Below are 57,671 nucleotides of genomic sequence, written 5' to 3' on the forward strand. Positions count from 1 at the left end.
GCCGCATTGAAGCAGAAGAAGCAAAGCAGTGGGGATTGCTGACAGAAGTGGTGCCCCACAGCGAATTAAACCAGGCAGTAGATAACCTGGTAGAAGAATTAGTACGCTTCTCGCCATTAGCTCAAAGAGTAAGTAAGCGTATACTTAACTCTTCCCAGGACACCCCGCTGAGCACCGGTTTAGAGCTGGAAGGCTATGCGTACGGAATGCTTCGTTCAACCGATGACTTCCGTGAAGGGGTAGACGCTTTCTATGAGAAAAGAAGCGCGAATTTCACGGGAAAATAAATATCAGCAAAAAAGGTGGTAAATTGATGAAATTAAGACTTACATTATTGTTTTTAATTCTTGTATTAATATTGAGTGCCTGTGGAGGCTCAGGTGAAATAGAGGCAGATACTGATAACTCTGAGGATAGCAGTGAAACGGTTGAAATAAGACTTGGACATGTTACCCAAACAACTCATCCTTATCATTTAGCTGCAGAACACTTCGCTGAGCAAGTTGAAAAAGAATCAGATGGAAATATACAAATTGAAATTTATCCATCTCGACAATTAGGTGGAGACGTCGAAATGCTGGAGATGCTTCAAAACGGCTCGTTGGAAGCAGGGTTTATTTCATCTTCTGTATTCAGTGGTTCTACCCCGGTTATGGACGGTCTACAACTTCCATTTTTGTTAGATAGTTATGAGGTATTTGGACAAGCCATTCAAAGCGAGACCGCAGACAAAATGTTAGACCGATTAGAAGAAATAAATTTAAAAGGACTTGGCATTAATGAAAGTGGAATGCGGCATATGGGTTCTAATATTTCTCCAATTCAAACCCCAGAAGACTTAGATGGACTTAGCATTAGAGTTGCAGAGAGTCCGTTAATGCAAAGTATTTTTTCAACGTTAGGGGCTGACCCGACATCAATGGCATATGGGGAAATATATTCCGCTTTGCAAACGGATGTAATTGATGCTCATGAATCCGATTTGTCGGCGTATGTTGCTGAAAACTTCTATGAAGTGACAGATTATATTACGTTAACTAAACATTTTCCTTGGCCCAATATAAACGTATTTAATCTTGATTTTTATGAATCTCTTTCTGAAGAGAATCAACAAATTTTAGAAAAAGCAGGAGAAGAAACACAAATGTGGATTCTTGAAAGGTTAGTAGACCTGGATGAGGAAGCACTTCAAGAACTAAATAATGAAGGGGTACATGTAGAAGAATTAGAAGATATATCTTCGTTCCGAGATAAGGTCCAACCAGTATATGAAGAATATGCTGAAAAAGATCCATTAATTGAGGAATTTATTTCAACAGTAGAAGAGATTAAAAGCGATCAGTAAGGAAAGTGAGGGGGGAGAATGCTTTGGATAAGTTCATCGCTGGTCTGTATAGTGTTTCAAAGTGGCTAGTAGCAGCACTAGTTGCAGCAATGTCTGTTGTTATTATTGCGCAAATTATAAGCAGAGGGATCTTTCATTATTCCATTTTTTGGGCAGAGGAACTTTCTAGGTTTTGTCTTATTTGGATAACATTCATAGGGGCTAGCGCCGCTTATAAAAATGTCGAAATGGCAGCACTTGATTTATTAGAAAAGAAGATCTCAGGAAAATTTAGATGGCTCAATAAAGTAATAATTGAATTATTGGTGCTTGTTTTTGTGGTCACTGCTTTATATTACGGTGTGATCCAAACATTTTCCCCTAGTATTATGAACCAAGTATCGCCAGCCATTCAATTACCAATGTTTATTGTTTATCTGGCCATTCCAATTGGTTTTGGCCTGATGAGCTTATATTCTATTTCTTCATTAATTCGCTTAATTAAACACAGATAAGGAGGGTGAAAATGGCAACTGCTACGATTATAATCATATTTTTTCTCTTGTTGATTTTAGGAATTCCCATAGCTTTTGTACTAGGCTTAACTAGTTTATCTCATATTGTTGTTAGTGGAAATACCAGTATGCTAACGAGTTTTGCTCAAAGTATGTTAACAGCAGCGAACAATTTTAGTTTGATGGCCATCCCTCTTTTTGTTCTGACAGGCGAATTAATGAATTACGGTGGCATTACCAAACGTTTAACTGATTTTGCGCGCACCTTTGTATCACATTTTAAAGGCGGGTTAGCTTACGTCAATATTCTAGTAAGTATGTTCTTGTCTGCGATTGTTGGTTCAGCAAATGCGGTGGCAGCTATACAAAGTTCATCTATGGTTCCGGAAATGGAGAAGGATGGGTATAGAAAAGATTATTCTTCTGCTGTGACAGCCTCCTCCTCAATCATGGGGCCCATAATTCCGCCAAGCATGGTATTTATTTTATATGGTGTCACTGCCAGCACATCGATTGGTTCTTTATTTTTAGCAGGGATTATACCTGGTTTGTTACTAGCTTTGTCTTTTTCTGTCATCTCATTCTTTTACGCACGGAAACATGATTTTCCTACTAAGTCTCGAGCAGGGTGGAAAGAGAGATTTCAATCATTATTAAAAGCCGCCCCTGCATTGGTTATTCCATTGTTTATTATTGGTGGTATTGTTTCAGGGTTTTTCACAGCAACAGAAGCAGGAGCAATAGGAAGCTTAGTTGCTTTTATAGTAGGAATGTTTTTCTATCGAGATCTTAAATGGAAAAATCTATATCGTATCTTTTTAAAAACGGGTATTGTAACAGCTTCTATTATGATAATCGTTGCAACAGCCAATCTATTTGGGTTATCCCTAACGTTTGAAAGAATCCCGCAAATGATTGCGGAGGGACTGCTTTCTATATCTACTAATCCTTGGGTAGTACTTCTAATATTAAACGTTGTTTTGCTCACTGTCGGAATGTTTTTAGAACCGTTAGCTGCGATTATTATCGTTGTTCCCGTTCTAATGCCTGTTATTTCTCAATTGGGAATAGATCCGGTTCATTTTGGTGTAATGGTTTCATTAAACTTAGTCATTGGGTTAATTACACCTCCAGTTGGAGTAGCGTTATTTGTTACTGCTGGGATAACAAAAGTCTCTATTTCGACTCTAAGTAGAGCAGTTACTCCTTTTGTTATAGCTGCAGTTATCATTTTATTAATTATTACCTATATTCCAGACATCGTACTATTTGTACCAGAATTATTTTCTTTGTAATAAGAGCAAAATAGGATGCACTTAAACAGAAAAGCTGGGAGGTGCAGGGTTGGTGAAAAAGATCGTCATCGCCATTTCCGGGGCAAGCGGAGCCTTGTATGGTATACGTATTCTAGAAGTCTTAAAACCCTTAAATATTGAAACGCATGTAATTATTAGTCCTTCCGCTTTCAAAACGATAGAGTACGAAACAGATTATTCAAAAGAAGACGTTGTCGCACTCAGTACTCATATATATGACTCTCAAGACATCGGGGCAACAATATCAAGCGGATCTTTTATGGTAGAAGGGATGATTATAGCTCCTTGTTCGATAAAATCTATGTCTTCTATTGCAAATAGTTTAAATGACAATTTGTTGACTCGAGCTGCAGACGTAACATTAAAGGAAAGAAGAAAGCTTGTGCTGTTGTTACGAGAGACTCCATTACATTTAGGACATATCAATCTCATGAAAAATATCACGGAAATGGGCGGTGTTGTTTTGCCGCCTGTCCCAAGCTTTTATCATAAACCGAAATCTATCGATGATATCGTTAACCAAAGTGTCGGCAAGGCTTTGGATCAATTTGGTATTGAGGCAAATTTATTTGAAAGATGGCCAGGTTTACAAAAAAGAGAGGAAGAGATATTGCATGATTCTTAATAACAAGAATGGCAGAAATTTTATAAACGGTGAATGGAAAGAATCCATTTCTAGAGAAACGAGTAATTCCATAAATCCTGCGACCAATGAAAACATAGGAACAACTCAAAAATCTACGACAGAAGATATCCAATTAGCTATAGAAATTGCTCATCAAGCCTTTAACAAAAGTGAATGGAAAAGCAATTCTTCATTACGGGCAGATGCACTGATGGCTTGGGCACAGAATTTAAAAGAAAACAGCGAAGAACTCGCCCAGCTGCTAACAATGGAGAATGGCAAAACTATTAATGAATCTCGAAAAGAATTAAATGCTTGTATTGATACATTAAAATATTTTGCTGGGATGTCACGAAGTATTTTTGGAAGATCTATTAATTTATCAGAGACTAGTTATGGAATCATTGATAAAGATCCAATTGGGGTAGTTGGAATTATTTCCCCTTGGAATTGGCCTGCTATGCTGATGATTCGTGAAGCTGCCCCGGCTTTAGCTGCTGGAAACACAGTTATTTTAAAACCCGCAAGTCATACACCACTGATTAGCCTTGCACTTGTAGGTGTAATAGAAAATATAGAAGAATTTCCTCCTGGAGTAGTAAACATGGTTACTGGACCAGGCTCCGTAATAGGACAAGAAATAGCTGAAAGTCCTTATGTGAACGCCATTAGCTTTACAGGGGATACGACTACAGGAAAACAATTAATGAAAAACGCATCAGAAAAAGTTAAAAAGCTAGCGCTAGAATTAGGTGGGAAATCTCCACATGTATTATTTTCAGATGCTAATTTAACGAAAGCAATTCCAATTATTAATCAATCTATTTTTAATACAGCTGGTCAGATGTGTTTTGCTGGAAGCAGGGTTATTGTTCATGAATCCATTCATGAAGAAGTGGTAGAAGCACTTCGAAAAGAAGCGGAAAATTTGAAAGTTGGCAATGGCTTAGATGAATCCGTTGATATGGGACCAGTAATTTCTGAGAAGCAACAAAAAGAAGTCATGGACTTTATTGAATTAGGCAAACGTGAAAGTAAACTTATCACAGGTGGGAACTCTCTCCAAGGTGAAGATTTTGATAAAGGATACTTTATCGAACCAACTATTTTTGATGAAGTTCCAATCGAGGCTAAAATTGCTCAAGAAGAAATTTTCGGGCCTGTATTAGTCGTTCAAACATTTAAAGATGAAGCGGAAGCTATTGAGTTGGCAAATGGCACGATTTTTGGGCTCGCCGCAGGTGTATGGACAAAAAACATTAACAAAGCAGTGCGTGTATCGAAAAAGATTGATGCAGGAACAGTATGGATTAATACGTATAACAAAAACTACCCACAAACAGAATTTGGTGGATATAAAGAAAGCGGATTAGGACGCACAAGGGGAATTGAAGGACTATTAGAATACACAGAGACCAAGCATATTAATGTAGAAATCGATGAAAGTGAGTAAAGCGGACAAACTGCAGGTTTGAAACGTAATGGAGAGGGAGGTAAGAACATGCTATCTGACTTTCAATTTCATTTGCCGACAAAAATCATATTTGGATATGAAAAAATATCAGAATTAACTAACATCTTAACCAATGAAAACGTGAAAAACGTTTTCATTGTGACTGATAAAGGCATTGTTAATGCAGGTATTTTGGAACCGATTGTAAATCAACTGGATGCAGCGAAGATGTCCTATCATGTATTCGATGAGGTTGAGCCAGACCCAAGTACGGATACGGTTAATAAAGCGACAGCGGTTTATAAGGAAATGGAATGTGATGCAATTATTGCATTAGGTGGGGGAAGCCCCATTGATACTGCAAAAGGAATAAGAGTGGTAGCTAGTAATGGAGGAGGAATTAGCGATTATGCAGGCGTAAATCGTGTAGAAACTTTTCCGGATATACCGTTAATAGCTTTACCGACAACATCAGGAACTGGTAGTGAGGTAACAATTTTTGCTGTATTTTCAGATTGGGAACAAAGACGAAAAGTGACAGTGACTAGTCCGTTTTTGGCACCAACGATTAGCATTGTTGACCCGAAATTAACAATTAGCTTACCGCCGCATATCACTGCTGCTACTGGGATTGATGCCTTTGCACATGGAGCAGAAACATATGTGTCACGGTTATCACAACCAGCCAGCGAAGCATTAGCCCTGTCAGCAATGAGAACGGTTAACCAATACCTTCGTACAGCTGTCTATAATGGGGAAGACAAAACAGCAAGAATAAAATTAGCCGAAGCCAGTTTGTTAGCAGGAATGGCATTTAACCAATCTTATTTAGGGTTAACCCATGCTATAGGGAGCGCTGTGAGCGGTCATGCACATGTTAGTCATGGTATAGTTATAGGTCTGCTTCTCCCTAGTGTAATGGAATACAATACAGTTGCTCAATTGGACAAGTATTCACAAATGGGTACTTGTTTTGAAGAAGACTATTCATATTTACCAAAAAAAGAAGCGGCGATTAAAGTCGTTGAAAAAGTTACAGAACTGAGAAATGATATAGGGCTTCCGCAGAAACTAACAGATGTTGGTGTGAAAAAAGAACAACTTCAAGATATAGCTGAAGATTCATTAAAAAGCGGAATGTGGCACTTCAACCCTAGAAGAGCATCTAAAGAAGAGATATATAAATTACTACAGGAAATTTTTTAGGAGGTAAGAGATGGATAGATGTGAGTCTTTAAGAAATTGGCTGCATCATTTAGAGGAAAAAAGTGAGTTAGCAACGATTGAAAAAAAAGTGTCGCTGAATTATGAGATCGCAGCAGCAGCCAAAAAATTAGATGGGAAAAAAGCTGGCTATTTTTCTAACGTTGAAGAGTATAAAACCCCTGTTTTAGCAGGTACAGCTACTACCAGACAACAATTTGCTGATGCATTAAATATTGATGTAGATAAGCTTAGCAAAACCTTTTTAGATGCACTGAAACAACCTCTGCCCTGTCATTTAATAGAAAGTAAGCAAGCGCCCGTTCATGAGAATATTATTGAGAAAAAGGATGTTGATCTTTTACATCAATTTCCTATACCGGTTCATCACGAAAAAGATTCAGGGAATTATATTACCGGAGGACTTGCGATAGCAAAGGACCCTGTAACTGGTAAACAAAACGTTTCTATTCATAGGCTGCAGATTTCTGGGAAAGATCGGTTGGGAGCATTAATACTGCCAAGACACTTATATAACTTCTTTAAAAACAAAGAAGAAGCAGGTGAAGGTCTTGATATTGCTATTGTAATAGGCGTGGATCCAGTGCTGTTGCTTGCTTCTCAAGCTATTGCTTCGGTAGGACAAGATGAGCTGGAAGTAGCTGGTGCTTTAAAAGGTTATGAAGAACAAGTAGTGAAATGTAAAACAATTGACGTGGATGTTCCGGCAAATGCAGAAATCGTATTAGAAGGAAAAATTTTGCCTGAAGTGAGAGAGACAGAGGGACCGTTTGGAGAGTTTCCAAAGTATTACGGTCCCGAAAGTAAAAAGGAAGTAATAGAGATTAATACCATCACTCACCGCAATAACCCTATCTATCAAACCATTCTTCCTGCAAGTTATGAACACTTATTGTTAGGAGGAATACCTAGAGAGGCTAGTATCTTAAACAAATTGCGAGAAACGGTACCAACCGTGAAAGATGTCCATCTTACAATTGGAGGGACATGCCGATATCATTTGGCTGTTTCAATGAAAAAAAGGAATGAAGGGGAAGCGAAAAATGTCATACTTGCCGCATTTGCAGCTCATTATGATGTGAAACATGTGGTGGTTGTTGATGAAGAAGTAGATATTTTTAATATGGAAGAAATCGAATGGGCGGTTGCAACGAGGTTCCAAGCGGACAAGGATATGGTAGTTGTGCATGATAGTTTAGGATCTAAATTAGATCCATCCACAGACCAAGGAGTAGGTTCTAAAGTAGGGTTTGACTGCACTGTTCCGTTAAATGCTCAACCAATGGAATATGAACGAATTAGAATTCCTGGTTTAGAAGATTTGAATATCGATGATTATATAAAATAAATGACATTTATTCTAAAAAGAAAGGGTCCATTTCGGCCCTTTACATTTCAAACGCCATTAAAGCGCTTACAAAAATTGAAAGGGTGAATATTTGTGAAAAAGTTATTTATTCCGGTTTCTATTATTTTATCTCTTCTGTTAATGCTTGGTGGATGCGGAGAAGAAAACGAGCAAAGTACGAATGCTAATCCAGACTTTCTTTCGTTTGCTACTTTATCGGAAGGAAGCGCTTGGTATGTTTATGGAGCAACTATGGCAGAAGTAATTCGTTCAGATATAGATGAAGTGAAGAAAGTGGACGTCCTTCCCCATTCTGGAGGAATAGGGAATGTTGAAACTGTATCTACTGGTGAAGCAGAATTAGGCTTTACGTTTAGTGTTACAAATAAATGGGGCAATGATGGAGAAGTTGCGTTTGAGGAAGTATATGATGATTTTAGCGTGTTAACTGGAGCATTGGATCAATATTATGTAGGTATCATTATGCGTGATGAGTTTATGGAAGAACATGATATTACTTCTATTGCAGATATAAAAGAAAAAGAAATACCAACCAATTTGTACACAGTTAATATTGGAAGCCAAGGTGAGTTTGCGGCCCAACAAGTTTTAGAAGCATATGGAATGAACTATGACGACCTGAAAGATTATGGGGGAGCCGTTGAACATACATCTTTTGACGTTGTAAAATCAGCTTTTCAAGACGGAGAGGCAGATATGTTTGTGCAAGTGATGACAAAAGGTCATCCAGGTTTTACTGAGATAGCCATTCAGACGCCTGTTACCTTTATGTCAATTGAAGATGAATTTAGAGAGAAATTAGAGGAAACAGGTAACCAGAAAGTGACATTTCCTGCAGGCCATTATGAAGGACAAGATGAAGAGGTTGAAACGGTAGGGTTTACAACGACTTTGGTAGCTAACAATGACCTTTCTGAAGATTTAGCATATGACATAACTAAATCTATAGTAGAGAACAAAGATAAATTAGTACAAGGTCATCAGGGGCTGGAAGCTTTTGATCCTGAAAAAGGACTGGAGCCTGAATATACTGGCGGTACTGATATACATCCTGGGGCTTTAAAATATTATGAGGAAAAAGGTTGGAAGTAAATAGAAGAATTTGGAATGCAGGGGATCTTCAATGTTTAGAATATTTGGATTACTGATATGAATGAAAGATATCTCCAATAAAAGGGGCTTGTAATATGAAAAGATTCATGAAGATATCAGCAATAATAGCCATTTGCTGGTCCATTTTCCATTTATACACGGCGTCTTTTGGTGCGTTGCCTGCTTATGTACAAAGAGGAATACACGTTTCCTTTGCATTATCTTTAGCCTATTCCTTATTTTTAATAAGCAAAAACAGACCAAATAACATATGGAAAGTGGTCGATGGGATAACCATTATAACTCCTCTATTAATTGGGGTCTATTTATTATACCATTCTGAACGTTTAACTTCTCGTAATTGGTTTGTAGATAGTTTTCAGCCTTTGGATTTATGGCTGGGTATCATTTATATCCTTCTCGTTATAGAAGTTTCACGAAGAACGGTTGGAAAGGTCATAACATTATTAGGTGTCTTATTTATCATCTATGGTTTTGTTGGTCCGTATAACTATGGGTTACTGAGCCATCGAGGATTAGACTTAAATGACACTGTTGATTTGTTGTTTTTGTCACCTGAAGGGATTTTCGGTGTTCCGGTTGGTGTTGCTGCAGACTATGTTTTTTATTTTATATTGTTTGGAGCTTTTTTGAATATATCCGGAGGGGGCCAGCTTTTTAACGATATTGCTTTTCGGTTAACGAGAAAAGCAAAAGGCGGGCCTGCAAAAGCAGCTGTCATCTCCAGTGGTTTCATGGGAAGCATTAGTGGAAGTGCTGTAGCTAACGTGGCTAGTACAGGTATATTTACGATTCCATTAATGAAAAGAGCTGGTTATTCAAAGAAAGATTCCGCTGCAATAGAAGCTATAGCTTCTACAGGAGGACAAATTCTACCTCCGATTATGGGAGCAGCCGTGTTTATTATGGCCGAAATGGTTGGCATTCCTTACGTTGAAATAATACTGGCAGCTCTTATTCCTGCTTTACTTTTCTACATTGCATTGTTGTTTAGTATTCACATAAAAGCAAGTAAAGAGAACATTGATAATTTAAGTGAGGAGATGGAAGAAAAACAAGAAAAAATTTGGAAACGCATTCATCTCTTGCTGCCTATGGTTGCGTTAATTGTGTTTATTTTTATGGGGTATTCTCTGCAACGTGCTGCGCTTTGGGCCATATTGTTAATTCTCGTTGTAAGTTTTTTAAGAAAGAAAACATTATTAAGTTTTACAGACATCTTTACAGCAATGGAAGATGGAGCAAAGCAAGCAATAAAAGTTACGATACCTTGTGCCATTGCAGGTATCATTGTTGGAATTATTGGTTTTTCAGGATTAGGGTTGAGCTTTACTAGCCTGATCGTCCAGTGGTCATTTGGAAATATCGTTTTAGGAATAGTATTAGTGGCACTCGGTTGTATTATTTTAGGAATGGGCATGCCAACTACTTCAGCTTACATTATGGCGGCTACGTTACTTGCACCAGCTTTGCAAGAATTTGGTATAGAACCGCTTGCTGCTCACATGTTTGTTCTATATTTTGCTGTATTATCCATGATCACGCCACCGATTGCTCTTGCCGCTTACAGTGCAGCAGGGATAGCGGGGGCAGGAACAAACGAAACAGGAATCAGAGCATTTGTACTAAGTATACCAGCTTTTATGATACCGCTGTCATTTGTGTTGAACCCTTCCATACTGTTAATGGGTAACGTATCTGACATAGTTTGGCATGCAATCCTCACGACTATTGGGATTATGGCGTTATGCGCGTTTATTGTTGGTTATCTATTTGCCAATATCGGTCCAATCGTAAGGGTCATGACATTCATAGCTGCCATATTGCTTCTCATTCCAAATCTCGTTTCTAGTTTAATAGGGTTTGCTTTGTTTGTTACGGTAGTTTGCTTACAGGTAATGAAAAGAAATAAAAAAATGGAAAAAGTGAACTTACTAAATGATCAACATGTATCTAATAGATAGGTTGTAAAAAATGTAGAATTACTTCCAGGAGGGACTGCTATGACTGAACACAAAAGCTTGTTTAAATCTTTAAATATAAATACTGTAAGTGCCGGTATTCTTGCAGCTGTTTTTGGGTGTACTGGTCCAGCCTTAATTGTAATGAGCGGGGCTGAGAATGGCGGCCTGACAGAAGTGGAAACGATTTCCTGGCTATTTGCTATTTACTTTTTCGGAGGTCTGTTAGGCATTATTTTGTCCTTAAGATATAGACAACCTATAGCAGGTGCATATGCAATCCCCGGTGCAGTTCTTGTAGCAGGAGCACTGTCTAATTATTCCCTTAATGAAGCAGCGGGAGCATATTTAGTGGCAGGGGTTATCGTATTTATTTTGGGAATAAGCGGTCTTATTAGTAAAGTGATGCACTGGATTCCAGTGCCAATTGTGATGGCTATGATCGCTGGTGCCATGATTTCATTTGGAACAGATATGATTCTTTCTGTGGAAGAAGCTCCTCTGATTGCTGGTTCCGCTATACTCGTTTATCTGTTATCTTCCACTTTTATTAAAAAAGTGCCTCCGATTTTACCTGCTTTTGGAGTTGCAGCCTTTCTAGCGTTTATAATGAACCAATTTGTAATGGAAAATATGGAACCAAGTTTTATTGTTCCTCAATTAGTTCTTCCTGTGTTCAGTCTTGACGCTATTATCTCGATTTCGGTTCCGCTTGCTTTACTGGTTATTGGGGCAGAAAATGCTCAAGCAACAGGAGTATTAATTACACAAGGCTATAAGCCTCCTGTTACGGCTATGACTATATTAAGCGGAATTGGTGGAGTGGTGACCTCTTTTTTCGGCGGTCACAATGCAAATATAGCTGGTCCGATGACAGCTATCTGTGCCTCAGAAGAAGCTGGCAAAGATAAACAAGCTCGTTATGCTTCTGTCATGGTTAATGGGGTATTATTTGTTGCTTTTGGGTTAGTAGCAGGTGTAGCGGTTCCATTTGTTACTGCGATGCCGGGTGTTTTAATTGGAACCGTTGCTGGACTTGCTATGATAGGAGTTTTATTAAATTCTTTACAATCTGCATTTTCAAAGTCAAAATTCCAGGTTGGTTCTTTCTTTGCTCTTATCATTGGAATGTCAGGGATTAGTTTATTTCAGATTAATTCTCCTTTTTGGGCAATAATTGGTGGTGTCATAGTATCACTTCTTATGGAGAGAAAGGATTTCCACACTATAAATAGTGAAGACAAAGGGACGGAACATATAAAATCTGCATAATTCTTAACCAGTTGCTTGGAAAGTTATAAAAGATAAACTTATTGAATTTTATCGCTTTATGTTGATAGTAAGGTCATAAAAAACGCCAACCCAGGCGTTTTTTATGTTTTTAATTAAAGCGGGTAATAGTTTTTGAGGGAGGTATGAAATGAAAATTACTGACTTTATGGAAACAAATATCCCTAAGGTACAGGTGACAGAAAAAATGGAGAATGCCCAACGAATATTATTGCAATCACATTTTTATGCACTTCCAATTTTAAACCAAGAAAAATATGTCGGAATGTTAGATAGAACATGTAAGGATCGAACCACGGGTCATTTAGAGAAATTAGTAAGAACAGATATTAAGAAGGTTTCGGGTGATGGGAATCTCGAGGAATTGTGGGATGTTTATTACCCCATGATCCCTATTGTTAATAAGGACCAAGTATTTCTTGGAGTTATCAGGCCAAAAAAAGTTATAAAAGAATTGCTATTAAAGCAACAGTTATATTCATCCGTTATTGAAAATTCAAATGATGGCATTCTTGTTATTGATCATAACGGGATCATAGAGTTAGTTAATGAAGCATTAGTGAAACTGAGTGGAGTACCTAGAAAGGAATACCTTGGGAGTAACATTGAAGAGATTATCGCAAGAGGTATTTTTAAAAAGGAATCTGTTACTTTAAGAGCATTAAAAGAGGAAAAGCATATATCTGATTTTCAACAATATCAAAACAACATCGATGTGTTAGTTAAAGCTATACCAATGTTTGATGGTAATAATCAATTAATAAAAGTACTTGCAAATGTTCACGACATAACGGATTTAGTAAAGTCCAAAAGACAATTAGAAAAAACGCAAACTATTTCAATGAGGATCCAAAAAAAGCTTTATAAGTTAATGGGAGAATCAAACCAGGCTGGTACGGTTATTGTGAGCCCGCAGATGAAAGAGATCATGAATCTTACAGAACAAATAGCAGAAACGAATTCTACCGTTTTTATTAGGGGAGAATCAGGTACTGGTAAGGAAGTTATCGCTAATGAAATACAACAAAAAAGTAAAAGAAAAAATCATTCATTTATTAAGGTCAATTGCGGAGCAATTCCAGAAGAATTATTAGAATCCGAATTTTTTGGATATGAATCGGGAGCATTTACTGGTGCAAAAAAAGAAGGAAAGCCAGGTTTAATTGAATTAGCAGATAAAGGCACTCTTTTTTTAGATGAAATTGGGGAATTGCCTTTAAGGCTGCAAGTAAAATTACTGCGATTTTTTCAGGAACAGGTCTTAACGCGCATTGGAGGTTCAAAAGAGATAAAAGTTGATGTAAGAATTATAGTTGCAACAAATCGGAACATAGAGAAGATGGTATCTGAGGGGAATTTCAGGGAAGATTTATATTACCGTCTCAATGTTGTTCCTATATACTTGCCGCCATTGAGAGAAAGAAAGGAAGAAATCATTCCATTAGTTATTCATTTTTTAAATACGTTTAACCAAAAACACGGCAAGAAAAAATATACTACAACGTTAGCTATGGATGCTCTGCAAAATTACTCATGGAAAGGAAATATTAGAGAAATTGCTAATTTAATGGAAAGGTTAGTGTTAACTGTTAAAAGCGATGAGATTCATTTAGATAATTTACCAACTGAAATTATGGAAGAAAATTCTAAAACAAAAAATAGGCAAAATAACACCCCTTTATTTATAGAAAAGACCAGCTCATCGTCAGAAAATATGTTTGAAGAAATGGAAAAAAAATTAATATGGGATTACCTAAAGGAAAATGGAAGCATAAGAAAAGCAGCAAAAGCTTTAGGAGTTTCCCATACAACATTAATGAGAAAGATGAAAAAATATGATATAAGAAATAATTCGTAAATTCGTTCAAAAATATATATGGTCATATTTTCTTTGTACCTTACTTTTCCTCTCCTCACCATCTGCTTTAGGCTTTTAATAAATTTAGTAAAAAGCAATCGCTCTTTCTTTTTTAATAATTGGAACCGCAGTACTTCCGCCGGTTTCACTTTAGTTCCAATACAGGTGTTTATTAATAATACAAACGCCGTACAGCAAAGGATATGTATTGGCATGCATCTTGCACAATAATAAAGTGAATTCATTTTATATAGCAGGAGGTATAATGATGAGCAAGATTTCAGTAGAACGCTTAAATTATGACAAAGTAGATCAAGAGTTAGAAGATTTGCAAGATTTAAAACAAGAGGACCTAAGAGAGGCGGATGAATTAGCCTATTCACTCTACCGGATGGCCATTCGTTTTGGAACATGGGATCCCTATGAAATTGATTTAACTCAAGATAAAGAAGATTTCGCAAAAATGGATGAACAAAAAAGAGATTATCTAATACATTTCTGTAATGGATTTTTTGATGCAGAAGAAAGTGTTGCAGTGCAATTTTGTCCGTGGATAATGGTGGCTCCAACTACTTGGCAGCAAGCCTATTTAAGTACTCAATTGGTTGAAGAATTCAAGCATACTGAATTTTTCAAAAGATATTTTGAAGAAGTATTTGAAATGAATCGTGAAGAAAAAGCTGTAAAAAATTATGTCCACGAAAGTTTGACGGAGAAAGGTAAGCAATTAATACAATCGATAGATGAAGGTCCCAAGGCACGTGAAGCAGCGATGGTGGAAGGGATGACCCAATACCAAGGTATTATAGAGGGTGTACAGGCAATGGTTGGCTATGATGTTTTTGAATCTGTTTGGGGTCAATATGGTTACTTGCCAGGTTTACAAAAAGGTTTTAAAAATATTAAAAGGGACGAAGGAAGACATGTTGGATTTGGTCTTCGTTCTCTCAAACGTTTTGCAAAAAATCCAGAACATGCAGAGAGAATTAAAAAAGTGTATGAAGAATTTTTGCCAGGTATATTAAAACGTTACGATCAACAAGTTATTGTAAATGGTAAAGAAGTAGAAACACCTGAAGAAGTACAAGGTAAGGAAAGAATTGAAAAAATGATTAAACTTAGAATAAAAGATATTTTGGGAGAAGATATTCAATTGCAAGAGAGATAAAGATTACCCAGCATAAAAAGATCCACAATATAACGGAGAATCTCTAAGATAACAAGTATGCATGAAAAGTAGTAAGGACAAAACGGGAGGTATTATAATGGGGAAATTTGCGATTGTAGATAAAGATTCTTGTATTGCATGTGGCGCTTGTAATTGTGTTGCTCCTGAAATTTTTGATTATGATGATGAAGGAATTTCTTTAAATATATTAGATGATAACCAAGGGAACATTGAAGTACCAGAAAAATTTTATGAAGATCTAGAGGAAGCGGAAGAAGGTTGTCCAGTACAATGCATTAAAGTAGCTGAACAGCCATTTGGTGGAGACCCATTTAAATTCACTTCATAAATTCCAGTCTTTTTTAAAGAAAAAATTCCGTTATCTTGGAGGATTTTTCATGACAAAGAAGCAACAGACTACTTATGACATCACTATTATTGGTGGTGGGCCAGCTGGATTGTTCACTGCCTTCTATGCAGGGATGCGAAATTTATCGGTTAACATTATCGAGAGTTTACCTAATCTAGGAGGACAGTTATCAACTTTATATCCTGATAAGTACATCTATGATGTAGCTGGGTTCCCAAAAGTAAAAGCACAAGAATTAGTGAATAATTTAAGCGAACAAATGGCTCAATTCAACCCAACTGTAACGTTAAACGAAGCTGTTCAAGAAGTAAAAAAACAAACAGATGGAAGTTTTTTAATAAAGACAAATGAAAACATTCACTTGACAAAAACAATTATTATTACAGCTGGAAACGGGGCATTTGAGCCGAGGAAACTAAAGTTAGCTTCAGCCCGGCAGTATGAAGGGAAGAATTTACATTACTTTGTGGATGATATAAATAAATTTAAAAATAAACGTGTCCAGTTATTTGGCGGTGGAGATTCTTGTGTGGATTGGGCTCTGATGCTGGAACCAATTGCTAAAGAAGTGACAATCGCTCATAGACGGACTAAATTCCGTGCTCATGAACACAGCGTAGATTCTTTAAGAAATTCTAGTGTTAATATATTAACCCCTTTTGTACCTGTAGAGTTTACGGGAACTAACAATATTGAACAAGTTATTTTAGAAGAAGTAAACGGACAACATAAAAAAGTTATTGAGGTCGATGAAGTAATCTGTAACTATGGTTTTGTATCCTCACTAGGCCCCATTAAAGACTGGGGTCTTAACATTGAGAAAAATAGTATTGTAGTAAACTCAAAAATGGAAACAAATATAGAAGGTATATACGCTGTCGGTGATATTTGTACGTACGAAGGCAAAGTTAAACTTATTGCAACAGGTTTTGGGGAAGCTCCTACAGCTGTAAGTAATGCTAAAATTTATATTGACCCAAGTGCAAAGATGCAGCCAGCTCATAGTACAAGTATTATGGGTGAAAATGAAAAGAACAAAGCATTAATTTAAAGGAATTTCGGTAAAAGTACTTTATAAATTAGCAGGAAAGTAGACAATAGGTCCCTGGAAAGGATAATTATAATATGTAAATGGACCTGTTATCTCCTCCTGCCCTTGTTGAAATGTCTGAAATTTCCAAAAAATATATTGTTACAAACTCCTAGAATAATAGAGATAAGTAGAATAGAAAATGGAAGGTGAAGCAAAATGAAAAAAAAGTTTACAATAATAGCATTGGTATATGTGTTAATATTGAGTGCATGCGGCAATTCTGGAGAAACAGAAGCAGGAAGTACGGATGAAGTGGATGAAAGTGCTGAAACGGTTCAAATCAGACTAGGACATGTTACTCAAAAGACTCATCCGTATCATTTAGCAGCCGAACATTTTGCTGAGCAAGTAGAAGAACAATCAGGTGGAAGCTTGAAAATTGAACTCTATCCAGCACGTCAGTTAGGCGGAGATGTTGAGATGCTCGAAATGCTTCAAAACGGCTCTTTAGAAGCAGGATTCATTTCTTCATCTGTATTTAGTGGTTCTACCCCGGTTATGGATGGTTTACAGCTTCCATTTCTGTTCGATAGTTATGAGGTATTTGGAAAAGCCATTCAGAGTGAGACGGCAGGAAAAATGCTGAATCGGCTGGAAGAAATAAATTTAAAAGGGCTTGGCATTAATGAAAGCGGTATGAGGCACATGGGTTCCAATGTTTCTCCAATACAGTCGCTTGAGGACATGGATGGTCTTAGCATTAGAGTAGCAGAAAGTCCGTTAATGCAAAGCATTTTTACAACACTTGGAGCTGACCCAACGTCAATGGCATATGGGGAAATTTATTCTGCTCTGCAAACCGATGTTATTGATGCGCATGAAGCAAACTTGGAGACGTATGTTTCTGAAAATCTACATGAAGTAACGGAATATATTACTCTAACAAAACATTTCCCTTGGCCAAATGTTAACGTATTTAACCTGGATTTTTATCAATCCCTCTCGGATGAGAATCAACAAATTTTAGATAAAGCAGGAGAAGAAACGCAATCATGGATATTAAAAAAATTAGTTGAAATTGATGAGGAAGCACTCCAAGAATTGGATAACAAAGGCGTACATGTCGAAGAATTAAAAGATATAACTCCATTTCGAGAAGAAGTTGAACCAGTATATGAAGAATATGCTAAAAAGGACCCGCTTATTGAAGAATTCATCAACACAGTTGAAGAGATTAAAAGGGAGAAGTAGGATCAAAAATGAAACAGCAGAGACTCCCAGCATAGACGTCATTAGATTAGGTTGATAAAATATTATATAACTCGAGTAAGGTTAGGGGCTGTCTCAATAAGTGGAACAGCTACATTTTTTAATTAACGTCAACTGAAATACACGTAGAATCCAGCAGTCGTCGGCTAAGGAAAAGGGACTTCTACTAAGAAAAATAATGAGCCTTCTACTAAAACCATACACGTCGACGCACAGGACATGCTAATGTTGTCAATGCCACAGGAGGTGGCGGTTTTGGCACCGAAAGTGTAACGTAGAAGTCACCGCATCCTGCAGAAGTCCGTCCTGTTCGTCGAAGGAACAGCTAAAGTGTTGCCGAGAAAGCGAAGTGGATTTCAGCTAAAAAAACCTTTTGGGACAGCCCTTACTATAATTAACTTTGAGGAAGGAATAAAATTTAGCCGTTTTGACTTGGCGGCAAGCCATGTTTTTCTAACAATAGGGAAGGAGTGAGAAATAGTGCATTTAACCGACCTTTTCGAATCTACTGTTAATAGAGCCCCTAATCAAAATGCAATTTTTCAAGGAGAAAAAAGTTATACATATTCACAAATAAATGAAAAAGCCAATCGGGCAGCATCATCTATGCAGCGATTGGGAGTAGGGAAGCAAGACAGGGTCATGGTGTTGTTAAAAAACAGGATAGAAAATATTATTATGTTCTGGGCCATTCAAAAAATTGGAGCTATATATGTTCCGATTAATTTGAGGATGTCCTTAGAATATATTCAATATTGTATAAACGACGTGGAGGCGAAAATGATCGTTTTCGAAGAATCCAGTCGGTACTTACTAAAACAAGAACACTTTAAACATAAACCTATCATAGTAAGTTTGCAAGGCATGGCAGATTTAAGCTATGACGAATTGGTTAAAAATAATTCTTTGTCTTTTCATATTCCAAGAAAAAACGCAGAAGATTTATCTACTATCCTTTATACATCTGGTACTTCAGGAAAACCAAAAGGAGTCCCTCGTTCTCATAAAAATGAATACACTTCCACCATGTCTCATATTATTCAAAATCGTTATGTTGTTCATGATTCAACACTTGGAGCTGTTCCTTTATACCATACAATGGGATTGCGTTCTCTGTTGTCTATGTCGATCTTAGATGGAGAATGTCACACCATGCTGGATTTTGATCCAGTTGAAGCTTTGGAAATCATTAGTAAACAGAACATTAGCTGTTTGTATCTCATGCCAACCATGTATCATGATCTTGTCCATTGTTCTAGAACGAAAAATATTGATTTTTCTTCCGTAAGAGTGCTTACATTTGCTGGTTCACCTATGTCGAAAGAATTGATAGAAAAATGTAACGAGATGTTTCAGCCGCAGCATTTGGTTAATCATTATGGAAGTACAGAAATATATACATTTACCACTTCAACAAACGTGAGAAATAAACCTTGGAGTGCTGGAAAACCAGGAATACATCAAAATGTTCGTTTAGTAGCTATAGATTCCAAAGGAAAGAGCGATCCTTCAAAGGTTGTAAAAGAAGGAGAAGTTGGTGAAATAATAGTGAACACCAATTCAGCAGAAGCATTTAAAGGGTATTGGAACCGCCCGGATGCTACAAATCAAGCCATAAACGATGGCTGGTATTATACTGGTGATATGGGAAAACGAGATGAAGAAGGGGACTTAACAGTTGTGGGAAGGGTAGATGAAATGATTTTATCGAACGGTGAAAACATTCATCCCCAAGAAATCGAAACCATTTTATCAAACCATCCTCTCGTTAAGGAATCAGCTGTCATTGGGGAAAATGATGAAAGGTTCGGCCAATTAGTAGTTGCATTTATTGTCCCGGAGAATAGCAATGTCACTGTTCAACAACTTGATCAATATTGTAAAGAAAGCCCTCGCTTATCAAACTATACTCGCCCAAGGAAATATATTTTTATCTCTGAACTACCGCTGAATAATTCAGGGAAAATTGATCGTCAAGGATTAGTTCAAGGATGTTACGCTGAAATATAATGAATAAAACGCTTTGGAGCCATTTTAAATATGATTGAAAAAAAGACAATAAAACAGCGGGGAAATAGTACTGTAATAACGGCGATAGTTGCCCCCCATGTCTCTTTGATGATCTAATCCTTTATGGTAAAATGTTAATGTTAAATAAATCAAAGTTTAATAGAAATCAAAAATAGACAAGAGATGCTCATAAAGTTAGAATTCTTACATGGCTGAGCTTTCTCTTCCATTTATTACATTTCATTATGACAACGTTTTCAAAATAACCATTGAATATTTGACTAATATTACAGAGTGGTAAGAAGAGAGGTGAAGGAATTGTCTGAATTATTGATAATAGATGATGATATTGAAAACTGTCAGAAAATCCGGTCTATTGTAGAAAACAGTCCATATAGAGATTTATTGATATATGAAGCAGAAACAGCTAAAGAAGGTTTAACAATCTTAAAGAAAAAAAAGCCTTTCATCATTATCCTTGACCTTTCTCTGCCTGATGGGGATGGTATAGACACAGGAAAAGAGATCCTAGCGTTGTATCCATATATTTCCATCGTTGTAACCACTCATTTAAAAATGTTTCAGCCAGTGTACGATAGCATAAATGCTGGTTTTTCGGCATTTCACCTTAAGCCTCTTGCTAAAAGTGAACTATTAGAAACATTTGATCGTTTATTTGCTGCAGATATGTTAAACGATAGTAAACAACTTTTAGAATTTCAAGGAAATACGAGCTCTTTCGAAACCGATTTCGCAAGCCCGATTCAAACAGCTATTGACTATGTACAACTAAATTACCACAAACCGATTACCTTACAGGAAGTTTCAGATATGGTATATTTAAGCCCCTCCCATTTCAGCCGTATGTTCAAAGATGAAACAAAAACAACTTTTATAGAGTATTTGACAGAGATACGAATTGAAAAGTCAAAACACTTCTTGAAAATGACTTCTTTACCAATAGAAGTGATTGCACATAACATTGGTTTTTCTAGTGCTGGTTATTTTTCAACAACATTTAAACGGCTTGAAGGAAAAACTCCTAGAGAATACCGAAATATATTTATTAATTTTATTGAAAAGCCTTACACAAATTCAGCGGGCGTAAGTAAAGGTTTATGAAAATCCTTTTTGTTCGAATCCTATCTTAAACAGTTTAGAGCTGGTTTAAATAAAGTTCCAATTGAAATTTAAAAAAGAACAAAGTCGGTGTAAAGAAGATATAGTTATCATCTTTGCGCCGTTTTTTTATGTATTAAGGGAAAAGATTTTTAATTATTAACATGGATAGAATAGTAATTAATTTTCAAAAAAGTCATTGATTAAATACGTATTATAATGTATCATAACTCATATGAAACGTATTATAATGTATTAAAAAAGGAGGGAGGGAAACGATTGTTACAACGTAAAAGTTCTAAATCTATGTATTTACAAATTTCAGAGTTTATAAAGAAGCAAATTTTAGAAGGTATTTACGAAGAAGGATCTAAAATTCCAACTGAAATTGAACTAATGGAAAGATTTAACGTGAGTAGAACGACCATACGATTAGCCATGAAAGAGGTAGTAAAAGAAGGACTTTTAGAAACTAAGCCAGGCAAGGGTACGTTTGTAAGTAAAGGAAAAATGTATCATCATTTGCAGGGATTCAAAGGATTATATGAGACATTTTTAGAAGCTGGAATGACTCCTGAAACAAAATTAATTGATTTTGAAACCGTTGTCTCGAATTATGACATTCAGTTGTCTTTGGGATTAGAAGTGGATACTAAAATTTTAAGAATTATGCGTTTATATTTAATTGATAACGAACCTATAGCGTTAGCGGAAATTTCTGTCCATCCGAAATTAGCAGATCTTATTTCCGAAGAGGATGCAGCTAAATATCCAGTTTATAAAACTCTTTCAACTAGAAGTGGTCATAGAATCAAACAAGCTCACTTTGAAATATTTGCTAAAGATTCTTCCGATTATGTAGCAGAAGCTTTAAACATCGAACAAGGATCAGCCACTCTTGGAGCTGAACGAGTATTATTTTCCGAGAAGAATGAACCAGTAGAGCATACTTATTTATGGTTCAAACCTGATGCTTATCGATTTACTCTCGATCTTGAAGGCGAAAATGGTTTGAAGTTGGTAGATGCCAGTAAATTTCAAAAATAATTTTTGTCGGTTAGAAAGAATGTAAGAGATTTCCCCTTGATTATAAAATTATTTACTAACTCAAGGGGAGTACGTTTAAAAAGGGAGGCAAATTATGAAAACGTTAACAATGTTTATTTTTACAGTAATTTTGTTATTTATTTCAGCATGTTCTTCTGGTGAAATGCAAGAAAGCTCTGGAGAGACAGATATTTCTGATTTACCCGAAACTGAATTAAGGCTTGGTCACAATGCACCACCAGAATCTCCGACTGGGCAAGCAGCAGATAAATTGGCGGAAATCGTTGAAGAGAACTCAGAGGGAAATATCACCATTGAAGTATATCCTGAAAATCAATTGGGTGATAATCGTGATTTAATTGAACAGACATCAGTTGGGGGCCTCGACCTTTCTATGGCTGGTTTAGGGGTATTAGGAGATTTGGCTCCTGAGTACAATTTTATGCAAATTCCATTTCTTTTTGAAAGCCAGGATCACATTCATAAAGTAGTTGAAAGTGATATAGGAGAAGAACTAGCGGAGCAATTAGTGCAAGAACATGATCTAAGGTTACTAACTCAAAGCTGGGACAGGCTTCCCCGCCAAGTAAGCGCCAACAAACAGATCACCAGTCCTGAAGATTTAAATGGCTTTTTAATTCGGACAGGTACCAAGGGAGCAACTGAAACATTTTCTATCTTAGGGGCTAAACCAACTTCCGTTCCACTTAAAGAGGTTTATTTATCATTACAAAATAACATTATCGAAGGGGTTGAACTTCCTCCCGACTACATGGTGACAAACAGTGTTGCAGAAGTTAATTCTCATTTAAATATGACGAATCATACGTATGGGACACAATTTATAGCTATGAATGAAATGATCTTCAATGAATTACCTGAACAATATAAAACAATAATCAATGAAGCAGTTCAAGAAGCAGGGAACTATAATAATGAATTGACAGAAGAAGAAACAGGTGAATATTTAGAAGATTTGGAAGAAAACGGCATGGAAATTGTAGAATTGTCTGATGAAGATCGTGAAAAATTTACTTCTACGGTACAAGAGAATATTGAAGAATTAGAACAAGTTTGGCCGGAAGCGGAAGGCCTCGGTGAAAGAATCCTCAATACCAAATAGTAAAGTAGGATAATTCCTGCTTTACTAGAAAGGGGTGAAGAAATGAAGAAATTACAATATATATTAAAGCTAATCTGCTCTGTCTTATTAATCATACTTGTAGTGCTTCTTGCATGTAACGTTTTTTTAAGATACGTAGTAGGGCAGCCTCTTGATTGGACAGAGGAAGCTGGAATGCTAATACTTGTCTGGATTACATTCCTGGGGGCCGTGTTGGCTGCTGGTGAAAATAAGCATATGGGAATGGATCTAGTCTATAACAAATTTAAAGGTACATCTAAGAAGGTCATGACTACGTTGATGGGAGGGCTAATTATAATTGGTCTTTTTATGGTCGTTTACTATGGAGCAGAAATGACTATAAATAATCTGAATCTTAAAAGTGAGTCCCTCCAAATTTCATATGCTTATTTTTATTTAGCTATTCCTGTAAGCTGTTTGTTATATGGAATTATAGAAGTTCAAAAATTAGTAAATCTGTATAGAAATAACCAGAAGGAGGGAAATTTATGATATTGCTTGTAGTTAGTTTACTATTTGCCCTAATTATCCTTGGTTTTCCAATTGCTATTTCACTCCTTTTGGTAAGCTTAGTTTATTTCACTCTTAATGGAATTCCTATGTCTGTTGTAACACAACAAATGTTAAACGGAGCTTCCTCTTTTATATTAGTTGCAGTTCCCTTATATATTTTTGCTGGTCAGCTAATGAATTTAGGAGGAATAACAAATAGAATAGTAAATTTTTGTAATGCATTATTAGGAAGAATTAGAGGCGGCTTAGCTCAAGTTAATATTTTCGCTAGTATGATTTTTTCGGGAATTTCAGGTGAAGCGGTGGCTGATACGGCTGGACTTGGTAGTGTTATGGTACCTTCTATGAAAAAACTAGGTTATCCAAAAGAGTTTAGCGCAGCAGTTACTGCTGGTTCGGCAGTAGCTGGTCCAATCATTCCTCCAAGCATTCCTATGGTAATATGTGCGTCTCTTGCTGGAGTTTCTGTAGGGAAAATGTTTTTAGGCGGGGCTGTTCCAGGAATTTTATTTATTATTTCTGCTATGGTATTCACCTATATTCTATCAGTGAAAAATAAGTTCCCTGTAGCAGATAAGACCTCTAAATCAGTGTTACTAAAATCGTTTAAAGATGCTTTTTGGGCTCTATTGGCTCCTGTAATTATTGTAGGTAGTTTAGTAATGGGCGTTGTCACTCCTACTGAAGCTGGGGTAATTGCGGTTGTATATGTATTCTTTATTGGTTTTTTTGTATATAAAGAACTCAGGATTAAAGATATATTTGAACACGCATGGCAAACCATTGTTACGACAGGAGCAATAATGTTTATCTTATCTCTAGCGAATGTTTATACCTACCTTTTAACAAGGGAACAAGTAGCAGAAGTTCTAGCTAATTCTTTGTTTAGCCTAACTCAAAATACAATATTTTTGTATTTAATTGTTTTATTTGTGGCGCTAATTGTAGGTGCTTTTTTATCAACTACTGCAGGTTTACTATTGCTTATTCCAATTCTTGGCCCCATTGTTAGCCAAACTGGAATGGATCCCATTCATTTTTATGTTTTAGTAACGATTGCATTATGTGTGGGAACGCTAACTCCACCTGTTGGAATAAACTTGTATCTTTCAGCACAGATTGCCGAAGCCTCACCTGAAAAGGTGTTTTATCAAATGATTCCCTATATATTAATATTGTTCCTGATTATTTTAATAGCAATATTTATCCCAGAGATAGTTCTTTGGTTACCGAATAAAATGATTAGCTAGGCGGTGAAAAAATGAGAAGTCATATTATAGATTCAAAGATTTTTGGTGATCAGTTTTCTACTGAAGAAATGAGGTTAATATTTTCCGAAGAGAATATGATAAACAAATGGATTGAAGTGGAAGTTGCTCTAGCTGAAGCAGAAGCAAAACTTGGAATTATTCCCGCAGATGCAGTTCATGAAATCAAACAAAAAGGTAAAGTCGAACTTTTTAATTTTGACCAAATAAAACAAGGGGTAGATAAAACCTGGCATCCCCTCGTTCCTTTTATTCGAGAATTTAAGTCATTGTGTGAAGATGAGGCAGGAGAATACATTCATTGGGGCGTAACGACTCAAGATGTGATGGATACGGGCATGGTGTTACAAATAAAAGAAGCTTTTAAAGTAATAGAAAAAGAGTTAGAGGATCTTCAGGAAATATTGTGTGAACTAGCAAAAAAGCATTCAGATACTGTAATGGCGGGACGTACTCATGGTCAGCATGCTTTGCCGATAACTTTTGGATATAAAGTTGCAGTGTGGGCATCTGAAGTTAACAGGCATGTTTCAAGGTTAAACAATTTAAAAGAGAGCGTACTAACGGGTAATATTGCAGGGGCAGTCGGTACCTTGGCTTCGTTAGGCGAGGACGGTCTTAAAGTACAATCTGAGGTAAACAGTTATCTTGGACTAGAAGTCCCCGATATTGCATGGCATGTTTCTAGAGATAGATTTGCAGATGTAACTTCCTTTCTTGGAATTTTAGGAGGGACTTTTGGGAAAATCTCTAATGAAATTATTCAATTACAAAAGACTGAAATTGCAGAAGTAGAAGAGCCGTTTGAGTTTGGAAGAATAGGAAGTAGTACAATGCCTCAAAAAAGAAACCCAATGGCTTGTGAAGCTGTAGGAGCCGTATGTCGATTACTAAGATCTCAATCGTCCCTTGGAATTGAAGCTATGGTTCAAGAACATGAACGGGATATGGGACCTTGGCAAGCAGAGTGGGAGTTTATACCAGAAATGTTTATGTTAAGTGCTTCTGTCCTTCACCACATGAAATGGATACTGAAAGATTTGCATGTTTACAGTTCAACGATGAGGAAAAATTTAGAAAAATCAAATGGCTTAATTATGTCGGAAGCAGTTATGATGCATTTGGCTGAAACTTTAGGAAGACAGAAAGCTCATGATGAGGTGTATCAAGTTGCTATGAAAGCTTTTGAAGAAAATATTTCCTTAAAAGATGCTTTAAAGTCTAATCAGGAGATTGCTGATATATTAAGCCCTCCTGAAATAGAAGAGTTACTTAATCCTTTAAATTATACGGGGTCTTCAAAAGAGTTTGTAGAGAACGTTATCAGTAAAATACAAGGATATAAATAGTATCTTTAAAAGTACTTTCGTCAAACAAATTTATCTTAGATTCCATATTATAAATAAATTGTTAGGTTTGTAATAGGATAGTGAGGAGTTAAAAATGAAGATCGTTGATATTAAGGAAAAAACGTTTCCATTGAAAACAAATATACGTAATTCCATTATAGATTTTAGCAAAATGACAGCATCTATTATTGCTGTGATTACTGACGTCAAGAAAGATGGGGAGCAAGTAATAGGTTATGGCTTTAATTCAAATGGGCGTTATGCACCAACTGGTCTATTGCACGAAAGATTTATCCCACGACTATTAGAGGCGGAATCTAGTAATGTTCTTAATGAGAATCAAACCAATTTTGATCCTCATAAAATATGGGATGTGTTAATGACTAATGAAAAACCGGGCGGCCATGGAGAGAGGTCTGTAGCAGTAGGTACTATTGATATGGCAATATGGGATGCTGTAGCAAAAATAGAAGGCCAACCACTATATCAAGTACTTGCAGACCGATATCGTAACGGTGAAGTTGATGATAAAGTGTTTGTATATGCAGCAGGAGGGTATTATCTTCCAAATAAGGGACTAATTGAGCTGCAAGAAGAAATAAAATCATATTTGGATTTAGGTTATTCTAAAGTGAAAATAAAAATTGGAGGGGCCACACTCAAAGAAGATTTAGAAAGAATTGAAGCAGTTTTAAAAGTGCTGCCGCATGAAAATGCATTAGCAGTTGATGCTAATGGAAGGTTTGATCTTGAGACGGCTATTGAGTATGGTAGAAATTTAGAACAATATAATTTATTTTGGTATGAAGAAGCAGGTGCACCGCTAGATTATCAATTACAAGCAGAACTTGCAAAGCATTATAAAAATCCGATGGCAACTGGGGAAAATCTTTTTTCAATGCAGGATGCAAGAAATTTAATTCGTTACGGTGGGATGAGAGCGGATAGAGATTATTTGCAATTTGATTGCGCATTGAGTTACGGATTGGTTGAGTATTTAAGAATTCTAGAAATGTTAAAAGAATATGGTTGGTCTTCTCGTCGTTGTATACCACATGGTGGTCATCAAATGTCCCTAAACATCGCTGCTGGTTTAGGATTAGGTGGAAATGAATCTTATCCGGGAGTGTTTGAACCTTTTGGAGGTTTTGCAGATGGTTATCCAGTGGAAGACGGCTATATTAAACTTCCTGATGTGCCGGGGATAGGATTTGAATCCAAGTCTAATTTATATGAGATTCTTCATTCCCTTAGTAAGCAATAAATTCACAAACTAAATCAAAAGTTGTTAAGAAAAGTACGTTAAAGGTTTAGATTCACTCGCTATTCTTCCTTCTTATCCCTTGAAGTGAAGGGAATAGCGAGTTTATTTTTGCTTTTATAAGAGTAGACAAAAAAGTCATTCTCTAGGAAGCGAATAGGGAGTAGTTATAGAGGCGTAGTCACCAGCTAGACGCGCTAAAGGTTTCCATTTCTCGATATCTGTTTTGTACGAATCGACATAGATATCTTTATGAACATGAATATGTACGACTTTCCCAAGCACAAAATGAGAAACGCCAATAGGAAGAATTTGATCTAGCTTCAGCTCAAATGCAATTGGTGATTCTTTTACCATTGGAGCATTGATTTTGAGAGCAGGCTGAGGTGTCAGGCCGGCTTGTTGAAATTCGTCAATCTCAGCCGGAAAGGATTTGGAAGAAATATACATTGGACTGCCCAGATGCTCAGGGACGATGTTTATAACATATTCTTTAGTGTCTCGGATGTTCGTTAGAGTGTCTTTAGCGTTATTGTTATTTCCTGGAGCTATAGAAATGGCCAGCGTAGGCGGGCACGGAGATGCTACGGTAAAAAAACTGAATGGTGCTAAGTTTAGGATGCGATCTTGACTTTTAGAAGAGACCCATGCGATGGGGCGGGGAACGACAGAACCAATTAATAATTTGTACATGTCTTGTACTTTTAGATCATCGGGGTTAAATGTATAAACGTTGTGATCTGGCATACTTGTTCCTCCTCTGAATAAAAATGGAAGCCCCGCAAAGCGAGGCTGTACGATGTTATTTTCACATATTTTACGCAATGTCGTGTCTCTTAAAACCCGGATTTTTTACTTCGGCCGCATGACAAAGTTTAGAGATGCTTTTTTATGATCGCCTTTATCTTCCAGCTTTGTAACAAGCTCTTCTCTTACCCCTTCAGCCACATCACTTTCGAGCCATTTATCCCCTTCAAAGAAAACTTGTGTAATCAAGGTATCATGACCTTCTGCTTCAAACATAATATGAAGGTGAGCCGGCCGCATCGAATGTTGATCCAAATAGTTAAGAAATTCACCAGTTGGGCCTTCTGTTGGAATGGAATAAGGGACCGGAACAATCGTTTTTACGGTGAAATCTCCATTCTCATCCGTATAGAAGTGTCCCCTTAAATTGTATCTTGGTGCATCTGAATCAAAAGCGGAATATTTTGCGGAATTATCGTTCTGCCACATCTCCACGCGGGTGTTTGCAAGCGGTTTACCGGCTGTATTGCTTACATTTCCAGAGAAATATAAGACTTCACCCGGTTCATTTGGCCGCTGCGTTAAAACATGCGGTTTTCCTGGCTCTTTTTCAATATAAGGAGAACCTTCGATGAAATAAGGACCTAATAAAGACGGCTGCGTTCCTGGCATCTTCGTATACATAGCTTGCAGAACATGGGTTTCTAGAAAAACGTCTGCAAAAAGCGGCAGCTCTCCAGCTTGTCCTAGACGATCAGCCCATTTTACAAAGTTTGTGTACTCTTCATGGTTTAACTTCGCTTCTTTTAAAAATTCTTGCATGTGTTTAAGGAACAAATCAAATACTTCTTCCACCCGTTCATTTTTTTTAGCTGCTTGTTTTTGCATTTTTTCTCCTCCTTAAAATATCAAGTATTTAATGATTTGATACGTGGCCGTCCTAGTAAGTGGTCGGCCTGCTTTCTTTTATTATTTTGAAGCAGTTCTCTTATTCTTGTAGATGAGATAATTTCTCCTTTGTCACAAGTGACAAGAGGATGGACGTTCACATGAAAGTAGTCAGATAGAAGGTTCGTGTTCCCTTTTTTTCCTTTCCCAAATTGAAAGTTAGGGCCTACCCAAATTTCCTTAGGTCCTAGAAAGCTAAGTTCTAAGAGAAATTCAAGGGCTTCTCGGGAAGCATATTCCTTATTAAACTCAGCCACTACAACGTAATCAATATCAAATAGTTTGATAAGTTCTATTTTTTCATCGACACTTGTTAACACTCTGGTGTTTTGAAAGTGAGCGCGGGGAGGAGGATCAAAGGTGTAAACGACAGAGGGTACCCCTAATTCACGCGCTCGTTTCGCTGCTTCTTTTATAAGTGTTTGATGACCGCGGTGCAGTCCGTCAAACGCTCCAATGGAAACAACCGAAGACGCTAAGGTGAGGTGGTTATTTTTATAGATGTGCACGATTGCTTCCTCCTCTGGTGCTGGTCTGTTGTTATGAAGTACGGCGCGTTTCTTTAGCTTTTGCGCCTGGAATTAGGCTTGTTTGAAATAATTGACATCATCTGGATTGATCCATGTGTCATTTACCCAGCCGTCCAGGTCGTAGTCTGCCATGCATTGTTCGGCAAAAGCTTCATAAGCCTCTGCTTCACCTGATTCTTGAGCAGTGACCAAATTTTCTAAACGGATATTTTCGTGGTTTCCGGAGTAATTTCGTTCATATAATTCATGACGTCCGCCATACTCTGTCCCGACGATCTCCCACAGTAATTTGATCAACTTGATTTTTTCAAGGGATTTAATGCCATGGGAGCCTCGGTACAGACGGTCAATCAACGGTCTTAACTCCGGATTTTTAAAATCAGCCGCACTGGATGGCTGGACGATTAAGTTACCGGCGACAACATTTTCTATAATTTCTTTAATCTTCGGCCAGCCCTCAGACATGAAGACGCGGTATGACAGCCCATAGTTCAAATTGGGAAGGACTGTGCCGTTACGTCCTTTATCTGGGTTTAAGGCCATGGCATCACTCATTGACCAGAACATGTTTTTCCAGGCTAGAACTTCGCCAACGTTTGCCTGCACTCCGCGGAATTGGTCCGTCCCATTTGTTTTTACGGCTTTAATTAATAATCCTGAAATAAAATCCAGTTTCACTGCTAATCTCGTTACGCCATGAAACGTAAAACGATGAAGAAAACCGCTGTCCGGGAAGAAACTGTTCGCTTTATCCACGTCTTTATAAATAAGAATGTTTTCCCAAGGAATTAATGCTCTTTCAAAAATTAATACGGCATCGTTTTCATCAAAACGGCTGCTTAATGGATAATCAAATGGACTTCCCATCACAGAAGCCTGCATTTCATAGGACTGGCGGCAGATAAGCTTGACTCCCGGTGTATCCATTGGAGCGACAAAGACAAGAGCCATATCTTCGGATCCAACCGGAACAGCACCGTAATGAGCGACAAAATTGTAATTGGTTAAAGCAGAACCAGTGGCAACCATTTTTGCGCCGCTTACAATGACACCTTCATCTGTTTCTTCTTCGGCTCGAACAAACACGTCATTAACGGCTTCCATCGGTTTGTTCCGGTCTACCGGCGGATTAATAATCGCGTGGTTAAAGAACCAGTTTTTCTCTTGGGCTTCTTTATACCAGTATCTTGCGTTATCAGAGTAAGGAGCATAGTAATCCGGATCGGCGCCTAATGTAGCCAAAAAGGAAGCTTTGTAATCGGGAGATCTGCCCATTTGTCCGTATGTGATTTTTGCCCATTCCGCAATAGCATCTCTAGAATGGCGAAGGTCTTCAACCGTCTTGTCAAAGGTAAAAAATTTATGAGTATAACCGTTGTTGCCGGTATCGGTTTTAGTCGTGAGAATATTTTTTGTTTTTTCGTCATGTAAGGCATCGTATTGTTTCGCGATAGATCTGGCGGCGTTTCGAAAAGCAGGATGAGTGGTTACGTCCTTTACTTTCTCGCCGTTAATCCAAACTTCCCTATTATCTTTTAAACTTTCTAAATATTCTTTTCCTGTAAGTGGTCGTTGGGTTTTTTGTCGTTGTTGAAGCATAGAAAAAATCCTCCTTCAAAACTTTTTCCAATTTAAGCGCTTTCAATTGGTACTTTCATTATGATGTTTTTTCTGAATAATTTGAACTGTAAAAAAACGTGGATGTATTAGTTATCACTTTCTATTTTTGTGGTATGGTGCAGTGCTCAGGTTGATAGGGAAGCGCTGAATGGATGGGAAATGCTGAACCAGAGGGAGGAAGAGCTGAAAGGAGGAGAAGGAGAGCCGGAAAAAGAAAGAGCAGAGCTGAAATATCCGAGAGAAGCGCTGAATGAAACTGGGAAGTGCTGAACCAGAGGGAGGAAGAGCTGAAAGAAGGTGAAGAAGAGCCGGAAAAAGAAAGAGCAGAGCTGAAATATCTGAGAGAAGCGCTGAATGGATGGGAAGCGCTGAACCAGAGGGAGGAAGAGCTGAAAGGAGGAGAAGGAGAGCCGAAAAAAGAAAGAGCAGGGCTGAAATATCCGAGAGAAGCGCTGAATGGATGGGAAGTGCTGAACCAGAGGGAGGAAGAGCTGAAAGAAGGTGAAGAAGAGCCGGAAAAAGAAAGAGCAGAGCTGAAATATCTGAGAGAAGCGCTGAATGAAACTGGGAAGTGCTGAACCAGAGGGAGGAAGAGCTGAAAGAAGGTGAAGAAGAGCCGGAAAAAGAAAGAGCAGAGCTGAAATATCTGAGAGAAGCGCTGAATGGATGGGAAACGTTGAACCAGAGGGAGGAAGAGCTGAAAGGAGGAGAAGGAGAGCCGGAAAAAGAAAGAGCAGAGCTGAAATATCTGAGAGAAGCGCTGAATGAAACTGGGAAGTGCTGAACCAGAGGGAGGAAGAGCTGAAATAAAAAAAGAAGATTTAAAAGAAGGTTTAAATGGAGAAAGAAATAGCGAGACATTGAACAAAGCCATAATATACCAACATCCATTAATAAAAATAATATATTATGGCTTATTCTTTTCTAGTGGGACGCCGTATTTTGTTTGCTGTTTATTTTAATGGCAAAATATATTTGAATAGCTAACTGACATTGAAAGCGGCCGGGACCGGATTTTAAATCAACATCACATAAATTCTCAATTCGCTCCAAGCGGTAGCGCAGGCCGGCGATGGAAAGGTGAAGATCATCAGCTGTTTGTTGGAGGTTGCCGTTATTATCAAGATAAGATTTCAACGTTAGCAGTAGATTGGTTTGACTGGTTTGATCATATTCGACCAGTTCCCCAATTGTTTTTTGGTAAAAATCAATGAGTTCTTTTTGATCGGTTCCTTTTAAAAACATAATGACCGGTTCTATATCTTCGTAGAACGATATACGGTTTTCTGAAGGCTGCGTCAGTTGAATAAAGTCACTAATGGTACAAGCATCTTGATAACTTTTTGTGAGAGACTGCAAGCTTTGTGATTCTCGGCCGACCCCAATATAAACCGCAGCAGCAGGGAATTTTTTGTGCAGGGACTTCGCAATGCTAGAAGCAACTTCCTTTGAGTGTTCTGCATCTTCTTTGGATAAAATGATAATAATATATTGACCTTTGGAGAAAACGTCTTTGTCTGCATAGGTTGTATTTAAAAACTGCAGGACTTCTTTGCAGTTCGTTTTTGGTTCTATTTTTATAGAAAGTACACGATTTAAGGAATCAGGGCGAAAATTGAATAAGTGAGAGCGTTTTTCAAACGTTTCATTATCTACATGGTTGAGCATTTCTTCAAAAAATTCTTCTTTCTTTTTCCATAGTGACCTGGTTATTTTCCATTGATGAAAAAGTTGAATAGTGAACACACCTAATGCTCGTTTAATAATGAACTGGTCTTTATTTCTCATTTTTTCGTGCCCGATAATGACCATTCTGCCAAGATTTACGTTATTGGCCCGAATAGGGAAAGTCGCAATGTCATTTTGTTTTTCTTCGGAATAGATGGATTTATCTGCCCAATTGTCATAAACTACTTTGTCCTCTTCCTTTAAGAAAGCGCTTTCAATTATTTGATTATAATAATCTACAACAATGCTTTTGTTTAAAGTTTTTGCTACAAAATCAATCGTTTCAGAAAAATCTTTATCTTCAAGAAATAAGTTGGTCAACTCTTCTTGAATCTTATCGGACTCCATTATATTTTTATTTATTTCGTGAAGTTCATTATAGGCGCGGTCTAGTTCAGAAGCGAGTGACTCTGCTTTATAGTATCTCATGTCTTTTTTATGTTTTTCTTCGAGGTGATCCATCGTTTTCGCCACAAAACGGCAATAGTCATCACCTTTACCAGCACACTTGTCTTCATATACAATTACATCTTTTCCGAAGGTACTAGTAAGGTAGCCGCTTGCATAACCGACTAGGATCCAGCAGACTGTGTCTGTACTGTAACCATAATGATTAATATGTTCCACTGCTTCAAATGAATTTCTCCAAAATCCTGTAAAATGAAGAGACGATTCAGTGGCTTCTATCATATCAGGCTCTACGGTAACAACACCTTCTAACGTATGAAGAACCGGCCCTGCAAGCATTAACTCTTCTTGTGTTTCCCACTCATACATACTGGCAATGCTCTCACCGTCTTTCATTCCCCAAGCCCAGCCGTATCTCATTAAAAATCCTTTTGCTCTTTCCATGCCAAGGGTGTTGATTAAATCTCTACGCAGCAGTCCAAGCCCTTCTACCGAAACTAAAGCCATTCGTTTTTGGTTAAATGTAATCATGCCAGTGCGGGGATTAATATCTATTAGGTTATCAAATAACAATTGATGAGCCCTCATTTCATACCCCTTTCTTAATGTGTTGAGGAGCTACAGCTATTTAGCTACAACTTCAGAAAATGTACCACAGAAATAAAGCAGTGGATTCCCGCTATTATACTCAAATTCTTTTACTTCACCAAGGTAGAGAACATGGTCGCCGCCATCATAAGCAGCCCAAGGTTCGCACTCAATATGAGCAAGCGAGTTTTTTATGCGGTATCCTAATTTTCCTTTTTCCCATTCAAAAGGCTTAGGATCTTGAGCCCGTCCGGCAAAGTGTATGGCTGTATCCTGCTGGCTGTCTGTTAACACGTTTACGATAAATCTATTGTCTTTTAACACATTTAAAGCCGTAGTATTTCGGTCCACCGACACTAACACGAGCATGGGATTAAGGGAGACAGATGTAAACGAGTTAACGGTAAAACCGTGTGTGCCGGCTTCTGTTGCGCTTGTTACAACGGTGACACCGGTTGCGAAATGTCCCATACAATTGCGGAAATCTTTCGGATTCATCCCTAACACTCCTTGTTATTTGTGATTTTAGCAATTTGTTTAAATTGTAACAATATTGAGTTAAATGATATACCGCAAAAAACATTAGAGAATGTTCTGATTACTTGCAGAAAGGTAGGGATGATATAAAAGCGTTTAGCGCTTAAAGAATTCTTCAATAAATGTACGCAAAAACCTTTCAGCTTTCTCAGCAAAATTACCATTAGTTCATTAATGACCATTCAAAAAAGTGCCCCGCATAAAAATTAAGAACCATATAGATATTATTTTTTTGACTTGCAAATACTCTGTAAATTTACCCATTTATTCCTCTCCCTATATTTCACGATCAACTTTATAAATGCCTTCTGTTTTACCAAACTGGTTAATCAATACTATTCTCATAACCTCATTACCTAGTTGTTATGTAGGTAGTTTAAGAAAAGCGCAAGCGCCCTGATCAGCCGCGATAGGTTCTGGAGCTTTCGCGCAGGGTCGCTTGCGGCCCGGAGTCGAAAGGGAAGAAATCCCGACCCCGAGCGGCTGGGCGCTGAAGCTGGACATCAAAAACGCCAACTATTTATAATTTCTTACCTTTTAAAAAAAGGCTGCCCTCAAAGACGGTTGGTCACTGGGGGCAGCCCGTATTTATCATTACAATGCAATTGCATCTTTTTTCAATTCTTCGCGAAGGAGCTCATAGTTCACGCTTAATTTGCCATTCTCCCAGCCTTTTTTGTAGCCTTTTTCAAACGCAGTGTCAGCTGTAAGTTCCTCTACTTCTTTGACAGCATCTACTACTTCATCTAAGAGCGTAATATCAATGCCATGTTCATTCAGTTTGTCAGCTAATGTTTGAAATGAGTCAGCAAATTTTTCTCTTTTTTCTGAGAACAGCACGTGCTGATAAATAGGATATTTCATATTTTTTAATCCTCCTTCTAGTAAACTTTTATATTAGTATCAGCCATAATCGATTTTTTTATACTTTGAATCCATTTCATAAGTACTATTTTGATTATCAAAAACGAACATTATATCGATTGTAGCGGAGGAGGCGACTGCGGGATAAGCTTGAGCTGAAGACCCCGCAGGAAGCTCGCTGCCGAGGAGGCTGAAGCTAGACTGCGGCAAAGAAGACAACTACGAGAACGAACAAAGGGAGTTGGAGTAGATGTCGCGCTTGTGCCCCGAGGATGAAAGCGTCCGCCTGAAGCGTAAATCGAACAATAACTAGTAGATTTATATAATGCTCGTTTAAATGATATAGAAATGAATGAGAAATTCATTCTTTAGATAATAGAATCGATTTGCTTTCTGTGATCAATCGGCAATAAATACAATGCATCTTGATGTATTGGAATGCTTATTCTGTTCGTGTCAGTATGTTTTATCATTACATTACATCTTATTTAAAGCTCATGCTTCGCGCCTTATTTAAACGAATGGGACAGCCTACACGGCATGAGTGATGCACTGGTGGGTGACGCGATCTTCAAAAAACGGTTGGCTTTGGGTAGAACCAGCCATGGTTGTAACTCACCTTAAAAAATTTGATTTTGTGACTTGATGGCAGGCGACCCTGCGCGAAAGCTCCAGAACCTGTCGCGGCTGACCAGGGCGCTTGCGCTTTTCTTATTATCTGTACTGTTGTATCAATGATTCTGGCACTCTATCAAAAACTTCATAGAATCCAATAAAAAATTTGGTAAAAATTCTCACGTGCATTATTGCAATCTATGAGGTATTCGTTTATATTGTGAATATGAGGAAAAGTGAAAAGAGTTTTTATTTTGTGAATATTTATCTCCTCCTCGTAAGAAAATAGTTTTAATTTTTAGCTGCCAATGAATAAGGATATTTATTAATTGTTTTATTAAAATGAAGGGAGGACAAGTAATATAATGATATTTTTTTTATGATATTAATGTATACACAAGACTGTATTACGAACCCTTAAAACATGTTTTAGTATGCATTAATATTTTTTGAGTATTTAAAAATCAAAATTAAATGGTGTTGAACGAAAGTAAGGGGTCATTTTACATCAGATCTGAATTTCGAACCAAACATTTTATAAAAAAGGGGTAATGTTAACATGGCAAGTTTATTAAAACGATTTCTTTTGGTGATCTGCTTGTCCATCCCACTTGTACTAATTGCATGTGGAAATGGAGAAGAAGGGGAAGGGACTGCGGAAAACACAAGTGCAAATGAAAGCAGTACAGAATCTACCGATGGGAATTCTAGTGAATCAACACAATTGAAGGTTGCGTCAAATAATACCCAAACTTCCTGGTATATGTTTACTGGTGCTCTCTCTAACCTGATGCGTGAAGCGTCTCCAGTAAGTGCCAATGTAGACGTTCTTTCGTATGCAGGAGGAGTTGGTAATGCAGAGCTCGTCAATAATGGAGAAGCAGATTTTGCAGTTAGTTTTAATATTACTAATGATTGGGCCTACAATGGAAAAGTTGCTTATGAAGAGCCGATGGAAAACTTACGTGGTTTAGCAGGGGGGATCAATCAATACTATATAGGAGTTATTGCTAGCAATGACTTTCTAGAAGAACATAATATAGAATCCTTACATGATATTCGTGCAAAAGAAATACCGGTTAATGTGATTACGAACCCAGATGGAACATTAGCCGAATATAGCACACGACTTACCCTTGAAGCGTATGGAATGGATTATGACATGATTGAAGATTTTGGCGGTTCGGTCGAGTTAACATCCAACGATGTAATCAAGTCTAATTTTCAAAGTGGAAAAGCCGATCTCCACATTTTAGCTATGACAAAGGCACACCCAGTTATTACAGAAATAGCAATTCAGAGTGATATTACGGTGATGCCGATGGAAGAAGATATTATAGAAGAAATGGAGCAATATGGATACAAGCAAGAAACATTCCCTGCTGGAGAATTTGAAGGTCAAGAAGAAGATGTTACAACTGGTGGTTTTGTAGCATCTTACATTACTAGTGATAATATGGATGAGGAAGTAGCATACACGATTGCCAAAACGGTAACGGAAAATAAGGATGCTTTAGTAGAAGCACATAGTTCTGTATCAGATTTTGAACCGGAACAAGTCGCTAATCCAGAATTAATTGGTATCCCGCTGCACCCCGGTGCTGAGCGTTATTATGAAGAAGAAGGGTTATTGGATTAGGAATTAAAAGAGGAAAAGGAGCATAATGTAGTCTTCTCATTATGCTCTTTTAACACCGCGTATTTCAGGGGTGATTTTTTCTGTAGGAGGATTTCATATGATTAAAAAATTTTTGACCCCTATAGCAATCATTGCGATTTTGTGGGCCCTTTTTCAATTATATTTAGCAGGGATAGGACCAATGACTGCACAAATTCAGCGTTCTGTTCATGTAGCTTTTGCTCTGGCTCTTACTTTTTTATTGGTAAGAAGGGGAAAGGACTCTAAGGTCTTTCTTTTTAGATACTTTGACTTTGTCCTTGTTGCTGTCTCTCTTGCTTCTGGAGCTTATGTTTATTTGTCAGAGGATCGTTTAGTAGCTCGAACGCAATTTGTAAGTGAATTAAGTTACATGGATTATTTTTTTGGGATTGTGATTGTTCTTCTTGTATTAGAAGCTTCAAGAAGATTAGTTGGTAAAACAATGACAATATTGGCAGCTGTTTTTATTTTCTACGCATTTTTTGGAAATCTAGTGCCAGGATTATTAAATCACAGTGGATTAGACTTTAAACAAATGGTAGAAATTATGTTTCTTTCAGCGGATGGTATTCTAGGCGTTCCTACAGGAGTATCAGTAGATTATGTATTCTATTTCATTATGTTTGCTGCATTTTTAGAGATTTCCGGTGGCGGGAGACTGTTTATCGATCTTGCATTTAAAATAACAGGACGAATGAAAGGCGGCCCTGCAAAAGCTGCGATCATGGCAAGTGGTGGAATGGGAACTATTAGTGGAAGTGCCGTAGGAAATGTGGCCAGCACTGGTGTTTTTACTATTCCTCTTATGAAAAGAGCTGGTTACACTCCCAAGTTTGCTGCTTCAATAGAAGCTTTGGCGTCCACAGGAGGTCAAATTTTACCTCCGATAATGGGGGCAGCTGCATTCTTATTAGCAGACACGGTTGGAGTTCCTTACACAGAAGTAATTCTTTCTGCTTTAATTCCAGCTCTTCTGTTTTATATGGCGTTACTTATCATGGTACATTTACAAGCCATTAAAGGAGACGTTACTACTTACTCAAGGGATGTACAAACCAAAAAAGAAAGTGTGCTAAAAAGGATTCATCTCCTCTTACCGCTTGGTTTACTAGTATTTCTCATATTTTCGGGAGCAACCTTGCAATCTGCAGCGTTTTGGTCGATTTTATCTGTCATTGGGGTCAGTTATATAAGAAAAGAAACAAGATTTTCTTTAACTAATATTTTGGATGGCTTGGTCCAGGGGTCGAAACAAGCTGTTCAAGTTGCTATCCCTTGTGCCGTAGCAGGTATTGTAGTTGGAGTAGTAACGCATTCTGGTCTTGGTATGAAGCTGGGAAATTTAATTATTAATGCTTCTTTTGGCATACCGGTATTATCCGCAATTCTGGTAGCTATTGGGTGTATTATTTTAGGGATGGGAATGCCAACAACATCAGCCTATATCATGGGTGCTATGTTGCTTGCTCCTTCCTTAATATCATTAGATTTTCATCCAGTTGCGGCTCAGTTGTTTGTTCTTTATTTTGCCGTATTATCAATGATTACTCCACCAATTGCCTTGGCAACATATAGTGCTGCAACCATTGCAAAAACCGATACGAATACAACTGGATTTTACGCTTTCTTTTTAGGAATACCACTTTATCTCATCCCATTTGCGTTTTTGTTTAACCCCGCGATGTTATTGTATGGAGAAATATCGTCCATTATTTGGGTCACTTTTACAACTACAATCGGGTTATTCATGTTATCGAGCGCGGTTATTGGCTATTTATTTGATAATTTAGGAACAGGAATGCGTTGGATATTAATGATTCTGTCCGCTTGTTTAATCATTCCTGAGGGTTTTACCGACATTATTGGAGTTATTTTTGCAGGAATTATTATCCTTTGGAAAAAACGTACAGTGATTGAAGCGGCAAAAAATAACTCTAAAAAGCAAAAAATGGATCAAGCAACGTAAAGATAAAACAAATATTTTTATTTAGAAAATTTAATTCGCCATGCTATTATTCATTAGAGTGATTGTTAATGCCCTAAGAGAATTAACATCTCATGCTTTTAACAGGTGTTAGGAGGACTACTATTTAGGGCATTTTTATTTTACTATTCTAGGGGTTCAGTGCGTGTTATCCCTAAAAGTTAAGTGAATTTCATTCTTGATAAGGAAAGGTCATTATTTTAATAAAAGTATGGAAGATGATTTTACATAGTATTGACAAAAGTCTGCAAATTTTGATATATTGTGTATACAGAATTCAGTATAACAAATTATTTGTACTTAAACTTTATGAAACATTAACTAACAAAAAGGGTGGTAAAAATGATTTTAAAAATTTCAGAAAGGAATGATAATTCTAGTAAATTAATAAAAACATAGCTTAAGAAAAATTTGAGATGAACAACTTATGGGCAATAAAAAGCATAAAAAGCCGATTGAAATGCAGGGTGAAAAAAGGATAAAAGATTATATTTCCGTTCATTTTTGGACAATTGCCCTGTACATTTATCAGCTCAGTTAAGAAAGAGTTTTCTATTAAATAGAGGGATTAGCATAGTAGATTAAAGTTTGTAAATTAGGAGGATAAACATGAAGAAGACAAAAACAATATTGAGTTCTCTTTTGCTAAGTACGATGGGGTTTCTTGCAGCTTGTGGAGAAGAAAGCGGAAGCCAAGACAGTTCTGCTGAATCAACAGAAGAAGGATCTTCAGAAGAGTCCATTGTCCTTTCTACTGCAAACATTACACAAGCTGACAACTCGTTAAGTGTTGTATTACAAAACATAGGAGATGAATTGGAAGAACGGACGGATGGAAGAATTACTGCAGAACATAATCCTGGCGGTCAACTAGGAAATGAAGAAGACATGATGCAGCAGTTAAACTCTGGAACAATTGATATTGCTAATATTACAACAGCTCAGCTAAGTAATTCCTCACCTGCTTTTGGAGCATGGTTAACGCCATTTGTTGTAGAAACGCATGAACAAGCCTATGAATTGTGGACAAGTGAGGAGTCAATGGCACTTTTTGATACATTAGAGAACCAAAACGTTAAAGGGTTGGGATATTCCACTTCTGGGTTTCGATACATGTTATCCGTCGATCCCATTGATTCGGTATCAGATCTAGACGGTTTCAAACTTCGTACTACACCAAGCCCAACCATTATGGATTTTTGGAATGGTGTAGGAGCAAGCCCAACAGCGATGCCCCTTACTGAAGTTTATACTTCTCTTCAAACAAACGTGATAGATGGTGTAGATATTGATACGCAATCCCTTGTAAGTGAAAACTTAACTGAAATTGCAACCAACATGACACCTTCTAAGCATATGTACTGGGCTGCAGGAATTATGATGAATCAAGAACGCTGGGACAGTTTTTCGGAAGAAGATCAGCAATTGATACAAGAAGTAGTAGATGAAGTAACCAAAGAAAATGCTGAAACGTTAATAGAATTTGAGGAAAACTTATTAGAAAACGGAGAAGATGAACAAGGCGTTTCAATTGTTGAATTTGACTACTCCGAATTTGACCCAGTAACCGAGGAAGTACGTGAGGCCTGGATGGAAAAAAGCCCTGAGATTAAGCCATTTTTAGAAAAAGCTGATGAAATAAAATCCGAGTAACAAGTAGGTGAGACAATGAAAGAGGACGTTCAAAAGAAAAGTATGATTGCGGCAATTGCTAACGGAATGGAACGCGTTCTCGAATGGGTTAGTATTATCTTCATTGTATTGTTAACCATAAACATGATTATGGCTGTCTTCTTTCGTTATATATTAAGTGATTCCATTTTTTGGGCTGATGAATTATCTCTCGTTTTGTTCGCTTGGCTTACTTTTTTAGGTGGGAGTCTTGCAGTGAAACGTTCTGAGATGGCGGCGGTTACTCTTTTTCTTAGCCGCCTGCCTGACAGAACATATAGAATGTTCTCAAGTTTAATTCAGATCCTTATAATCATTTTTTCTGGGGTGTTAGGTTATTACTCCTATTTGTGGATTTCAAGTCCTAGTGTAGTAAATATGATGTCTTCTACCCTTCCAATGAGCATGTGGATTATTTACTTGATTGTCCCCATTAGTATGGTTTGTATTATTGTATTCGCGGTGGACAATATCCGCAAGATATATACTAAACAGCTCAATGAGGAGGGAGGCTTTCCATTATGATAGCTGCTATAGCATTTTTCTTATTGCTGCTGTTAGGGGTTCCTATAGCATTTGTATTAGGTTTAACTACATTAATATTTGTTATTTCTACAGGAAATATTGCCGTTTTTGAGTCCATGCCTTCTCGCATGTACAATGGCTTGCAAACGTTTGGTCTTGTTGCAATCCCAATGTTCATTTTATTAGGAGAAGTCATGAATAGAGGGGGAATAACAGAACGTCTTATTGAATTCTGCCAAACGATTCTAGCACATTTACGCGGAGGTTTAGCTTACGTTAATGTTTTAGCTAATATGGCTCTAGCTTCTATTGTTGGATCTGCCAATGCTCAAACAGCCATTATGAGTAAAACCATGGTTCCTTCTATGGAAAAGGAAGGCTATAAAAGAGAATTTAGTACTGCTCTAACGGCGTCATCATCCATTATAGGTCCTTTAATTCCGCCAAGTATGCCATTTATTGTTTATGGTGTAACAGCTGGTGTATCTATTGGAAGCTTGTTTCTAGCAGGGATCGTACCAGGGATTTTCTTTGCGCTAGGTTTTTCCATTGCTATTTATTTTATAGCAAAAAAACAAAATCTACCAACCTCTGAAAAATCAGAGTGGACACATATATTAAAATCTACATTAAATGTACTTCCAGCCTTAATTATACCAGTTTTCATATTAGTAGGTATTACCACAGGAGCGTTTACTGCAACAGAATCAGCTGCAGTTGCTGTATTTATTGCTTTCCTTGTCGGTTTTTTCTTTTACAAACAGTTAAAGTTAAAGGATTTGCCAAAACTATTTTTTCAAACGGTTATTACATCTTCAGCTGTAACTTTTCTGTTAGCAACATCTAATATTTTTGGCTGGGTATTAAGTGTACAGAGAGTTCCACAAATGGTAGCAGAAGTTTTTCTAGGGCTTACGGAAAATCCACTTATTTTCTTATTATTGATTAATATTCTTCTCTTAATCATTGGAATGGTCATAGATGGGCTAGCTGCTTTAATATTATTAACTCCTATCCTGCTTCCTATTGCCGTTCAATTTGGAGTAGATCCGATTCATTTCGGTGTCATTATGGTTATTAACTTAACATTAGGGCTCATGACTCCTCCAGTAGGTACGGTCCTGTTTATTGCTTCATCTACTGCAAAAGTTAAGGTAGAAACTTTAATTCGCAGCATAGCTCCATTTTTGATCATATCTTTTGTCATTCTTTTAATTATAACTTATATGCCTTGGACCAGTCTTAGCATTCCAACGTTCTTCAATAGATAAAATTAACTTATGAACAAGGGGGATACTTATGAAAAGTAGTTTTTTTCGAAATTGGCTGGAATATATGGCATCTAACAATAACATAGGTATTGTTGAAAAACCTGTGTCTATCACACATGAAATTGCGGCCTTCACGAAGTACTTAGATGGAAAGAATCCTGTTCTCTTTTCTAATGTTGAAGGCTACGATATACCAGTTGTGGCTGGCATAGCTAGTACGAGAGAACAATTTGCTGATGCGATTGGGTGCAGCTTAAAAGACATGAGTACGAAATTTTTGGATGCGATTGATAATCCTGTTCCAAACCAGAGAATGAACAGAGAAGATGCACCTGTTCAAGAGAATGTTGTTACTGAGGATATAGATTTGTTAACAATGCTACCCATACCAAAATTTCATAAAAAGGATTCCGGTCACTATATTACAGCAGGTCTAGCCATTGTGCGAGATCCTAAAACAGGTAAGCAGAATGTATCTATTCATAGGCTGCAAGTTTCGGGGAAGAACAAACTCGGAGCCTTAATTCTTCCAAGACATACGTATAATTTTTATAAGTATGCAGAAGAAAGAGACCAACCACTAGAAATTGCGATTGTACTTGGGGTCGATCCTATTTTGATGCTTGCCTCACAGGCTATAGCACCTCTAGGACAGGATGAACTGGAAATTGCAGGTGCAATCAAAGGAGAAGCCGTTTCTGTTGTTAAATGTACAACAGTGGACATTGATGTACCAGCTTATTCGGAAATTGTTCTGGAAGGGAAGATACTACCAAAAGTTCGTGAGTCTGAAGGACCTTTTGGAGAATTTCCAAGTTATTATGGACCCGAAAGTGATAAGCACGTCATAACGGTGGATGCCATAACGCACAGAAGCTGCCCCATTTTTCAGACTTGCTTGGCTGGATCAGACGAGAACCTTTTATTAGGTGCAATCCCAAGGGAAGCTGGATTACTTCGTGCTCTTCGCAATACATCTCCTATGGTAAAAGAGGTTCATCTAACCAGAGGGGGGAAAAATCGTTTTCATTTAGTAGTATCGATGAAAAAGAGAAATGAAGGTGAAGCAAAGAATGTTATTTTTGCTGCATTTGCAGGTCATTATGACATAAAACAAGTCATTATAGTAGATGAAGAGATAGATATATTTAATAGTGAACAAGTGGAGTGGTGTGTGGCGACGCGGTTTCAAGCAGACAAAGATTTAGTCGTTGCTCACGGAGCTCTGGGCTCCAAATTGGATCCTTCTACAGACAACGGAGTGAGTGCAAAAATGGGACTGGATTGTACTGTTCCTTTAGATGCTGACCCTTTTGATTATGAAGTAACTGAAATTCCGAACATGGAAAAGATTGATTTTGAGGCAGATATACAGTGGAAAGCTAAAAATAAGCTAAGCTCTTATTGGAAAGAGGAATCAATGACCAAATAATAAACGTTAGAATTTCGGCAGTATTCGCACCAAAAAAGGAATTAAAAACTTGCCCTTCCCCTGAAATGACAGGCTTCATATTTAATAATGTTAAGTGATTGGAATATTGACAGAAAGTTTTTAATAGTATATAGTGTATGTTGAATTATGTGTTTTGTGTTATGTATACATAAAATAAACAAAACGTTAAAGTAAGTAACTATAAAAGTAAGTTTGGAAGAGTCAAAGAGATTGTATTTAGAAAAGTTCTATTTATTAAAAAAGAAGGGGTGACTCATTAATGCCAAGAACCGGTCAACAATATTTAGAATCTTTGCAAGACAATAGAAATATCTACATTGATGGTGAAAGAGTTGATAATGTTACAACTCATTCGGCTTTCAAAGGAATTAGCCAAACAGTTGCTAGAATGTATGACGTCGTAAACGAGGAACCTGAATTGATGACATACGAGACAGAAGACGGCACTCGTGCAAATAAGATTTACATGATTCCAAGAAGTCGTGAAGATTTAGAAAGCCGCAGAAAAGCTATCACAAGGTGGACAGAAGAAACTTATGGTCTAGTCGGAAGAAGCCCGGACCATGTAGCAGGTTTTTTTGCAGGATTTGCCAGCAACCCAGATGTTTTTGCTCGCGGTGGAGAACAGTATAAAGAGAATCTTCTAAATTTTTATAAATATGCTCGAGATAATGATAAGTTCTTATCTTATGTCATTATTCCACCTCAAATCGATAGAAGTAAAACAGCTTCAGAACTAGACAATGAGTTTCTTGCAACAGGGGTTTATGAAGAAAAAGAAGACGGTATTATCATTCGCGGTTCTCAGATGCTTGGAACAAGTGCAGCTGTTTCAGATTACATGTTTGTAAGCTGCATAACCCCATTGAAAGAAGGAGACGAAAAATATGCACTATCCTTCGTTGTTCCAATGGGAGCTCAGGGACTTAAGCTTTATGCGCGTCCTGGGTATGCGATGGGAAAACCGAGTACATTTGATTATCCATTGTCTACTAATTTTGATGAAACAGACGCTTTGGTCGTGTTCGATGATGTGTTTATTCCTTGGGAGCATGTATTTGTATATAAGAATATTGAACTAACAAAAGCACAATTCTTTGAAACTCCTGCTCACGTTTTAGGGAATAATCAGTCTCAAACACGGTTTGTAACGAAAGTGAAGTTCGCTATTGGGCTAGCCAAGAAAATAACAGAAATGAATGGAACAGATAAAATCCCTCCTGTACAAGGAAGGCTTGGAGATTTGGCATCCCTTGCTGGGACTGTTGAAGGATTTTTACTTTCTTCCGAATATGAATGCTATATCAATGAACAAGGCGTAGCTGTTCCTAACCCCAGATTTTTATATGGAATTATGGGACTACAGAGTACCTTATATACCGATGTGCTGCATATCGTACGTGAACTTGCTGGTGGTGGCGTTTTGCAGGTTCCATCCACCTATAAAGAGTTTGTTAACCCAGAAACAAAAGAGGATATGCAAAAATATATTAAAACAAGTAATGAAGACGTCTCTTCAGAGGATAAAGTGAAGCTTTTCAAATTAGCATGGGATTTAATCGGTACAGAATTTGGCGGCAGACATCAACAATATGAAATGTTCTATGCAGGAGCTCCTCACGTAGCCAAAGGGCATGCCTATAGAAATTATGGTTACCAGGAAACAGTAGAGCTGGTCGAAAAATGCTTATCCAGCTATAGCATTCCTGAACTAGAAAAACAAAATTAAAGCAGAGATGGAGGTGATTTTGAATGAAGATTGCAACCTTGCAGCTTGAAATTAGAGATGACGAAACAAAACAAGAAAGAATAGATAGAGTTGATAGCTTACTAGATGATGTGAACGATGTGGATATGGTTGTGCTGCCAGAAATATGGGCAACTGGCTACTTTTCGTTTGATAAATATACAGAAGAAGCAGAAGAAATAAACGGCCCCTTTGCCCAGCACTTTTCTGAAAAGGCGAAAAAAATGAATTGTTATATATTTGCCGGGAGCTTCGTGGAAAAAGACGAAGGCCGTTATTATAACACGAGTATTATGTTCAATCAGGATGGAGAAGTCATTGGGACATATCGAAAAATGCATTTGTTTCGATATGGCTCAAAAGAAGGGGAAATTTTAACTAGAGGGGAAGAACCAACTGTTATAGACACGGCTTTTGGAAAAATTGGTCTAACAACTTGTTATGATCTTCGTTTCCCAGAGCTATACAGGGCACAGGTAGATTTAGGTGCAGAAATATTTTTAGTTACTTCAGCTTGGCCTCATCAGAGACTTGAACATTGGAACATTTTTAATGTGGCTAGAGCCTTGGAAAATCAATGCTATCTTGTTTCCTGTAATTGTGCAGGGATTACACAAGGTGTGAAATTAGGAGGCCATAGTCAAATTATAGATCCTTTTGGAACAGTAATAAAAAGAGCGGATGAAATTGAAACAACGATAAGAGCAGACATTGATTTATCCCAGATAGAAAAAATAAGAGAGACATTTCCACAGTTAAAACACAGAGTGATCGAGAGAGGAGTGTGTGCACAATGAAGTTCCAAATAGGAAAGGAAAAAATAGAATGGAAACCTAAAAGACTTCTTATTGCTGGGTATACCTCAAAAGACCAAGAGCAGCTGCAAAAACATATTAAAGAATTAGAAGAAGAGCTGGGTGTAGAGCCGCCTCCGGCTATACCAATGATCTATGATTTGTCACCGGAACTATTAACAACAGATGAACAGATATCCGTTGTTAATAATGACAGCAGTGGAGAAGCAGAAGTAATAGCAGCAGAAATAAATGGACAATGGTACATCGGTATTGGAAGTGACCATACGGATAGAAAGTTAGAATCTGTCTCTGTACAAAAATCCAAACAAGTTTGCGGGAAGCCGATCACTAGTGAATTGTGGCCTTTAGCTAGTGTAGAGAGTTACTGGGATGAGATTGAGATGAAAAGCTGGATGGTTGATAAAGATGGCCGGCACTTGTACCAATCTGGAAAGTTAAATGAGTTTATGAAACCTGAAGACTTAGTAAATATTATCAAAGAAAGAAACTATTATAGTTCAGACTCTGTTATATTTTGTGGTACGCTTCCTTTGCTGAGTGAAGGGTTTATATATGGAGAACAATTCATTGCTGAATTATATGATCCTATTGAAAATAGAAGCATTACCTTACATTACGATGTACATCTTTTAAAAGATGCAGAAGATATTAAAAATCCTAAGGAGGTATAATCATGAGTAAACCAGAACTAGAATTTGTAGATTATAAGGAATTTGAAACGGAATCTATACCTGGAGTAGAGGGACTCTCGCAAAGAATCATTGCCCAAATACCTGGATCTGAGGTTGCTACGAGAATACTTCAATTTGAACCAGGAACGGATACTTCTCCCAATGGTGTTCAACTTCATGATTTTTGGGAAGAGCTTTATATTATAGAAGGTTCTATTATTGATTTAGAGCTGAATGAAGAATTCACAAGCGGTATGGTTGCTTGTCGTCCGCCTGGGATGAAACATGGTCCGTGGAAAGCTCCAAACGGTTGTAAGATTTTTGAGGTTAGATATTATGCCAAAGGACAATAAACCAGATAATATAAGCATAACATTTTTGATCACATACATGTAAAAGGAGAATTATATATGAATGATCAACTATTCAAAAGCGCTATGTCTAAGTTTACTACTGGAGTAACTGTTATAACTACTAAAGTAGATGAAAAAGTACATGGAATGACAGCAAATGCTTTTATGTCTGTTTCACTTGAACCGAAATTGATTTTAATTTCGGTTCATGAGAAAGCTAGTATGAATAAGTACATTAAAGAATCTGGCAAGTTTGCTGTCAGCATTTTGGCGGAAGGGCAAGAAGACATGTCTATGTATTTTGCAGGGCAAATCAAAGAAGAAAAAAATATTGATTTTGTACAATTTAATGAAATGCCTGTCCTTGAGAATTCGATTGTACATTTGACTTGTGATGTAGCAAATGCTCATATTGAAGGAGATCACACTTTATTTATTGGTGCTGTTACAGATATTGCTGTAAATGAGTCTAACCCATTAGCTCTATATAATGGTAAATATCAAAAGGTTAACTGACTTAGGTACACTGGATATAGCACTTTTAAAAAAATGTTTCCAAAGCTCGATCAAGCAAGGTCATGTGGGCTTTTCATAAAAACTTCTATATCATGTGAATTTTATACTGCGTTCACACAAAGGGGGGTTTTGATGGAAGTAGTATACTTAGAGTACCCGGAAAATTATATACTGCCTTCTGGTATTAATTCATCTGTTTTAGCTCTTGGTTTTTTCGATGGAGTTCATGTAGGCCATAAGGAAATATTGAACGTAGCAAAAAGAATAGCAACTGTAAAGAAATTAGATTTTGCTGTGATGACTTTTCATCCACATCCGAGTCAAGTGATAAATAAAAATAAACAAAGTAGAATTAATCATTACTTAACCCCCCTTTCTGTAAAGAAAGAAATATTACAAGATATGGGAGTCGACAAATTATATATTATTAATTTTAATTTGCCTTTCTCTAAGCTCTCCTATAAAGAATTCATGGATATATTTATTTCTGGAGTGAATGCTAAGCACGTTGTTGCTGGTTTTGATTTTAAATACGGATATAAAGGTTTAGGGAATATGAAACAATTAGCAGCTGATGGGAAAGGTAAATTTGAAGTAACTACAGTATCAAAAGTAGAACAGCACCATCAAAAAATTAGTTCAACACTAATTAGACAATTTCTGTCCTCAGGCCATGTGCATAAGATCCGGGATTATCTGGGTAATGATTATGAGATAATGGGTAACATCAGGGATCTGATTACCGTAACTAATAATAATCACCAAGGTGATTTATTAATTTTATCGATTAAAGATGAATATTTGATGCCAGTTACTGGAATGTATAAAATTGAAGTAGATATAGATCATCAAAGATATGCAGGGGTCTGTACTATCCCTTTTAAGAGTGAAAATGGTTATTTGGAAGTATTATTAAATGACCGTATTAAAAGAAATGACATCCTAGATGAAAATATTAAAATCATATGGAAAGAACAAATAGAGACCATTCGTGTATCGATTTAATGTTCATGGGAAGCCTGCTGAATATAAAATACAATTCGGCAGGTTTTGTATATTAACAGATTGTATAATGACAGTGCAGCTCTGATCTTTGTCTGAATCAAGAAACTACGGTTTAACATTACAATAAACGTAATTTTTTAATAAAAGATGAAATCTGTTACGTGATTCAAATAGAATTTTGGCTTATAGTTAGTATAGCGAATATATTATATTCTTAAAGTTAGGTGAATAAAATGGGTGATTTAAGATTAAGTCCAATCGTTAAGGAAGAAACCACAAAAGAAAGAGTTTATAGACAGATTAAAGAAGCAATACTAAGTGGTCAAATTCCCCAGAATACTACTTTTACAGAAGTACAGTTGGCAAATTTGCTTAATACGTCGAGAACCCCGGTACGAGAAAGCGTGCAAGATTTACAAAAAGAAGGCCTAATTATTTCGATTCCAAGAAAAGGGTTGCAAGTAAAAAATATATCTTCTATTGAACAAGAACAAATCTTTTTGTTACGCACATCGATTGAAGTGGATGTAATAAAAAAATTGACCTCTGTTATAACAGAAGACCAGATTAATAAATTAAACAACATATATACAGAGCAATTAAAAGCCAAAGAAGAAAATGACAATTTGAAATTTATAGAACTAGATCAAGAATTTCATTCTTTCCCTTTAAAAGTGATGAACTATACTATAGTTGAACAAATTATTCTTAATTTAAACGAGCTGACTCGGTTAATTGGTATTAAAGCATTAAAAAAGTACGGCAGGATGGATGAAGTACTATCAGAACACAAAGATATCATTCTTGCTATCGAAAAGAAAGATAGTGATTTAGCGGCAGATGCTTTAAAGAAACATTTAAATAACACTGGTCAAGTTCTGGAGATGATTCAAAAAAGTGAATTACAAAACTCCGGAGATGAATAAGAGATATGTTGAGATTTAGATACAAAACATCTATGTCTCTTTCCCAGTATGATTTGCACCAATTATGTATTGCAGAATCATAAAAAGTCTACCGATTGTACTTTTATTCTTACAAAATCAGCATCTCCCCTCCGAACGAGAGGGGCTTGATTTGTTTGCTTTATTAAATAGAAGGTTAAGATTAAAAATGTTTTGAAAAATATATCAATTTTGACGTTTTAAGTATACAGTATTCCATAATGATGAACGCTTAATACTAAACATTATTGGACGGGAGGGTTTTAACTTGGGTAAAAATTTAAGAGACTTTTTAAATGAAATAAGTTCTACATATTTAGAAGTGAACCGTGAAGTGCCTTTAGATTATATAGGCGCATTAACAGGACAAGCAGATACCTCTGTACTGTTTACTAATATTAAAGCATTTCCTGGCTGGAGGGTATGTGATCAATTATTTAAAAACAGGATGCTTCAAGGAAAAGTTTTAGGGGTAGATGCCGATAATGTAGTACCAGCTATTTCGAATATATTAAAAAAAGGACCAGTAGAACCTCAAATTGTAAAAGACGGACCGGTGAAAGAAATAGTTTTAAAAGGAGAAGAAGCAGACCTAACAACATTGCCTGTTCCTATTCAGACCAATACAGATCCGGGTCCTTATATAAACGGATTTAATATACTTAAAGACCTGGACACAGGAGTTTATAATAGTTGTTATACTCGGACTTTAGTGAAGGGACCTAGAAAAGCAGTATCATCATATGTCACTTCAGATTCCAACCGTATATTAAAACAGTACAAAGAAAAAGGTGAATTAATGCCTCAGGCCATTTGTATCGGTCACCACCCGGCGGTGGAATTAGCCGTTAATTTTAGTGGGAAAGATGATACATTCCATGAAATTGAGTTAGCCGGTTCGATATTAGGAGAACCTATTGAAATGGTACAATGTGAAACGCTGGACTTAATGGTACCTGCTGAATCAGAAATTGTTATTGAAGGCTACATACATCCAGACCGTTTAGAAGATGATGGCCCTTCTCCATCCCCAAATTTATATTTTGCACCATATCTACAAAAACAGCCTTTTTTTGAAGTAACCTGCATTACGATGCGAAAAGATCCAGTATATCGTAATTTTCAATCCACCCCGTATACAGATCACCAACCATTGCCTAGGCTTTTTCATGAAGCAATTATTTACAACCGTTTAAAAGAGATGAAAGTAGATGTACATGATGTGTTTTTCCCAGCTTGGGGAGGAGTGCTTTCCTTGATTATACAAATGACTCCGAAAGTTGACGGAGAGGTGAATGACGTACTGTTAAACGCAATGGGGTCTTCTTGGCCAAACACAAAAAAGGTTGTGGTGGTGGATCGAGATATAGATATTTATAATTCGGAAGACGTTTATTATGCTTTAAGTACTCGTACGGATCCGTCTAATGACGTTATCATTATTCCAAAGGGAAGAGGATCTGCCATGGATCCGACATCTCATATAGTACAAGAAGACTCACCTTCTATTCGAACCGTAGGTAAATGGGGGATCGATGCCACAAAACCATTAGGGAATCAGTTGATATCAAGGGAGTTTCAACGTGCATGGCCTAAATATTGGGAAGAAATCGAGCTGAAAGATTTTTTATCATAGAGTTGATATTTATATACGGTATATTTATGAACGACTAATTAGCCCCCCTTCCCATAAAGAGGGGGCTTATTTGAAGAGCATTTAGTTTGACTAACAAACTTATGTGGGAAGAAAGATTTGCATAATGGTTTATTATTAATATGACATAATTTAGCTAAATGATTATGTGTTGGAATGTTTACTGGGCTCACCCCACCGTTTAAGCCATTCAGGATCATAACCAAATTGATCTAATACTCTGCCAACGGTGTGATTTATAACATCATCCAACGATTCTGGATTATTATAAAAAGCCGGTACGGGTGGGAAAATCATGGCCCCGGATAAAATAGCAGTTTCCATATTCCTTACATGAATTAAGTTTAATGGAGTTTCTCTCGCTAATAGAATTAATTTCTTTTGCTCTTTTAACATGACATCTGCAGAGCGTGAAACTAAATCGGAAGCCATACCAGAAGTAATGCTTGCAAGGGTCTTCATACTACAAGGAGCTACAATCATTCCATCCACTTTAAAGGAGCCTGAGGAAACATCAGCAGCCTGATTACCAGAATGATAATGAACAGAAGCCATCTCTTTTACTTCGTTTACTGTGTAGGAAGTCTCCATTTGAATGGTTTTACTCCCCCAAGCACTTATAATTAAATGTGTTTCTGCTCCTAATTCTCTTAAAAGCTGGAGGGTGCGTATCCCATATATCGCACCCGAGCCGCCAGTAATTGCAACGATGATTTTTTTCATATACTATCTCCAACCTTCCATTCTTTCTAATGAGAAAAAGGATAATATAAAGCAGCTGTTACTATAACCCTTTTGTCTTGGACCAAGAACTATTAATTCATTATATTTTTTTACTATAGTACTTTATGTTTCCAAGAATTTTTCATTGTTTGTGCTCACCATTAGTATAATGTGTTTGATTAAATGTTTCTTAACTGATTATTATCTAAGCCTTTAGAAGCTGAAAGTAATTTTAAATTCATAGGAACTTCTATTAATGTTGGTTTGTCATTCTTTAGTGCTTTTTTGAAGACTTTAATAAAGTCTTCATTTGTAGTCACTTTATACCCATAACCGCCGAAAAGTTTTGATAATTCATCGAATGGAGGGTTTTTTAGAGTTGATCCTGTTACTCGGTTAGGGAAAAGTCTCTCCTGATGTAGGCGGATAGCTCCATATGAGTTATTATTAAAGACTAATGAAATAATTGGAATATGGTAACGTACAGCGGTTTCTAATTCTTGTATGGTCATCATCAATCCGCCGTCACCAGATAATGATATAACGGTTCTTTCTGGAAAGATTAATTTTGCAGCTATTGCTGATGGTAATCCATATCCCATCGCTCCCGAAGTTGGACCTAAATATCTTTGATTAGCATGAAATGGATAATAGTTTGCAAACCATGTATAAAAGGTCCCGGCATCTGAAGTAATTACAGCATCATCAGGCAGAATGTTGTACAGGCTGTCTACGAGTTTTTCCATTGAAATGCCATGGATATGTTGTTTTATGCGATTTTGTTTTCGTTCCAACAAAACTTCTTCGTAAATTTTTTTGCGGTGTTGTGCCCATTCTTTATTAGTGGTTGTAAACGTAAGGTTTGAAACTTGTTCTAGTAAAAGATTCAAAGCATTTTTTGCATCTGATACGAAACCTTGAGATGAAAACGACTGTTTAACGATTACTTTTTCATCAACATCCAGATGAATAACAGTTTGATTTTTGGTAGGAAAAGAATACCCTTGTGTGGAGACTTCAGACAACCGGGTACCTATAGCAAAAATAAGATCAGAATCTATTAAAGTTTCCATTAATTCTGGAAAGCTTCCAAGCCCGCTGTTTCCTAAATAATGAGGATGATCATTGGGAAATACATCATGTCGTCTAAATGCTGACATTACTGGTATTCCACTTTGTTCAGAAAACTGGATGAGTTCATGTTTTGCATTAGAAGCAGTAATACCACCTCCTGCAAAAATGAGGGGATTTTCTGATTTATTAAGTAACGCAATAATTTCCTTAGCGTCTGTTAAAGAAATACTTGGCTTTTTTATATTCAAGGAAAAATAGGCTTCGACCTCGGTATTTTCGGACAAAATATCTTCGGGAACGGATATAACAACAGGACCAGGTCTACCCGTTTTAGATAGATGAACAGCTTGATGCATAATCTCTGGAATTCGTGCAGCATTCTTAATCTCTACAGACCATTTGGCGATATGAGAATAAAAAAAATCAAGATCAATTTCTTGCCATGCTTCTCTTCCTCTGTATTTACTATTCACTTGCCCAATGATAACAATCATTGGGGTAGAATCTTGATGAGCAGTATGAATCCCAAGAGTTAAATTTGATGCTCCAACTCCAGAAGTTCCGATGCATACAGCTGGTTTGTTAGTTGTTTTTCCAAAAGCTTCGGCCATAAACGAAGCCCCGCCTTCATGGCGTGTAGATATGAATTCTAAAGACGGTGCGTCGTATATTGCATCCACAAAAGCAAGGATTTGTTCACCTGGCACCCCGAACACGTGAGTCACGTCTTCTTTTTCCAAGCAATGAACAATAGCTTGAGCGCCATTTATTCCCATTTCATCCTCTCCTCTATACGTAAAACTTCTGGTACTGTAATAATCTCTCTCAAATTCATTGACTTATCTAGAGGCGTCTATGTCAATAATTGTTTTTCCTGATAGGAAGCAACCATTTAAAAAAACTTCAATAATAGTATACAATGTTTTGTATACATAATACTTAGATGTTAGTATTACACTAATATTCAGAAAAATCAAGGGGTTGGAATAATATTTTATATTTAATAAAAGTTGATCACCGATTAAATTATAGGTACATGAGAATGAAAAACTTTTAGTAACTTAATTATAATACGACGATTATTATCGATGATTCATCCCAAAAGGGAGCAAGGTAGAAAAATCAAATAAATATTATTATTTAAAAATAATTAATAGAAAAAATATCAGGAGGTGGATGATGCTAAGGTTTTTATTTTTACTTGCCATATGTTTGTATCTTTTGTCTAATTTAGTTTCACAACCGATATTAGACATGTTTTTATCCGCTGTTTCTTTCTTAATTGTTTTGTTTAGTGTGATATTTGTAAGTAAGATTGTCCTAACTTTTGGTTTAGTCTTTCTGTTTACAGGTACAATGATGTTGATAAATAGTAGTGTGGAATGGACTCATTATTTATTCGCTTTTGGTGAAATGTTAAATTTAATTACTCTTTTTGCATTAATTCCAATTCTTGCTTTACCTATTAAACTTGGGAAATACGAATATGAAGTTGAAGCGGTGATTCAAAAAAAAATAAAGAGCACTGGACAACTTTATATGGTTTCTTCAAGCATGTCCTATTTTTTAAGTTCTTTTATGAATCTAGCAGCACTTCCCATGACTTACTATTCTATCAGTCCTTCTGTCCGTATTTTTACGATTAAAAATAAAGAACGTTTTTTATCTCGTTCGATCACTCATGGGTTTGCTATGCCTTTATTGTGGACACCTGTTACACCAATTGTAGGGACGGTCATTGAAATGACAGGTGTTAGCTACAGCAGTATACTTCCCATCCTGATTCCGCTAAGTATTGTTGGGCTCCTTCTCGATTGGGCAATAGCTCATATCTATGCAAAAAAATCGAAAGCAATTCGAATGGAAGGAGCTGCTTCGGAAGAAATTAAACGTTCTAATCAAGAAGTCTCTGCTTCAAAGGAAGGAAAATCAATCTTCCGTTTGTTTCACATTTTAGCAGCGATAGTATTATTAAACATTGTTATCTTAACAACCGAACAATTCATGGATCTTAGTTTTTTATTTCTCATTAGTCTCTTAGTTATTCCATTTTCCTTTACATGGACATTGTTTTTACGAAAGGAAAGAGAATACATAACAGGTCTAAAAAATCATTTCAAAACTCAAATAATAAAAATGAAAGACCAATTTTTTCTCTTTCTGTCAGCAGGTTTTTTTATTTCTGCCATGAATATATCTGGGACTAATCAAACGATAAATGATTGTTTAAGCAGCATAATAGAGATGATTGGGATTGAAATGGTTTTAGTTGTCTTGCCATTTGTCCCTGTAACGCTTGCTTTTATTGGACTTCATCCTGCTATTGCTTTCGTTTTAATTGTCGAAGCAATAAACGCAGGCGATTTAGGTTTGTCTCCAATTGTGATGACAATCGCCCTGCTTGGAGGTTCTGTGCCAGCTTTTTTAATGGGACCTTATAATGCGACATTAGGAATCATGTCTAATATTGTTAAAAAAACTCCTTTTAAAATATCCAATTGGAATTTTCCATTCTGTTTTGCTTATTTGGCGGGAGTGGTTATTTTTCTTCAAGTTGCTCATTTTGTACTATAAGTTGAAATAAGGTTCAGGTTACATTTTAAATCGAGTTATAAAAAACACTTCCCGTTGAAAGATTAGAAGGAAGTGTTTTTGCATATCTATTTTGTATATTCCTACTTTAGTAGAGAAAAGCGAGGCACTTGGAATCAAGATTAAGGAAGTCACTGGTGATGCGGCTTATTCGGAAAAGGGAAATCCGACTTACGCCAAAGAGAAGGAAATTGAACTCATTTTCAAATTGAATTCTTCCGTTTCCCATGGTTATCGAAAGAAAGAAGATGAATTTGAATTTAATAAATATACAGGATGCACGTCTGTCTAGCTGGTCACATGGCCATTCGGAAATCACGCCAAGTTAAGGAGAACCAAGCGACAAATCAGGTAGATACCTACTATTTTGAATGTAGAGAAATGTAAACGTTGCCCTCTCCAAGAAGGGTGTTATAAGCCTGGTGCCAAAACCAAGAGTTACTCAGTCAGCTTGAAATTTGAGGAACATACGAACCAATTGGCCTTTCAGAACAGCACCGAATTCAAGGTGAAGCCAAAGAACGATATAAGATTGAAGCCAAGAATAGCGAATTGAAGATTAGACACGGATATGAGGTCGCCTCATCTTCGGGTCTCAAAGGCATGCACATTCAAGGTGCCATAGCCATTTTCACCGCCAATGTGAAACGAATTGTAAACTCATAAAGGGGTAAAGGGTAAAGTCCCTTCGAAATTAGAGAAAAAAACCGCCCGTTTGGAATTTTCGTATTCAAAAAGGGCGGTTTTTTAATCATACCATTAAAGATCCTTCAGTTTTTCAGTGGCCTCCTAGTTTAAGGGTCATTTTTTACAAAAACTAGATATC

50 protein-coding genes and 1 pseudogene are annotated in these 57,671 nt (G+C 36.9%); 42 read left to right on the forward strand and 9 right to left on the reverse strand.

All coding sequences use genetic code 11. From position 1 onward, the window contains the following. The 24 genes from FZF09_RS18475 to FZF09_RS18590 all read left to right on the forward strand — a co-directional run. Window positions 1-287 (forward strand): enoyl-CoA hydratase/isomerase family protein (locus tag FZF09_RS18475; protein WP_233269563.1); only part of this gene is annotated, 287 nt, incomplete at its 5' end. Between the two features lie 26 nt (window positions 288-313). Then, the gene (locus FZF09_RS18480) at window positions 314-1,345 is read left to right on the forward strand and encodes a TRAP transporter substrate-binding protein (protein ID WP_158738070.1); all 1,032 of its coding nucleotides are present in this window, start codon (window positions 314-316) and stop codon (window positions 1,343-1,345) included. A 23-nt stretch (window positions 1,346-1,368) separates the two neighbouring features. Then, complete coding sequence (locus FZF09_RS18485) at window positions 1,369-1,839, forward strand: TRAP transporter small permease (RefSeq protein ID WP_158738071.1); 471 nt, start codon at window positions 1,369-1,371, stop codon at window positions 1,837-1,839. 11 nt (window positions 1,840-1,850) lie between these two features. Then, window positions 1,851-3,134 (forward strand): TRAP transporter large permease, encoded by a 1,284-nt coding sequence (locus FZF09_RS18490; protein WP_158738072.1) that lies wholly within the window; start codon window positions 1,851-1,853, stop codon window positions 3,132-3,134. A 49-nt stretch (window positions 3,135-3,183) separates the two neighbouring features. Then, window positions 3,184-3,780 (forward strand): UbiX family flavin prenyltransferase, encoded by a 597-nt coding sequence (locus FZF09_RS18495; RefSeq protein WP_304503072.1) that lies wholly within the window; start codon window positions 3,184-3,186, stop codon window positions 3,778-3,780. Next, window positions 3,770-5,233 carry an aldehyde dehydrogenase family protein gene (locus FZF09_RS18500; protein WP_158738073.1) on the forward strand — a complete coding sequence of 488 codons (1,464 nt, stop codon included), beginning with the start codon at window positions 3,770-3,772 and terminating at the stop codon, window positions 5,231-5,233. Before FZF09_RS18495 ends, FZF09_RS18500 begins: the two co-directional genes overlap by 11 nt. A gap of 48 nt (window positions 5,234-5,281) precedes the next feature. Further along, entirely contained in the window at window positions 5,282-6,439 is a 1,158-nt protein-coding gene (locus tag FZF09_RS18505) for an iron-containing alcohol dehydrogenase (RefSeq protein WP_158738074.1), read from the forward strand. Window positions 6,440-6,449: 10 nt separating this feature from the next. Then, window positions 6,450-7,805 (forward strand): UbiD family decarboxylase, encoded by a 1,356-nt coding sequence (locus FZF09_RS18510; RefSeq protein WP_158738075.1) that lies wholly within the window; start codon window positions 6,450-6,452, stop codon window positions 7,803-7,805. A 93-nt stretch (window positions 7,806-7,898) separates the two neighbouring features. Beyond that, the gene (locus FZF09_RS18515) at window positions 7,899-8,918 is read left to right on the forward strand and encodes a TAXI family TRAP transporter solute-binding subunit (RefSeq protein WP_158738076.1); all 1,020 of its coding nucleotides are present in this window, start codon (window positions 7,899-7,901) and stop codon (window positions 8,916-8,918) included. A 95-nt stretch (window positions 8,919-9,013) separates the two neighbouring features. Continuing rightward, on the forward strand, window positions 9,014-10,903 hold the full coding sequence (locus tag FZF09_RS18520; protein WP_158738077.1) for a TRAP transporter permease: 1,890 nt from the start codon (window positions 9,014-9,016) through the stop codon (window positions 10,901-10,903). Between the two features lie 39 nt (window positions 10,904-10,942). Beyond that, a complete protein-coding gene (locus FZF09_RS18525) occupies window positions 10,943-12,172 on the forward strand; it encodes a benzoate/H(+) symporter BenE family transporter (RefSeq protein ID WP_158738078.1) in 1,230 nt (409 codons plus the stop codon). A gap of 148 nt (window positions 12,173-12,320) precedes the next feature. Beyond that, the gene (locus FZF09_RS18530; RefSeq protein WP_158738079.1) at window positions 12,321-14,048 is read left to right on the forward strand and encodes a sigma 54-interacting transcriptional regulator; all 1,728 of its coding nucleotides are present in this window, start codon (window positions 12,321-12,323) and stop codon (window positions 14,046-14,048) included. 265 nt (window positions 14,049-14,313) lie between these two features. Continuing rightward, window positions 14,314-15,216: a R2-like ligand-binding oxidase gene (locus FZF09_RS18535; protein ID WP_233269564.1), complete on the forward strand. Its 903-nt coding sequence runs from the start codon at window positions 14,314-14,316 to the stop codon at window positions 15,214-15,216. 97 nt (window positions 15,217-15,313) lie between these two features. Further along, window positions 15,314-15,565, forward strand: a complete 252-nt coding sequence (locus tag FZF09_RS18540) for a ferredoxin (RefSeq protein WP_158738080.1) — start codon at window positions 15,314-15,316, stop codon at window positions 15,563-15,565. 49 nt (window positions 15,566-15,614) lie between these two features. Next, on the forward strand, window positions 15,615-16,637 hold the full coding sequence (locus tag FZF09_RS18545; protein WP_158738081.1) for an NAD(P)/FAD-dependent oxidoreductase: 1,023 nt from the start codon (window positions 15,615-15,617) through the stop codon (window positions 16,635-16,637). Between the two features lie 198 nt (window positions 16,638-16,835). Then, complete coding sequence (locus FZF09_RS18550; protein ID WP_158738082.1) at window positions 16,836-17,870, forward strand: TRAP transporter substrate-binding protein; 1,035 nt, start codon at window positions 16,836-16,838, stop codon at window positions 17,868-17,870. A gap of 498 nt (window positions 17,871-18,368) precedes the next feature. Then, window positions 18,369-19,898, forward strand: a complete 1,530-nt coding sequence (locus FZF09_RS18555) for a class I adenylate-forming enzyme family protein (RefSeq protein WP_158738083.1) — start codon at window positions 18,369-18,371, stop codon at window positions 19,896-19,898. A gap of 318 nt (window positions 19,899-20,216) precedes the next feature. Then, the gene (locus tag FZF09_RS18560) at window positions 20,217-21,020 is read left to right on the forward strand and encodes a response regulator transcription factor (RefSeq protein WP_158738084.1); all 804 of its coding nucleotides are present in this window, start codon (window positions 20,217-20,219) and stop codon (window positions 21,018-21,020) included. Between the two features lie 276 nt (window positions 21,021-21,296). Beyond that, on the forward strand, window positions 21,297-22,064 hold the full coding sequence (locus tag FZF09_RS18565) for a GntR family transcriptional regulator (protein WP_158738085.1): 768 nt from the start codon (window positions 21,297-21,299) through the stop codon (window positions 22,062-22,064). Between the two features lie 94 nt (window positions 22,065-22,158). Continuing rightward, on the forward strand, window positions 22,159-23,187 hold the full coding sequence (locus FZF09_RS18570; protein ID WP_158738086.1) for a TRAP transporter substrate-binding protein: 1,029 nt from the start codon (window positions 22,159-22,161) through the stop codon (window positions 23,185-23,187). Between the two features lie 42 nt (window positions 23,188-23,229). Further along, window positions 23,230-23,700 (forward strand): TRAP transporter small permease, encoded by a 471-nt coding sequence (locus FZF09_RS18575; RefSeq protein ID WP_158738087.1) that lies wholly within the window; start codon window positions 23,230-23,232, stop codon window positions 23,698-23,700. Then, window positions 23,697-24,971, forward strand: a complete 1,275-nt coding sequence (locus FZF09_RS18580; protein ID WP_158738088.1) for a TRAP transporter large permease — start codon at window positions 23,697-23,699, stop codon at window positions 24,969-24,971. Before FZF09_RS18575 ends, FZF09_RS18580 begins: the two co-directional genes overlap by 4 nt. An 11-nt stretch (window positions 24,972-24,982) precedes the next feature. After that, window positions 24,983-26,338: an adenylosuccinate lyase gene (purB, locus tag FZF09_RS18585; protein ID WP_158738089.1), complete on the forward strand. Its 1,356-nt coding sequence runs from the start codon at window positions 24,983-24,985 to the stop codon at window positions 26,336-26,338. Window positions 26,339-26,432: 94 nt separating this feature from the next. Further along, the gene (locus tag FZF09_RS18590) at window positions 26,433-27,602 is read left to right on the forward strand and encodes a mandelate racemase/muconate lactonizing enzyme family protein (RefSeq protein ID WP_158738090.1); all 1,170 of its coding nucleotides are present in this window, start codon (window positions 26,433-26,435) and stop codon (window positions 27,600-27,602) included. 135 nt (window positions 27,603-27,737) lie between these two features. Here the strand turns inward: FZF09_RS18590 and FZF09_RS18595 are convergent, their stop codons facing one another. The 4 genes from FZF09_RS18595 to FZF09_RS18610 all read right to left on the reverse strand — a co-directional run bounded on the left by FZF09_RS18595 (window position 27,738) and on the right by FZF09_RS18610 (window position 31,423). After that, the gene (locus FZF09_RS18595) at window positions 27,738-28,346 is read right to left on the reverse strand and encodes a flavin reductase family protein (protein WP_158738091.1); all 609 of its coding nucleotides are present in this window, start codon (window positions 28,344-28,346) and stop codon (window positions 27,738-27,740) included. A 105-nt stretch (window positions 28,347-28,451) separates the two neighbouring features. Then, window positions 28,452-29,234: a dioxygenase family protein gene (locus FZF09_RS18600; protein WP_158738092.1), complete on the reverse strand. Its 783-nt coding sequence runs from the start codon at window positions 29,232-29,234 to the stop codon at window positions 28,452-28,454. Between the two features lie 20 nt (window positions 29,235-29,254). Beyond that, entirely contained in the window at window positions 29,255-29,803 is a 549-nt protein-coding gene (locus FZF09_RS18605; RefSeq protein ID WP_158738093.1) for an FAD synthetase family protein, read from the reverse strand. 72 nt (window positions 29,804-29,875) lie between these two features. Beyond that, a complete protein-coding gene (locus FZF09_RS18610; RefSeq protein ID WP_158738094.1) occupies window positions 29,876-31,423 on the reverse strand; it encodes a 4-hydroxyphenylacetate 3-hydroxylase N-terminal domain-containing protein in 1,548 nt (515 codons plus the stop codon). A gap of 284 nt (window positions 31,424-31,707) precedes the next feature. Between FZF09_RS18610 and FZF09_RS18615 the strand changes: the two genes are divergently transcribed. After that, window positions 31,708-32,022, forward strand: coding sequence for a hypothetical protein (locus FZF09_RS18615; protein WP_158738095.1), 315 nt, complete (start codon window positions 31,708-31,710; stop codon window positions 32,020-32,022). After that, complete coding sequence (locus FZF09_RS18620) at window positions 32,016-32,228, forward strand: hypothetical protein (RefSeq protein WP_158738096.1); 213 nt, start codon at window positions 32,016-32,018, stop codon at window positions 32,226-32,228. Before FZF09_RS18615 ends, FZF09_RS18620 begins: the two co-directional genes overlap by 7 nt. Before the next feature lie 140 nt (window positions 32,229-32,368). On the opposite strand, the gene FZF09_RS18625 is transcribed toward FZF09_RS18620, so the two are convergent. The 3 genes from FZF09_RS18625 to FZF09_RS18635 all read right to left on the reverse strand — a co-directional run bounded on the left by FZF09_RS18625 (window position 32,369) and on the right by FZF09_RS18635 (window position 35,569). Next, window positions 32,369-34,168 carry a XylR N-terminal domain-containing protein gene (locus tag FZF09_RS18625; RefSeq protein WP_158738097.1) on the reverse strand — a complete coding sequence of 600 codons (1,800 nt, stop codon included), beginning with the start codon at window positions 34,166-34,168 and terminating at the stop codon, window positions 32,369-32,371. A 36-nt stretch (window positions 34,169-34,204) separates the two neighbouring features. Continuing rightward, window positions 34,205-34,666, reverse strand: a complete 462-nt coding sequence (locus tag FZF09_RS18630) for a flavin reductase family protein (RefSeq protein WP_158738098.1) — start codon at window positions 34,664-34,666, stop codon at window positions 34,205-34,207. A gap of 633 nt (window positions 34,667-35,299) precedes the next feature. Further along, a complete protein-coding gene (locus tag FZF09_RS18635) occupies window positions 35,300-35,569 on the reverse strand; it encodes a hypothetical protein (protein ID WP_158738099.1) in 270 nt (89 codons plus the stop codon). A gap of 1,174 nt (window positions 35,570-36,743) precedes the next feature. Between FZF09_RS18635 and FZF09_RS18640 the strand changes: the two genes are divergently transcribed. The 14 genes from FZF09_RS18640 to FZF09_RS18705 all read left to right on the forward strand — a co-directional run bounded on the left by FZF09_RS18640 (window position 36,744) and on the right by FZF09_RS18705 (window position 52,438). Continuing rightward, entirely contained in the window at window positions 36,744-37,823 is a 1,080-nt protein-coding gene (locus FZF09_RS18640; RefSeq protein ID WP_158738100.1) for a TAXI family TRAP transporter solute-binding subunit, read from the forward strand. Between the two features lie 97 nt (window positions 37,824-37,920). After that, complete coding sequence (locus FZF09_RS18645; RefSeq protein ID WP_158738101.1) at window positions 37,921-39,810, forward strand: TRAP transporter permease; 1,890 nt, start codon at window positions 37,921-37,923, stop codon at window positions 39,808-39,810. A 627-nt stretch (window positions 39,811-40,437) separates the two neighbouring features. Continuing rightward, window positions 40,438-41,481 (forward strand): TRAP transporter substrate-binding protein, encoded by a 1,044-nt coding sequence (locus tag FZF09_RS18650; protein WP_158738102.1) that lies wholly within the window; start codon window positions 40,438-40,440, stop codon window positions 41,479-41,481. A 15-nt stretch (window positions 41,482-41,496) separates the two neighbouring features. Further along, complete coding sequence (locus tag FZF09_RS18655) at window positions 41,497-42,024, forward strand: TRAP transporter small permease (protein WP_158738103.1); 528 nt, start codon at window positions 41,497-41,499, stop codon at window positions 42,022-42,024. Further along, window positions 42,021-43,295, forward strand: coding sequence for a TRAP transporter large permease (locus tag FZF09_RS18660; RefSeq protein WP_158738104.1), 1,275 nt, complete (start codon window positions 42,021-42,023; stop codon window positions 43,293-43,295). The genes FZF09_RS18655 and FZF09_RS18660 overlap by 4 nt, the downstream gene beginning before the upstream one ends. Before the next feature lie 28 nt (window positions 43,296-43,323). Beyond that, window positions 43,324-44,727 carry a UbiD family decarboxylase gene (locus FZF09_RS18665; RefSeq protein WP_158738105.1) on the forward strand — a complete coding sequence of 468 codons (1,404 nt, stop codon included), beginning with the start codon at window positions 43,324-43,326 and terminating at the stop codon, window positions 44,725-44,727. A 280-nt stretch (window positions 44,728-45,007) separates the two neighbouring features. Further along, the gene (locus FZF09_RS18670; protein WP_158738106.1) at window positions 45,008-46,477 is read left to right on the forward strand and encodes a 4-hydroxyphenylacetate 3-hydroxylase family protein; all 1,470 of its coding nucleotides are present in this window, start codon (window positions 45,008-45,010) and stop codon (window positions 46,475-46,477) included. Window positions 46,478-46,500: 23 nt separating this feature from the next. Then, window positions 46,501-47,292, forward strand: coding sequence for a carbon-nitrogen family hydrolase (locus FZF09_RS18675; protein ID WP_158738107.1), 792 nt, complete (start codon window positions 46,501-46,503; stop codon window positions 47,290-47,292). Further along, complete coding sequence (locus FZF09_RS18680) at window positions 47,289-47,984, forward strand: DUF2848 family protein (protein WP_158738108.1); 696 nt, start codon at window positions 47,289-47,291, stop codon at window positions 47,982-47,984. The genes FZF09_RS18675 and FZF09_RS18680 overlap by 4 nt, the downstream gene beginning before the upstream one ends. A gap of 2 nt (window positions 47,985-47,986) precedes the next feature. Beyond that, window positions 47,987-48,337 carry a cupin domain-containing protein gene (locus FZF09_RS18685; RefSeq protein WP_091583834.1) on the forward strand — a complete coding sequence of 117 codons (351 nt, stop codon included), beginning with the start codon at window positions 47,987-47,989 and terminating at the stop codon, window positions 48,335-48,337. Window positions 48,338-48,394: 57 nt separating this feature from the next. Continuing rightward, complete coding sequence (locus FZF09_RS18690; RefSeq protein ID WP_158738109.1) at window positions 48,395-48,853, forward strand: flavin reductase family protein; 459 nt, start codon at window positions 48,395-48,397, stop codon at window positions 48,851-48,853. 132 nt (window positions 48,854-48,985) lie between these two features. Beyond that, entirely contained in the window at window positions 48,986-49,858 is an 873-nt protein-coding gene (locus FZF09_RS18695; protein WP_158738110.1) for a cytidyltransferase, read from the forward strand. Window positions 49,859-50,091: 233 nt separating this feature from the next. After that, complete coding sequence (locus FZF09_RS18700) at window positions 50,092-50,784, forward strand: GntR family transcriptional regulator (RefSeq protein WP_158738111.1); 693 nt, start codon at window positions 50,092-50,094, stop codon at window positions 50,782-50,784. A gap of 286 nt (window positions 50,785-51,070) precedes the next feature. Further along, window positions 51,071-52,438, forward strand: coding sequence for a UbiD family decarboxylase (locus FZF09_RS18705; RefSeq protein ID WP_158738112.1), 1,368 nt, complete (start codon window positions 51,071-51,073; stop codon window positions 52,436-52,438). A gap of 162 nt (window positions 52,439-52,600) precedes the next feature. Here the strand turns inward: FZF09_RS18705 and FZF09_RS18710 are convergent, their stop codons facing one another. Together FZF09_RS18710 and FZF09_RS18715 are read right to left on the reverse strand one after the other, a co-directional pair. Continuing rightward, window positions 52,601-53,179, reverse strand: a complete 579-nt coding sequence (locus tag FZF09_RS18710; RefSeq protein WP_158738113.1) for a UbiX family flavin prenyltransferase — start codon at window positions 53,177-53,179, stop codon at window positions 52,601-52,603. Between the two features lie 179 nt (window positions 53,180-53,358). Continuing rightward, window positions 53,359-55,029, reverse strand: coding sequence for a thiamine pyrophosphate-binding protein (locus FZF09_RS18715; protein WP_158738114.1), 1,671 nt, complete (start codon window positions 55,027-55,029; stop codon window positions 53,359-53,361). A gap of 400 nt (window positions 55,030-55,429) precedes the next feature. Between FZF09_RS18715 and FZF09_RS18720 the strand changes: the two genes are divergently transcribed. Continuing rightward, window positions 55,430-56,827, forward strand: a complete 1,398-nt coding sequence (locus FZF09_RS18720; protein ID WP_158738115.1) for a hypothetical protein — start codon at window positions 55,430-55,432, stop codon at window positions 56,825-56,827. Between the two features lie 97 nt (window positions 56,828-56,924). Continuing rightward, window positions 56,925-57,511, forward strand: a pseudogene (locus FZF09_RS22880) (transposase); the annotation flags it as partial. Between the last annotated feature and the right edge of the window lie 160 nt (window positions 57,512-57,671).

This window comes from Alteribacillus sp. YIM 98480, from assembly GCF_009765375.1.
Taxonomy (GTDB): Bacteria; Bacillota; Bacilli; order Bacillales; family Marinococcaceae; genus Alteribacillus.

Bases quoted from the DNA above. Each gene is read 5' to 3' on its own strand.
- FZF09_RS18480 (WP_158738070.1), top strand. From the start codon at position 314: ATGAAATTAAGACTTACATTATTGTTTTTAATTCTTGTATTAATATTG.
- FZF09_RS18490 (WP_158738072.1), top strand. From the start codon at position 1,851: ATGGCAACTGCTACGATTATAATCATATTTTTTCTCTTGTTGATTTTA.
- FZF09_RS18500 (WP_158738073.1), top strand. From the start codon at position 3,770: ATGATTCTTAATAACAAGAATGGCAGAAATTTTATAAACGGTGAATGG.
- FZF09_RS18505 (WP_158738074.1), top strand. From the start codon at position 5,282: ATGCTATCTGACTTTCAATTTCATTTGCCGACAAAAATCATATTTGGA.
- FZF09_RS18510 (WP_158738075.1), top strand. From the start codon at position 6,450: ATGGATAGATGTGAGTCTTTAAGAAATTGGCTGCATCATTTAGAGGAA.
- FZF09_RS18520 (WP_158738077.1), top strand. From the start codon at position 9,014: ATGAAAAGATTCATGAAGATATCAGCAATAATAGCCATTTGCTGGTCC.
- FZF09_RS18525 (WP_158738078.1), top strand. From the start codon at position 10,943: ATGACTGAACACAAAAGCTTGTTTAAATCTTTAAATATAAATACTGTA.
- FZF09_RS18530 (WP_158738079.1), top strand. From the start codon at position 12,321: ATGAAAATTACTGACTTTATGGAAACAAATATCCCTAAGGTACAGGTG.
- FZF09_RS18535 (WP_233269564.1), top strand. From the start codon at position 14,314: ATGATGAGCAAGATTTCAGTAGAACGCTTAAATTATGACAAAGTAGAT.
- FZF09_RS18540 (WP_158738080.1), top strand. From the start codon at position 15,314: ATGGGGAAATTTGCGATTGTAGATAAAGATTCTTGTATTGCATGTGGC.
- FZF09_RS18545 (WP_158738081.1), top strand. From the start codon at position 15,615: ATGACAAAGAAGCAACAGACTACTTATGACATCACTATTATTGGTGGT.
- FZF09_RS18550 (WP_158738082.1), top strand. From the start codon at position 16,836: ATGAAAAAAAAGTTTACAATAATAGCATTGGTATATGTGTTAATATTG.
- FZF09_RS18570 (WP_158738086.1), top strand. From the start codon at position 22,159: ATGAAAACGTTAACAATGTTTATTTTTACAGTAATTTTGTTATTTATT.
- FZF09_RS18575 (WP_158738087.1), top strand. From the start codon at position 23,230: ATGAAGAAATTACAATATATATTAAAGCTAATCTGCTCTGTCTTATTA.
- FZF09_RS18580 (WP_158738088.1), top strand. From the start codon at position 23,697: ATGATATTGCTTGTAGTTAGTTTACTATTTGCCCTAATTATCCTTGGT.
- purB (WP_158738089.1), top strand. From the start codon at position 24,983: ATGAGAAGTCATATTATAGATTCAAAGATTTTTGGTGATCAGTTTTCT.
- FZF09_RS18590 (WP_158738090.1), top strand. From the start codon at position 26,433: ATGAAGATCGTTGATATTAAGGAAAAAACGTTTCCATTGAAAACAAAT.
- FZF09_RS18595 (WP_158738091.1), bottom strand. From the start codon at position 28,346: ATGCCAGATCACAACGTTTATACATTTAACCCCGATGATCTAAAAGTA.
- FZF09_RS18600 (WP_158738092.1), bottom strand. From the start codon at position 29,234: ATGCAAAAACAAGCAGCTAAAAAAAATGAACGGGTGGAAGAAGTATTT.
- FZF09_RS18610 (WP_158738094.1), bottom strand. From the start codon at position 31,423: ATGCTTCAACAACGACAAAAAACCCAACGACCACTTACAGGAAAAGAA.
- FZF09_RS18625 (WP_158738097.1), bottom strand. From the start codon at position 34,168: ATGAGGGCTCATCAATTGTTATTTGATAACCTAATAGATATTAATCCC.
- FZF09_RS18630 (WP_158738098.1), bottom strand. From the start codon at position 34,666: ATGAATCCGAAAGATTTCCGCAATTGTATGGGACATTTCGCAACCGGT.
- FZF09_RS18635 (WP_158738099.1), bottom strand. From the start codon at position 35,569: ATGAAATATCCTATTTATCAGCACGTGCTGTTCTCAGAAAAAAGAGAA.
- FZF09_RS18640 (WP_158738100.1), top strand. From the start codon at position 36,744: ATGGCAAGTTTATTAAAACGATTTCTTTTGGTGATCTGCTTGTCCATC.
- FZF09_RS18645 (WP_158738101.1), top strand. From the start codon at position 37,921: ATGATTAAAAAATTTTTGACCCCTATAGCAATCATTGCGATTTTGTGG.
- FZF09_RS18650 (WP_158738102.1), top strand. From the start codon at position 40,438: ATGAAGAAGACAAAAACAATATTGAGTTCTCTTTTGCTAAGTACGATG.
- FZF09_RS18655 (WP_158738103.1), top strand. From the start codon at position 41,497: ATGAAAGAGGACGTTCAAAAGAAAAGTATGATTGCGGCAATTGCTAAC.
- FZF09_RS18660 (WP_158738104.1), top strand. From the start codon at position 42,021: ATGATAGCTGCTATAGCATTTTTCTTATTGCTGCTGTTAGGGGTTCCT.
- FZF09_RS18665 (WP_158738105.1), top strand. From the start codon at position 43,324: ATGAAAAGTAGTTTTTTTCGAAATTGGCTGGAATATATGGCATCTAAC.
- FZF09_RS18670 (WP_158738106.1), top strand. From the start codon at position 45,008: ATGCCAAGAACCGGTCAACAATATTTAGAATCTTTGCAAGACAATAGA.
- FZF09_RS18675 (WP_158738107.1), top strand. From the start codon at position 46,501: ATGAAGATTGCAACCTTGCAGCTTGAAATTAGAGATGACGAAACAAAA.
- FZF09_RS18680 (WP_158738108.1), top strand. From the start codon at position 47,289: ATGAAGTTCCAAATAGGAAAGGAAAAAATAGAATGGAAACCTAAAAGA.
- FZF09_RS18685 (WP_091583834.1), top strand. From the start codon at position 47,987: ATGAGTAAACCAGAACTAGAATTTGTAGATTATAAGGAATTTGAAACG.
- FZF09_RS18690 (WP_158738109.1), top strand. From the start codon at position 48,395: ATGAATGATCAACTATTCAAAAGCGCTATGTCTAAGTTTACTACTGGA.
- FZF09_RS18695 (WP_158738110.1), top strand. From the start codon at position 48,986: ATGGAAGTAGTATACTTAGAGTACCCGGAAAATTATATACTGCCTTCT.
- FZF09_RS18700 (WP_158738111.1), top strand. From the start codon at position 50,092: ATGGGTGATTTAAGATTAAGTCCAATCGTTAAGGAAGAAACCACAAAA.
- FZF09_RS18710 (WP_158738113.1), bottom strand. From the start codon at position 53,179: ATGAAAAAAATCATCGTTGCAATTACTGGCGGCTCGGGTGCGATATAT.
- FZF09_RS18715 (WP_158738114.1), bottom strand. From the start codon at position 55,029: ATGGGAATAAATGGCGCTCAAGCTATTGTTCATTGCTTGGAAAAAGAA.
- FZF09_RS18720 (WP_158738115.1), top strand. From the start codon at position 55,430: ATGATGCTAAGGTTTTTATTTTTACTTGCCATATGTTTGTATCTTTTG.